Origin of the sequence: Aeromonas sp. 604443, assembly GCF_049170315.1 — a bacterium.
Classification (GTDB): domain Bacteria; phylum Pseudomonadota; class Gammaproteobacteria; order Enterobacterales; family Aeromonadaceae; genus Aeromonas; species Aeromonas veronii_A.
In genome coordinates this window covers 57672-115218 of sequence record NZ_JAAKMI010000015.1, presented here as the reverse complement: position 1 = coordinate 115218, position 57547 = coordinate 57672, and the positions used below count along the sequence as shown (strand labels likewise).

Genomic DNA, 57547 nt, shown 5'->3' with positions numbered 1-57547 from the left:
GCCTGCATCCCTCCGCTGCTCCATGCGCTGACCCACGCCCATCCCAAAGCGCGCTATCCGGTGACCACTCCGACCCGGCTGTTTGCCTTCCTGCGACGGGTATTGCCCACTCGCTGGCTCGATAAACTGCTGGCAAAATCGGCCTGATCCCGTGATTGGCGACCAAGTACCCGGTCGCCCAAGTGGCGTTAGCCGGGTAGCAGCGTCACCCGTCCCGCCAACCTGGTTTGTTCCTCTCTTCAATAGTGCTCGCCATTAATAGTGCTCGCCATTGCTGTAGTAGGCACTCTTGACCAGAGGGATCACCTGCACCACCACATAGATCTGCTCCCCCAGCACCCGTTTCAAATGGCGCGTGATAAGGCGCGCGGCGGCGTCCTGCATCTCTTGTGGCCGCTCGAACCAGTGCAGCTCGACAAACGGAAAACCCGTCTCTGGCTCACCGTTGCGTATCCAGCAACTCTCCACCCGCTCCATGGTGACAAACTCCGGCTTGCCACCGGTCAGCTCGCAAAGCTCGGCCAGCAGCGGGCCACTCACCTGTTGCAGGGTATCGAGCGTCACGGCGCGAAAACGAAGATGGGGCATGGCAAACCTCTTGGTTATCTGAAATGAGGACTTATCATAGGGGTTATTGTCAGCAAGAGAAGTCACCCGGCGCATATTAAGGATCCCCATGAGATTTCATCGCACCCTCTTTGCCTTCCTGCTCTGCCTGCTGCTACCGCTGCACGCCTTTGCCGATCCCGCCTTCTATCGGGTGAGCAAGGGCAACCAGCAACACTGGCTGCTGGGCTCCATCCATGCGGGCAAGCCTTCACTCTATCCTATGCCCGAGCCGGTGGAGCGTGCCTGGCTGCAGAGTCGCGCACTGGTGATGGAGGTGGACATGAACAGCATCACACCGGATCAGTGGCAACAGACCGGCTCCCTCACCCGACTGGTGGATGGCAAACCGCTCAAGGATCATCTGCCTGCCGAGCTCTATCAACGGACCCTGATGGCGGGTGCCCGCTATGGCATCGACGAAGCTACCCTCGCCACTCTGCGCCCCTGGTTTGCCGCCATTACCCTGACCCAGGCCGCCATGGCCCGCTCCGACTTCAAGAGTGAGCTCGGGATAGACCAGCACTTTGCCACCCGGGCTGCCAAAGAGGGCAAACCGGTAGTGGGTTTTGAAACCCTGCTGGAGCAGCTCGGTTATCTGGCCAGCGTGGGTGACAACCAGACCCTGATGCTTGCCAGTACCCTGGATGAGCTGCCAATGCTGGAGACAGGTTTCGCCGCCGTGATGAAGGCGTGGCAGCAAGGGGATGAGGCGACGCTTATCAATCTGCTCAAGGAGGAGATGGCTCCCCCCGCGCTACAGAGCTGGATGGAGCAGACCCTGCTGGCCGAGCGCAACCACAACTGGCTGAAGAAATGGTCCACCCTGCCCAACGAGAGCTTTATCGTGGTAGGCGCCCTGCACCTTTACGGCGAACAGGGTTTGCTGGCGCTGCTGGAGCAGCAGGGGTGGCACATTACTCCACTCACCACCCCTAGCCCGGCACAGGCTCAAGAACAAAGAGTCCAGTGAGAACGATCACAGAACGCACTGGTTATTAAATAACCTGAAAGGGAGTTGATCGGGATCATCCCAGACGGGGCAAAGAGGTATTTATCATGCCTGTCATCAACCGTGTGACAGGAGCAATAAAATGGACTTTTGGCTGGACCTGATGTTTGGCAACAGCGTGGGATTGATGTCGATGTTGGTGATTATCGGCACCTTCTTGCTCATCAGCTCTTACGCGGCCTACTTCATCTACAAGGTGATGCACTCGCAACCGCCTCATTCACAGCAACCCCATTCTCAACAGCCCAAAGAGGGAAAATAATCCTCTGACCACAGGCGGCAGTTCACACTGACCGCCTGTGATGTTTTATGGTTCGCGACTGTGATTCCCAGGACAGGATGCACCAGTGTCCATGCTGGCCCTCCCTTATCCCCCCTGCCCCTTTCCCCGTTTTCTGTGCCGGTTGCGGCCGTTATAATGGCCCCCACTTTTTCTTATGGGGAGCCTGCCGTGTCTCATAACGACGAACTCTCGCTATTCATGAATGAAGTGGCCGACGTGCGGCCCATTCGCAGCGACAATATCCATCCCCATGCGGCCAAATCCGCCCCGACCGAGGCGCAGCTCGCTCGCCGTCAGGCTGCCACCGCCGAGCAACTCGCCCTCGACCACCTCACCATGGAGGCCATCGAGATGCGCGATCCGCACGAAATCGTCGGCTTCAAGCGTGATGGGGTGCAGGAGGGGGTCTACAAGAAGCTGCGGCTCGGCAAATACGAGCTGCAGGCGAGCCTGGACTTGCACCAGAAAACCCTCAACGAAGCGCGCCAGACGCTGGTGCAGTTCATTGCGGATTGTGAAGTCCGGGATATCCGCTGCCTGCTTATCCTGCATGGCAAGGGGGAGCGCAGCACCCCGCGCGCCCTGCTGAAAAGCTATGTCAGCGCCTGGTTGCCGCAACTGCCCGCCGTCATGGCGATCCACAGCGCCGAGCGTCGCCACGGCGGCAGCGGTGCTCTATACGTGCTGCTGCGTAAAAGCGAACGCAAAAAAGCAGAAAACCGCGAACGGCACCAGAAGCGGCTCGGCTAATCCGCCGCTCGCCACCACGCCTTTGGCCCACCTGCGCTAAGGTGGTCAACGATGCAGCGGCGGTGTTAGCATCGAACGGCCCCGATCATGCCAGGTACGGGGCGGCATACCATCAGGGACGATAACAAGGACAATCCCATGTCATATCAAAAGCTTGAACAACATCAGCAGCAGATCCACCGCTTTAGCCACCTCGCCGCCATCTGCGGCTGGGATCAGGCGGCCATGATGCCGGAAGGGGGCAACGATGCCCGCGCCGAAGCGATGGCCGAACTCGGTCTGCTGATCCACCAGAAGCGCACCGCTCCCGAGCTGGGCGACTGGATTGCCAAGGCCGAGAGTGAGCCGCTCGATGAAGTGCAACGTGCCAACCTCGGTGAGATCAAGCGCCAGTGGCAAGATGCCAGCCTGCTGCCCGGTGAGCTGGTCGAAGCGCTGTCGCTCGCCGGCAGCAAGTGCGAACACGCCTGGCGCAGCCAGCGCAAGAACAACGACTGGGCCGGTTTTGCCCCCAATCTCGAGGAGGTGGTGAAACTCTCCCGTGAAGTAGCGCAACTGCGGGCCGATGCGCTTGGCGTGCGCCCCTACGACGCCATGCTGGCGCTCTATGAGCCGGGCATGACCAGCGCACGGCTCGATCAGATCTTCGGCGATCTCGCCAGCTGGCTGCCGGCTCTTATCCAGACCGTGAGTGAACAACAAAAGGGCGATGCCCTGCTGCTGCCACAAGGCCCCTTCCCCATCCCCACCCAGCAAGCGCTCGGTCAGGAGGTAATGGGGCTGCTCGGCTTTGATTTCGCCCACGGCCGGCTCGATGTGAGCAGTCACCCCTTCTGTGGCGGCGTGCCGACCGACGTGCGGATCACTACCCGCTATAACGAGCAGGAGTTTGTCTCCAGCCTGATGGGCATAGTGCACGAGACCGGTCACGCCCGTTACGAGCAGGGGCTGCCGCGCCATCTGCTGGGTCAGCCGGTGGCCGAAGCGCGCTCCATGGCAATCCACGAGAGCCAGAGCCTGTTTTGCGAGATGCAACTGGGCCATCATCCGGCCTTCCTCGCGCTGCTGGCACCACGCATTCGTCACCACTTCGGCGAACAGGCGGCGTTTGCGCCGGACAATCTGGCCAAGCTCTACAGCCGGGTCGAGCCGGGCTTTATCCGGGTCGATGCGGACGAGGTGACCTATCCGGCCCACGTTATCCTGCGCTACGAGCTGGAGCGCGATCTGGTGGAAGGGAAGATCGAGGTGGCCGACATCCCCGAGCTGTGGGACGCCAAGATGCAGCAGTGGCTGGGGCTCTCCACCAAGGGCAACTACCGCAATGGCTGCATGCAGGATATTCACTGGACCGACGGCTCGTTTGGCTACTTCCCGAGCTACACCCTGGGTGCCATGTATGCCGCCCAGCTGCGTTTTGCCCTCGAAAAAGAGCTGGGCAGCATGGGTGAGGTGATCGCTTCGGGCCACCTGCCGGAGATCTTCGGCTGGCTCGGGCGCAACATCTGGTCACAGGGGAGCCTGCACAGCACCGACGAGCTGGTGCGCCGTACCACCGGTGAAGTGCTCAACCCACACTGGCTGCGCCAGCATCTGGAACAGCGCTACCTGAAGTAATGAGCGCAGTAAGCTAACAGCAGAACGGGGCCCTTTTTAGTTAACCACTACAGGGCCCCGTTTTTATGGCGGTGCATGGCACAGCACGCCACCACCATGCTGTAAAAAGAGAGAATTCAGAGAGGATCAGGGGAACCCAGCAACTCGCGCAGTTGCAGGATATTGCCCTCAGGGTCGAAGGCGTTGCGCACCACAAAGCCGGGCCCTGTCCACTGCTGTGGCAGCAGGCCGCCACCGAGATCCGCCGCCTTCGCTTCTGCCCAGGCGAGGCTGGAGACGGTGAAGAACAGTTTGATGGCCCCCTCTTCCCGCAATTCCGGCGGCCGCTTGATAACAACTTGCCCGGTATAAGGCTCGGGAATGGCGTGGATCAGCAGCTGGATATCGCTGTTTTCCAGCACCACCAACTGCTCATCCTGACTGCAGACCACCATCTGCAGCAGCGTACGGTAAAAGTGGGTCAGCAGGCCCGGATCCTTGGCATAGATCAGGGCACCGGCACGAGCTGGGCCTGGCATGGAGCACTCCTCAACAGTGAACGACTGGGTGGACAGATTTCCACCTTCTCACAGTTGCGCGCCCCATTCGATCCTTTTTAGCGGCTCGCCAGCCTCACTGCACAAAGTGCCACTGCCGCAGTGCCAGTATCGGAGGCGGCCCCTGATCGTCCCCCAAATCTGCCATGCCCAGCGCCTCGTCATAGTGCACACCGCCCGCGCCACTCTCGGTCAAGTGTTTTGCCCGCACCGCCCCGTACAGACCGCCACTTCCGCTGATCTTCATCTCGGTGAGCGGGGCATAGAGAGCGGCATAGAGCGGCGTATTGCCCGACAGCTTGACCCCATCCTTGCCGCTATACGCAGAATAGATGGAGATAGCGGGCGTACTGCCAGCGGTCAGCCCCTGTTTGGCTGCCGTCACCTCGGCACCGGCCCCGAGATCGACCTTGCCGCTGACGATCAGGGTCAGGCTGCTCCCCTCGCTCACCGTCAACTTGTTGCTGCCTGTCATGGTGAAATCCTTGTCGATCAGCAGCACCACATCCCCCTTGATGGTGAGCTTGGCATCGGCCCCCATATTGAGGCTGTCGAGCTTGTAAATAGTCTGTTCCTTGCCAAACAGCTCCCCCTTGCCGGGGAACGGCAGCCCAGGCTTTTGCTGGTTGCTGCTGGTGACCGAGCCGGTGGCAGGATCCGTGGTCAGCACCATCTGCTGGGTGGCCCCGAGCGTCAGGGGACCATTGATGGGCAATGTTGCAGGGGGGAACGATTTGGGCAGCGCGGCCACATTGAGCGGGTCACACACCTGCCCGGCAACAGGCGGTAGCTTGGGATGAGTTCGGTATTGGGGCTCCAGATACTTCTGATGCTTGGCATCAAGGAATGCCCCGTTCCCACCATAGTTCAACTTGTCGCCAGCAATGCTTGTGCCATGACCCATAGAAACATCCCCATTGATCGCAACAGCTCCGGCAATATGCCCCCCTTGCAAGGCAAAATTTCCACTCCCGTTCACGCTGCCCTCAACCCTGACGACCCCATCAGAGGGAGAAATGGTGATATCGCCGCCAGCAAGTACATTACCCGCAACAGGTGAAGAGCCGTTTAAGGTCACCGAGCCGGTCGCCCGCACATCACCCCAGATGGGGGAGTGCCCGGCGAGCACCACATTGGCCTTGTCGCTGACGGTCGCCACCTTGGCGTTCTGCCCCTGATTAAGAGTCCCGGAAACAGACTCCTTGTACGCCCCCTTGCGCGAATCGTAGCTGTCGATAAAACCGCTCCCAGAGAGGCTCAACCCTTCACACGCCACCACCGAATCCTGAAAGATGAGATTGCCCGGCTTGCGCTTAAGGGCAAACAGGGCGTTGAGGCTGGCATTGCCCTCCAGATAACGGCCATGGCTCTGCAACGCCAACTTGCTGCCTGTAGAGGCATCCAGCTGATCGATGCGAAAGCGGCTGCCCGCCATGGCTCCTTCGCCATTGCTTGGCACCTTCTGCACCAGTTGATCCCACTCTATCCGTGGTTCAGCGCCGAGCGCCTGATGCAGGGCGCGATAACTGTCGTTCATCCCCTGCTCGGCACTGAGCTGCGCATTGATCTTCTTGTGAAAATTGCCGCTCAGGCGGGTTTGCAGCTGATTCTCCTGAATGCTGGTAAACACCAGCAGGCTCGACAGCAGGCTCACCACCAGCACCACCAGCAATACGGCTCCCCGCTGCCCCTGCAATCCCTTGTTCATCCCGCTCCCCCTGCTGTGGCGTTGGCACCGGATGTGGCCAACGCTGCCGCCCAGACCGCCTTGCGACGGGCCACCTGCACCTCTACCCCAGGCGCCAGATAGCTCGGCAGCCCTTCGGGCAAGATGCGGATATTGACCAGTGCACCCTGCTGGCCGAATTCAAGATCCTGAAGATGGGCCAGCAACAGACGCGGGCCATCCCCGTCATCGCAACTGAGTACCGGCGGCGTGAAGCGATACTGCTCGGTAAAATCGGCGGTTTTCTGGTTGCCAAGGCAGGAGAGCACCTGACTGCCCCCCTCTACCTTGAAAGCCAGCGTCAGGCGATCAGGGGTGACCGCTATCAGCTGATCCGCCTGCTTGATGCTGTTGGTAAAGGTGAGAGTGGCAAAGCGCAGCACCTCGTTCGCCTGCTCCAGCGCCTTGCTCTGCTCGACCGTGCTCTTGATGGGCACGTAACCGGCAAAAATCGCCAGCATCAGCATCAGACCGAGCACCATGGAGATCATCAGCTCGACGAGACTGACACCTCGCTGTCGGAAGGGAACGTTCAGCATAGTGGCGGAAACCCTGCGTTCAGCTCAACCCGCCTGGCACCGGAGATCCGCGCATCACGCCACTCGATGGCGACCACAAAGTGGTCGCTGTAGCGACTAGGCAGCACCAGCTGGTGGCCCTCGTGCAGGGTGAAGCGGGCAAGAAAATCGCCTTGGGTGAACCGCTCCGGCTTGCGCTGCACTTCGCACAGCGAACCCCAGATCTGCTCCACACTGTTGCTCGCCTCAATCGTGGCCAACGTACTCTGCAGGCTATAGTGCGCCTGCTGCAACGAGACCACCTGCCCCTTGGCGAGACCGAGAAACACCATCACCGCCAACACCATGGAGACCATGATCTCCACCAGATTGAAACCCTGCTGGCGAGCAGGCGCGGTGTGTCTCATGAGCAGCTCCCTTGCAGCAGCTGGCCGCTCGGGGCCACGCAGAGCACCCGCTGCTCACCGAGGCGATTGGCCAGAATGATCTCGGCGTGGCTGCTACTGCCGGTTGGCGCGATCTTGATGGGGTCAAACGGCTTGATCACCACGCCGCCAGCAGGTGCTGCCGCCTGACGCAGCAACTTGCTGTCAGCCATCACCTCCCAGCCACCGTTCTCGGTGCCCTGCAGTACCACCGGCAGGGTCAGCTTGACCGCTTCGCTGCGGGCAAAGCGGTAGGCTGACGCGAGCTCGGTCGCACTGCGATCGAGTCGTTCGGCCGCGAGGCGCTGACTCATGGAGGGCAACCCGACTAGCAGCAAAATAGCGGCGATGCCGACCGTGATCATCAACTCAATCAGAGTAAATCCGCGCACGTTCATCTTATGATCCCCAGCAGTCATGGCGATTGGCCGCGCGATAACCGGTCTGATCTAGGGTCAGAGTGCCGCATTCATCCTGTTGTCGCGTCGTTGGAATGGCTTTGAGCAGATAGTCGCCAGCATCTTGCTGGCTGTAGCTGAACTGGTAGAAATCCGTGTTGGAAGGGGTGGCAAACGTGGCGGGATAACGCCCCTGTTGGGTATAGATACGTTCGAGGGCGAGCACCTGCTCCAGCAATTGCTGCTGTGCTTCGTAACGACGTCCCTGTTGCAGATAACCCTGATACGCTGGCAACGCGATGGCTGCGAGAATGCTGACAACCGTCATGGCGATCAACAACTCGATCAGACTAAACCCCCGGCAATGGGGCCATGCCTTACAGTCGTTCACTTATCATCCTTGGCAAGTGTTGTTATTGGTCGGCCTTGGGCCGCAGATGTGATGACTTAATAATCACCAGAAATTAACTGACTCAATTGAACAACACAAAATCACCGCATTCAATGTAAAAAAGATAATTATGTGATCTTTTATTAATTTATAAGCAGTTTTCGCCGCCACTAATCTCGCTAAGCAAATAAAGCTAGGCCAATCGAGCCTCCGACCCCATCCGTTATGAGCTCTTCTGCCGAGCCTTGCCAAATGGACAACAACGGAGCGAAGAGTGAAACCCAACCGTGCAACGAAAGAGTAAAAAAACTTCGGCCAATTTTTGCTATCCCTGTCCGTTTCTGGCTAGTCATGGCCCCCGAGCCCCCTTACTCTCTTGCCATCTATTCCAGCAACGCCGCCAACACCATGAATGCAAAGCCAAGCCCTGAGTCGTCACCGGATGAGGTGATCAACACCCTCAGCCGCGAACAGTGTCACGCCGCACGGCTCGCCCGCGATGCTCGCTTCGATGGCCGCTTCTTTACCGGCGTGCTCTCGACCGGCATCTACTGCCGGCCTGTCTGCCCAGCACGGCCACCGCACGAGCACAATGTGCGCTACTTCCAAAGCGCCGCGGCCGCCGAGCAGTATGGGCTGCGACCCTGCCTGCGCTGCCGCCCTGAGCTGGCCCCCGCAGCCCGTGGCGATCTGCCGGTTGAACTGGCACGTCTGCTGGCACGCATCGATCGCGGAGAGCTGGCGGAGGGCACGCTCGCCAAACTGGCCACTGAGGCAGGGATCAGCGAACGCACCCTGCGCCGCCAGTTCGAGCAACATCTCGGCGCCTCACCAAAACAGGTGGAGCAGACGCGCCGCCTGCTGCTCGCGAAACGGCTGCTGACTGAAACTGGGCTGCCCATTACCGACATCGCGTTTGCCGCCGGCTTTGCCAGCATCCGCCGCTTCAATGATGCTTGGCTCAACGCCTACGGACTGGCCCCGCGCTCCCTGCGCCAGCAGGAGCAGCACGCTGACGCGCCAGAACACATAAGTGCGGAGCCGCGCGGCGCCCCCCTGACCCTGCAACTGCCCTATCGCCCCCCGTATGACGTAGCGGCCATGCTGGCGTTCTACCGGATGCGGGCAATCCCGGGGCTGGAGCGGGTAGATGGCGAGGTGTATGAGCGGCGCTACCGGGTCGGCGATCGGGTCGCGCTGGTGCGCATCGCGCAGGGCAAGGGGCATAGCCTGCAGCTTACCGTCCATGATCTGCCGCTCGCGGCGCTGCCCGATCTGCTCTATCGAGTGCGCCGGATGTGGGATCTCGATGCCGATATGCAGCGGATCGGTGATCTGCTCGGTCAGGATCCGCTGCTCGCCCGCTTGCAAGCGCGCTGGCCCGGCGTACGGCTGCCGGGTGGCTGGGACGAGTATGAGGTGATGCTGCGCGCCATCGTAGGCCAGCAGGTCTCGGTCAAAGGGGCCATCACCATACTCGGGCGGCTGGTGGCGCGCACCGAGGCGCAATACGGGGTGGCGCAACTACCGACCCCCGCCCAGTTGTGCGAACTCGATCTCGACGGTATCGGCATGCCCGGCAGCCGCATTCGTACCCTGCGCGGCGTGGCACAGGCGCTGGCCAGCGGCGAGCTGACCCTCACGACAGCCAGTGACGAGCAGTTGCTGGCGCTGCCGGGCATAGGCCCGTGGACGGTCTCTTACTGGCGGCTGCGCTGCGGGCTGGATACCGATGCCTTCCCCGCTTCCGATCTGGTGCTGCAAAAGGCACTCGGCGGCGGCACCAAGCTGCCGGTAAAAGAGGGGTTGGCGCAAAGCGCAGCATGGCAGCCGTGGCGCAGCTATGCGGCCAGCTGGCTGTGGCATGCCATGAGTGAAGCGCCCGATTTGCTACTCCGTGCCACTGGCAACGAAAACCAGCCAGATAACCCACAACAGGAGATAACCCCATGATCCGCTACGATATCCTGCCGACCCGCTGCGGCGATCTGCTGGTTGCCATCAATGAATCTGGTCTGGTGCACGTAGACTTTGTGGCGGGCCTGCGGGCACTGCCCGATATGAGTGGCTGGCAGCAAGATCACAGAGCACTGGCTCCCTTCCTCGCCGAATTTGACGCCTATTTTGCCGGTCGCTTGCAGCGCTTCTCCCTGCCCCTTGCCGCCCGCGGCACCGCATTTCAGCAAGCGGTATGGCAAGCATTGTGCGACATCCCCTATGGCGAGACCCGCAGCTACAGCGATATCGCTCGCACCATCGGCAAACCCGATGCGGTGCGGGCAGTGGGCGCGGCGAATGGCCGCAATCCGCTCTCGATCATCGTCCCCTGCCATCGGGTGATCGGCCAAAACGGCAGCCTGACCGGCTATGCGGGGGGATTGGAGATTAAAAAAACGCTGCTGGCGCTGGAGAGGGACAATTAAAGGAGGGTAGGCAGAGAACCTGCGATAAAAATTGCCCCTTTCCGGATGGAGAAAGGGGCTCATTGATCAGCGTTTCAGGCTGCCCATCACATGCATTTCGCAGCGGTTGCAGTCAAAGCGCAGGCGGAAGGTATCTTTACCCATCTTGAGCTCCAGCGGCTCGGCCTTGAGACCGGGCACCTCGTTCGGACAGAGGTTCTGGCTATAGCGGATGCAATGCTTGGTGATCATCAGCACCACTTCCCGCTCCTCCTTGTTCGCCTCATAGGCGGGAGCGATGCGCTCCACCCCGTGCTCGCGGAAGAACTGTTCGGCCACGCTGTTCAGCACGTTGCCAAGGTAGGAGAGGCGGTGCTGGGGATAGTTGATATCCCGCAGGGCGATGCGTCGCTCGGGGCGCTGGTAGCTGGCCACCCGTGCCGCCTCCAGCGCGGCGATGCCGTCCCGGCGCAAACCGTTGAGCTGTGATGCGGCGATAAAGAGCGGGTGAGTGAATGCCAACTCAATCTTGCGCGCCACAAACAGGGTATTGCCGAGCTTGCCAAGTTGATCCCGCGCCTGCTGCAGCGCCCGCTCCGGGTTGTCGGCAGGCTGTTTGTCGCAAGGCAGGGTCACCGTGGCACTAATGCCCTGCTCGTCGGTGAGCGTGAGGATCACGCCCTCATCGCACTCAGCCAGCACCATATCGACCCGGATGCGGCGATCCGCGCTCGCCTTCTCCAGCATCTTGCTGAACGCCTGATCGTGGTTGCGGTAGATTTCGGTCCCCACCTTCAGCCCCGGCATGCGTTCTGACAGGAGTAACTGCTTACCTTCGACTTTGTTGAGGCGCATCCCCACCAGCTCGTTGTTCGGCTTGAAGAAGCCCAGACCGTCACCGTTGTTGAGGGTGACCTGTTTGCCGTCAATCTCGATACCGTCACGGGTCACCTTGGTGACACGCCCGAGCGGTTCACCCACATATTTCGGGCTCTTGGTGGAGTCGATCCCCTGCTGGCGGCCATGGAGGAAGTAGTCTGTGCTGCCGCGGTTGAAACTTTTCTTGGGGTCAGGCGTGAAGCTGTAGCTGCAACGACCCGCCGAGGCGGCGACCAGATCGGAGCGGCTATCCAGAATGGCGTCCAGCTTCTGGCGATACCAGGCGGTAACGTTCTTGACGTAGTCGAGCCCCTTGAGGCGCCCTTCAATCTTGAAGGAGCGGATCCCCGCCTCGATCAAGGCCTCCAGGTTATCGGTCTGATCCATATCCTTGAGGGACAACAGGTGGCTGTCTGCCACCAGCACTTCGCCATCCGGCTTTTGCAGCGAGCAGGGCAGACGGCAGAGCTGGGCACACTCACCACGGTTGGCACTGCGGCCGGTACGGGCATGGCTGATGTTGCACTGGCCACTGTAGGAAACGCAGAGAGCGCCGTGGATAAAAAACTCCAGCTGCACATTGGTCGCCGCACTGATCTCGCGGATCTGCGCAAGAGACAGTTCGCGCGCCAGCACCACCTGAGAGAAACCCACATCCTGCAGAAACTTCACCTTCTCCGGCGTGCGGTTGTCGGTCTGGGTACTGGCATGGAGCGCGATGGGAGGCAAATCCAGCGCCAGCAGCCCCATGTCCTGGACGATGAGCGCATCTGCTCCAGCTTCATAGATTTGGTGGGTCAGCCGCCGCGCCAGCTCCAGCTCGTGATCGTGCAGCAGGGTGTTGAAGGCGACAAAGACTTGGGCGCCGAAGCGATGGGCGTGGCGCGCCAGCGCTTCGATATCTTCGATGGTGTTGCCCGCCGCGCTGCGGGCGCCAAAGGCAGGGCCGCCCATGTAGACGGCATCGGCACCATGGTTGATGGCTTCGATGCCGTAGGCGAGGTTCTTGGCCGGAGCCAGAAGCTCCAACCGGTTGTTGTGGCTTAACGGGTGCTTGTTCTGGTGCATGGTCTCGGGATCAGGGCGGACAGCAAATGGGCGCTACTCTAGCCCATTCACCGCCTGCGTGCCTTGATCCCGCTTAAGGTATCCGCAAAATGCAGGATTAGATAACCACCTTGAGTGCCAGCCCGAGCAGCACCAGGCCGCTCACCTTATCGATCACAAAGGATTTGGCTTTAAGCCACGCCAGCACCGGCCCGCGGGAGAGCACCAGCGCCACCAGCACGTACCAGACGGCATCGATCCCGCCCGCGGTGAGCATCATGATGCCCCCTTCGCTCCAGCCGGTATCGGCCCGCACAAACTGGCTGAACAGGGCGATGAAGAAAACCGCCAGCTGGGGGTTAAGGAAGGCAACCATAAAACCTTCAAAGGCCCCTTGCCGACCGCGCAACTGATGTACCTCTTCATTCCCTTCGTCACTGGCTGGTTTTGCCAGCAGGGCTTTCACCCCGAGCCAGGCAAGAAACGCGGCGCCGCCGTAGCGGATCAGATCAAACAGGATCGGTGTCTGGGTGATCAAAATGGAAAGGCCGAGCGCCGTGACCAGCGCATAGATACCAACCCCGAGGCCGTGGCCAAGCGCAGTAGCGACGCCGTGCCCCTGCCCGCCCTGCACCGTGTTGCGGATGATCAGCGCCAGACTCGGCCCCGGGCTGATGGCCCCCATCACGCAGATTGCGGCCAGTGCCAGCCAACTCGTCAGTTCCATGCTTTTCCTCTTTTGTGCTAGATATGATGACCTGCACTCAGGGTACGGGCTGAGCCATTATGCCAGTAGTGAAAGTTATGAATAGATTCCATAACCCATGGCTATAACGCCACACAACCGACTGCGGCTAACCGCCGAGATCGAGCAGCTTGCGACTCTCGCCAACGGTGCGTTGCAGATGATCCCGCAGGAAGGGGTAGGCCAGCTCGCGAAACCAGCGGTGGGCTGGATCCTGATGGTGGCGCTGATGCCACAGCAGATGATACTGCTGGTCGCGGGTAGCAAAGGGCAGATCGACAAAGGTGAGCTCATGGCCGCAGGAGAGCTGCCAGGCGATATGGGCCGGGGTGGTCATCAGGCAATCGGTGCGCAGCAACACCTCCACTGCCGCCTGAAAGAAGGGAACTCTGGCAAACCAGCGCCGACTCAGTCCCTGCGGCGCCAACACCTGCTCCACCGGGCTGTCCTTGTCGCCTCCCCCGCTCACCTGCAGGTGAGGCCAGGCGAGATAGTCATCGAGACTCAGCGCCTTGCCCGCCAGCGGGTGGTGACGTCCCATCAACACCGCCAGCCGATCTTCCCCCTGATGCAGACCACGGATCTGATCCGGTACCTGCTCGGTGATGGTGGAGACCAGATCCAGCTCGGACTGCCACAACTGCGGCAGCTGACGCTTGTCCCACAGGCTGTACTCCAGCGCCGCCAACGGCGCCTCTTTGGCGAGCGCGGCGCAGATATCTGGCAGAATATGCTGGGCAACATAATCAGAAGAGGCGAGCCGAAATACCCGCTCGCAGCGGCTCGGGTCAAATCCGGGCGCCTCGTAGAGCCGCTCCAGCGCACCGAGAGAATCCGCCAGCTGGGCGGCCAACAGTTCGGCCCGTGGCGTCAGCAGCCAGCGTTGCCCCTCCCGCACCAGCAACTCGTCATCAAACTCGCTGCGCAACTGGGCAAGCTGCTTGCTGATGGAGGGCTGACTCAGGTGCAACAGCTCGGCGGCGCGGCTGATATTGCGGGTCTCCAGCAGCACCTTGAGGGTCGGCAACAAGTTGAGATTGGCTCTGAGCAAGGAGATACCCTCATCGGTGGTGAAACGCCTATCTTAGGGCAGAGGAGTCCCGCGTTTTAAGCAAAATTTCCAGCCATGTTCCGCGCGTTGCAGCCCTTTGCGACCAGATGGCACAGCTGAGCCCCCTGCACATAACCATGACCACAAGATGACAGTGGTTGTCTCGTACGGCATAATTGCACGATTTTCCGCCCGCGGGCGATCCACTTGAGAAGCGGTAACAAGATGAAATACGCCAATATCACCGGCTGGGGCAAATGCCTGCCTCCCTCCGTGCTGACCAACGACGACCTCAGCACCATCATGGATACATCAGACGAGTGGATCTATCCGCGCACCGGCATCAAGGCCCGCCGGATCTCCCATGTCAGCACCTCGGATCTCGCCACCCTGGCCGGTCGCCGCGCACTGGCCTGCGCCGGTCTGGAAGCCAGCGATCTCGATGGCATCATCCTGGCCACCGCCACCCCGGACAACCTGCTGCCAAGTGCCGCCTCTGCGGTGCAAAAGAAGCTGGGCGCCGTCAACGCCGCCGTGTTTGACCTCAACGCGGCCTGCACCGGTTTCGTCTACTCCCTCTCCGTCGCTACCTCGCTGGTGCAGGCTGGCATGATGAAGAAGGTGCTGGTGATTGGCGCCGAGCGCCTCACCTACCTGCTGGACTGGGCACGCCGCGATACCGCCGTACTGTTTGGCGATGGTGCCGGTGCCGTGGTGATAGAGGCAAGCGAGCAGGAGTGTGGCCTGATCGCCAACAAGCTGGGTTGCGACAGCGAAGCGCGGGAGATCCTGCATGTACCGAACTTCGGTACCGACCGGGTGCGTTTTGCCGATATCGATGGCCTGTTCACCTTCAACTTCGAAGGGCCGGAGATCTTCAAACGTGCTGTGCGCGGCATGGGTGAGGCCACCAGCACTGTGCTGGCGCAGGCCGGTATTGCGCCGGAGCAGGTCGACCTGATCGTGCCGCACCAGGCCAATATCCGCATCATCGAGACCCTCGCCAAACGGATGAATGCGCCGATGGAGAAGGTGATGGTCAACATCGAAAACTACGGCAACACCTCCGCCGCTACCGTACCTATCGCCCTGTGCGAAGCGCTGGAGCAGGGGCGCGTCAAGCCGAATTCCTATCTGCTGACTGCCGCCTTCGGTGCCGGCCTGACCTGGGGCGCAGCCATCATCAAGTGGGGCGATCGTGTTACCCCTATCAACAAGTGCGAGGCCGAGTTGCCACCGTGCGACCAGAGCGCACTGGAACTGATTGCTCACGCCGTCGAAGGGTGTCAGAAGGCCCACGCCAACGAGGCCTGATCCTTATCAGGAGCCTGAATCCTCAGGCTCCTTTCTCCCACACCGTTCTCCCTCCCCCTTCGCAACACTTTTCTAACCTGACCTCTTGAGGCTCCGGCAATGCCCACCACATCCTGAGCAGAGAGCCAACTTCGGCGTGATGAGCCTGAGCGCATAAAAAAGTCCGGCGCCCCAAAGGGCGCCGGACTTTTTACTGCAACCGGAGAATCCGGTTCAGGAGGACAGATTACTCTGCGGCAGGCGCTTCGGCAGCAACCGGAGCATCAGCAGCCGGGGCTGCATCAGTCGGAGCGTTCGCTTCCTTGATGGAGAGACGTACGCGGCCCTGACGGTCCACTTCCAGTACCTTCACCTTGACCACGTCACCGATGGTCAGATGGTCAGCCACGTTCTGCACGCGAGCGTCGGTGATCTGGGAGATGTGTACCAGACCATCTTTGCCCGGCAGAATGTTGACGAATGCACCGAAATCGGCCAGACGAACAACTTTACCTTCATAGATGCGGTTCACTTCGATCTCGGCAGTGATGGCCTCGATGCGACGGATCGCTTCCATGGCGGCTTCGTTGGCCACGGCGGAGATACGTACAGTGCCGTCATCATCCAGCTCGATGTTGGTGCCGGTCTCTTCGGTCAGCGCACGGATCACGGAACCACCCTTACCGATCACGTCCTTGATCTTCTCAGGATTGATCTTGATGGTGTGGATACGCGGTGCGAAATCGGAGATCTGGGCACGGGGAGCCTGGATTGCTTCATCCATCACTTTCAGGATGTGCAGACGAGCGCCACGAGCTTGCTTCAGCGCAATCTCCATGATCTCTTTGGTGATGCCTTCGATCTTGATGTCCATCTGCAGCGCGGTCACACCTTCGGTGGTACCGGCTACTTTGAAGTCCATGTCGCCCAGGTGATCTTCGTCACCCAGAATGTCGGACAGCACGACGAAACCTTCTTCTTCCTTCACCAGACCCATGGCGATACCGGCAACGGAGGCCTTGATCGGCACACCGGCATCCATCAGCGCCAGAGAAGAACCACAGACAGACGCCATGGAGGAGGAGCCGTTGGATTCGGTGATTTCAGAGACCACGCGCACCACGTACGGGAACTCGGCGGCGCTCGGCATCACGGCAGCAACGCCGCGCTTGGCCAGACGGCCGTGACCGATTTCACGACGCTTCGGGCTACCCATCATGCCGGTCTCACCGACACAGTATGGCGGGAAGTTGTAGTGCAGCATGAAACGATCGGCACGGTTGCCGGTCAGCTCGTCGATGTTCTGGGCGTCACGCTCGGTACCCAGGGTCGCAACGACCATAGCCTGGGTTTCACCACGAGTGAACAGGGCAGAACCGTGAGCACGGGGCAATACGCCGGTAGCGACAGACAGGGCACGGATCATTTCCGGATCGCGACCGTCGATACGCGGCTCACCACGTACGACACGACCACGAACGATGCGGCTTTCCAGGCTGTGGAACTCTTCGCCAATCTTCTTGGCATCTTCTTCCACGCCTGACGCGATAACTTGCTCAACCACACGGCCCTTGATGGCAGCGATGGTTTCGTAACGAACAGCCTTCTCGGTGATGCGGTAGGCTTCACCCAGCTCGGCGCTCGCCAGCTCGGCAACCTTGGCTTTCAGCGCTTCGTTGACGGCAGGCGGAGTCCAGTCCCACGGCTTGGTGCCGACGGCAGCGGCAAACTCGTTGATCGCATTGATCACGGTCTGCATCTGCTCGTGACCGTATACCACGGCGCCCAGCATCACTTCTTCGGAGAGGATGGCCGCTTCGGACTCAACCATCAGCACGGCATTGGCAGTACCGGCAACCACCAGATCCAGATCGCTCTGCGGCAGTTCGGTAGTGGTCGGGTTCAGCACATACTGACCGTTCATGTAACCCACGCGAGCAGCACCGATCGGGCCGCCAAACGGAATGCCGGAGATGGCCAGCGCAGCAGAGGCGCCGATCATGGCAACGATATCGGGGGAGACTGCCGGATTCACGGACATGACGGTGGCAACCACCTGAACCTCATTGAAGAAGCCTTCCGGGAACAACGGACGAATTGGACGGTCGATCAGACGGGAGATGAGGGTCTCGCCTTCGCTCGGACGGCCTTCACGACGGAAGAAACCACCCGGGATACGACCAGCAGCATAGGTACGCTCCTGGTAGTTGACGGTCAGCGGGAAGAAATCACGGCCGTGATCGGCCTCTTTCTTGCCTACGACGGTCACAAATACACAGGTATCGTCCATGCTGACCATAACGGCCGCAGTGGCTTGACGGGCCATCACACCGGTTTCCAGTGTGACGGTGTGTTGACCGTACTGGAATGACTTAACAATAGGATTCACGTGAATTTCCTTTTTACAATTTGGCTCTTTAAATTCGCGCACAAGTATACTTGATTCGATGCAAAAGGTAAGCGGCGACACAAATTCTGTGAGGATGGCAACAAGCCGCTAAAGAGCAATAAAAAAGGGGAACCCGGAGGTTCCCCTTTTCGCGAAATCTGATGGTCGATTAACGACGCAGACCCAGCTTGGCGATCAGAGCAGCATAACGCTCGGAATCTTTACGCTTCAGGTAGTCCAGCAGCTTACGACGCTGGGAAACCATGCGCAGCAGACCGCGACGACCGTGGTGGTCCTTGGAGTGCTCTTTGAAGTGACCTTGCAGATGGTTGATCTGGGCAGTCAGCAGGGCAACTTGCACTTCGGGGGAACCGGTGTCGTTGGCACCACGAGCGTGCTCGGCAACGATTTGAGCTTTGATCTCAGCATTTAGAGACATGGTATTACTCCAGTAGAGTGTTTAAAGGTTCACAGCCAATCTCTAATTCAGCCGTGAAATGAGGGCGGTATGATAATCGTCCCTGCCCATTTTCGCAACGAGAAAGAAGCGAGAGAGGGAAAGAGCACGCCGATACCGCCTGAGGATCACTCCTCGTCGTGATAACGTACCAGTCGCTTGGGGGCGACGCGGCCATCATCATCAATCTCGCCAACCCCGATGAACTCGCGCTCCGGGCCGACCGTCATACGAACCTGACCGCTGTGCGGCGCACCCGCCACCTGCACGGCCTGGCCCTGATTCACATAGGCAGCCACAACAGCCAGCATGTTCACCTCGGGCAAGCTTGCCACGGCAGTATCCATCGGCAGCAACAGGGGATCCAGCTGCTCGCGCGGCGGGATGCTCTCAGCCTTGGCCTGCTCGAAGATGCACTCGAGTTGCTCCAGAGTCAGCATCCGCTCGTACGGATAGCTGGCCACCTGGGTACGGCGCAACTGGGTCACGTGGGCGCCACAACCCAGCACTTCACCCAGATCATCCACCAGAGAGCGGATATAGGTGCCCTTGCTGCAGTGCACTTCAAGGCGCACTTCATCACCTTCAAAGCTCAGCAGTTTGAGCTCGAATACGGTGATGGGACGGGCTTCACGCTCAATCTCGATACCTTCGCGGGCATATTCGTAGAGCGGACGGCCGTTGTGCTTGAGCGCGGAATACATGGACGGCACCTGCATGATGGGGCCGCGGAACTGGTCCAGCGCCTCAATCAGGGTACCGACAGCCACGTTCACCGGACGGGTGGAGACCACCTCACCATCGGAGTCGCTGGTGTTGGTGCGCTCGCCCAGTTTGGCGGTCACCTCATAGCGCTTGTCCGCTTCCAGCAGATACTGGGAGAACTTGGTGGCCTCACCGAGGCAGATCGGCAGCATACCGGTCGCCAGCGGATCCAGTGCGCCGGTGTGACCGGCCTTGGCTGCGTTGTAGATGCGCTTGACCTTCTGCAACACATCGTTGGAGGTCAGACCGGTCGGCTTGTCCAGCAGCAGAATGCCGTGCACATCACGGCCCTTGAAACGACGTCTTCGAGACATCTCAGGCTTTATCCTCAGTTGTGTCATCCGGTGCGGATTCAGCTTCTTCGTCACGGCCGGATTCGGCCATGCGACGCTTGTCTTCGCGCACAGTGTTGGTCACCAGGTTGGAGAGACGCATCCCCTCGACCAGGGTCTGGTCGTAGTAGAAACGCAGCTCGGGCACCACGCGCAGACGCATGGCACTGCCCAGCAGACTACGGATATATCCGGCTGCTTCGGTCAGACCCTGCAAGCCTTCCTTGATGCGCTCGGCATCATTTTCCAGCTGCAAGAAGGTGACGTAAATTTTGGCATAGTTGAGGTCACGGGACACTTCCACATCGGAAACGGTCACCATGCCGATGCGCGGGTCTTTCACCTCGCGCTGCAGGATCAGCGCGATTTCACGCTGGATCTGCTGTCCGACCCGACGGGTCCGGCTGAATTCTCTGGCCATATTCTATCCTGCGATAAAAGGGGGCCGCGGCCCCCTATTTTGTCTAACTCTCGGCTTACAGAGTCCGTTGGATTTCAACAGTCTCGTAAACTTCGATCTGGTCGCCTTCGCGCACGTCGTTGTAGTTCTTGACCGCGATACCACACTCGTAGCCGTTGCGAACTTCGTTGACGTCATCCTTGAAGCGGCGCAGGGATTCCAGCTCGCCTTCATAGATAACCACGTTGTCACGCAGAACGCGGATACGGTTGGAACGCTTGACCACACCTTCGGTAACCATACAGCCGGCAACGGCGCCGAACTTCGGAGACTTGAAGACGCTACGCACTTCAGCCAGACCGATGATTTCCTGACGATACTCTGGGGCCAGCTTGCCGCTCATGGCCTGCTTCACTTCGTCGATCAGGTCATAGATGACGGAGTAGTAACGCAGATCCAGGCTCTCGGATTCGATAACCTTGCGCGCAGACGCGTCGGCACGGACGTTGAAACCAACCAGGATGGCGCTGGAAGCGGCAGCCAGGGTCGCGTCGGTTTCGGTGATACCACCTACGCCGGAACCCACGATCTTCACCTTCACTTCGTCGGTGGAGAGTTTGACCAGCGCATCGCAGATCGCTTCCACAGAACCTTGTACGTCGGCCTTGATCACCACGTTCACTTCGGACACTTCGCCCTCGGTCATGTTAGCGAACATGTTTTCCAGCTTGGCCTTCTGCTGGCGAGCCAGCTTGACTTCGCGGAACTTGCCTTGACGGTAGAGCGCCACTTCACGGGCTTTCTTCTCGTCACGGACAACGGTGGCTTCGTCACCGGCAGAGGGAACGCCGGACAGACCCAGGATTTCCACCGGCAGGGACGGACCCGCTTCCTTGATCTCGCGACCCAGTTCGTCACGCATGGCGCGAACACGGCCGTACTCGAGACCACACAGAACGATGTCGCCCTGACGCAGAGTACCCTCTTGTACCAGTACGGTAGCAACCGGACCACGACCTTTATCCAGGAAGGATTCGATCACGACGCCGTTGGCCATACCGTCAACCACCGCTTTCAGCTCCAGTACTTCAGCCTGGATCAGGATGGCTTCCAGCAGATCGTCGATACCCTGACCGGACTTGGCAGATACGTGCACGAACTGGCAGTCTCCACCCCAATCCTCGGACATGACGTTGTAACGAGCCAACTCGGTCTTGACGCGATCCGGATCCGCTTCCGGCTTGTCGATCTTGTTGACTGCCACAACCAGCGGCACACCGGCAGCCTTGGCGTGCTGGATAGCTTCGATGGTTTGCGGCATCACGCCGTCGTCAGCAGCAACGACCAGAACAACGATGTCGGTCGCCTTGGCACCACGAGCACGCATGGAGGTAAACGCCGCGTGACCCGGAGTATCCAGGAAGGTGATCATGCCGCTATCAGTCTGAACGTGGTAAGCACCGATATGCTGGGTAATACCACCGGCCTCGCCAGCAGCAACCTTGGCTTTACGAATGTAGTCCAGCAGCGAGGTCTTGCCGTGGTCAACGTGACCCATGATGGTCACGACCGGTGCACGGGGCTTGGCTTCGGAGGTCTCGTCACGATCGGACAGTACCGCCTCTTCCAGCTCGTTCTCGCGACGCAGCACAACCTTGTGACCCATCTCCTCGGCGACCAGCTGAGCGGTCTCCTGGTCAATCACCTGGTTGATGGTGGCCATGGCACCCATCTTCATCATCGCCTTGATGACTTCAACTCCCTTGACGGCCATCTTGTTGGCCAGCTCGGCCACTGTGATGGTCTCGCCGATGACAACGTCGCGGTTCACCACGGCAGCCGGCTTGTTGAAGCCATGCTTCATGGCGTTCGGGGTAGCGACCTTGCCACGTTTGCCTTTACGGGCACGCGGATCACGGGAGTTGCGATCATTGCGATCATCATCGCGACGACCCGCCTTTTTCGGGGCCTTGACAGCGGCGGCGGCAGTACGGCGGCTGGTCTCTTCTTTGCGATCCAGCTCGTCTTCTGCAGCTTGCGCATGCTTGTTGGTAGTCAGGTGATAATCGCTGCTCTCTTTTGCACGAGCGGCTTCTTCTTCAGCCCAGCGGGCTGCGTTCTGTTCCGCCATGATGCGAGCCTCTTCGGCTTTCTTCGCGGCGAGTTCTTCAGCTTTTTTCAAAGCTGTCTGTTCCTGTTGGCGCTTCAGTTCTTCTGCTTCGCGCTTGGCCATCTTTTCTGCCTCTTGCTGAGCTGTGCTACTGGCTGCTTTGGCGGGCTGTGAAGCCTGTCGAGCCTTTTGTTGTGCCTCGATCCGCGCCTTTTCCTCAGCTTCACGACGAGCCTGCTCAGCCTCACGGCGAGCCTTCTCTTCAGCGTCGAGGCGAGCCTTCTCTTCGGCTTCGCGACGAGCTTTTTCTTCTGCTTCCAAACGCGCTTTTTCCTCGGCTTCCGCCTGACGCTGTTCTTCTTCCAGCGCCGAGCGTCTTACATAGGTGCGAGATTTGCGAACTTCCACCTGCACTTCTTTGTTCTTGCCGCCGGTTCCCTGAACACTGATGGTGCTCTTGGTCTTGCGCTGCAAGGTCATGCGGGCAGGAGCGGCGACCTCGTCACCTCCATGCTGTTTCTTCAGGTGTGCCAGCAGAGTCTGCTTTTCAGACTCGCTGACCATGTCGTCGGCCTTGCTCTTGCTGATACCGGCATCGACAAACTGCTGGAGAAGACGATCAACCGGTGTGTCGATGTCAGTGGCAAGTTGTTTGACTGATACTTCTGCCATTCATTTTCCTCCGTTTGATCTTACTTAAGACTGCTCTTCTCCGAACCAACAGATATTGCGAGCAGCCATAATGAGCTCACCCGCCTTCTCGGCAGTCAGCCCTTCAATACCAGCAAGGTCATCAATACCTTGCTCAGCCAAATCTTCCAGGGTGCCCACGCCGCGGCCCGCCAAAGCGTATGCCAGTTCACGACTCAGACCGTTCAGATTGAGCAGCTCTTCGGACGGCTCGACGCCATCGAAAGACTCTTCTTTGGCCAGTGCCTTGGTAGTCAGGGCATCTTTGGCGCGCTTGCGCAGCTCTTCGACCATGTCTTCATCCAGACCGTCGATAGCCAGCAACTCGTTGACCGGTACGAAGGCGATCTCTTCCAGGGTCGAGAAGCCCTCTTCCATCAGCAGACCGGCGAAATCGTCATCGATATCCAGGGTGCTGGTGAACAGGTTCATGATGCGGTCGTTCTCGGCCTGGTGCTTGGCACGCATGTCCTCAACGGTCATCACGTTCAGCTCCCAACCGGTCAGCTGGGAGGCCAGACGCACGTTCTGACCATTGCGACCGATGGCCTGGGCCAGGTTGGCAGCTTCCACGGCGATATCCATGGTGTGGTTGTCTTCATCAACGATGATGGAGGCCACATCGGCAGGTGCCATGGCATTGATCACGTACTGGGCCGGGTTGTCATCGTACAGCACGATGTCTGCACGCTCACCGCTCAGCTCGGCGGAGACAGCTTGCACACGGGCACCACGCATACCTATACAGGCACCGATCGGGTCGATACGACGATCGTTGGTCTTCACCGCGATCTTGGCGCGGGAACCCGGATCACGGGCAGCGCCCATGATTTCGATCATCTCTTCACCGATCTCCGGTACTTCGATACGGAACAGCTCTTTCAGGAAGTCCGGGCTGGAACGGCTGACAAACAGCTGGGAACCACGGGCTTCCGGACGCACTGCATAGAGCAGGCCACGGACACGGTCACCCGGGCGGAAGGTTTCACGCGGCAGCATGTCATCACGGAAGATCACGGCTTCAGCATTGCTGCCCAGATCCAGGATGACGTTGTCGCGGTTGCTCTTCTTGACCACACCACTGATGATGGTGCCTTCTTTATCTTTAAACTGATCAACTACTTGTGAACGCTCGGCTTCGCGCACTTTCTGCACGATAACCTGCTTGGCGGTCTGGGTAGTGATACGGTCGAAGGTCACAGAATCGATCTGGTCTTCAACATACTCACCGATCTGGATATCCGGCTGATCAATTTGTGCCGCTTCCAGGGTGATTTCAGCATAGGGGTTCTCCATCGCGGCTTGATCCGCAATGACTACCCAGCGGCGATAAGTGTCGTAGTCACCGGTCTTGCGATCGATTTCAACCCGAACTTCAATCTCGCCTTCATATTTCTTCTTGGTCGCAGTCGCCAGCGCGGTTTCCAGAGCCTGGAAGATCTTCTCGCGGGGTACCGCTTTCTCGTTGGATACTGCGTCAACGACCAGCAAAATCTCTTTATTCATATCCGATAGCCTCGTTAACCAAAGTTCGGCACTATGTTCGCTTTTTGGATATTAGTGAAAGCCAACACGTCGTCCTTACCATCTACTGTCAGGGTGATCATGTCGCCTTGCACAGCTTTGATTACGCCTTTGAACTTGCGGCGGTTGTTTGTTGCCATCCGAAGCGTTACCGCCGCCTCTTGGCCAACGTATTTTTCGAAATGGGCAACCTTGAACAGGGGACGATCCAGGCCTGGGGAGGATACCTCGAGGTAGTACTCCTCGGTGATGGGATCTTCGACGTCCATGATGGCGCCAACCTGATGGCTGACCTCAGCACAGTTCTCGACAGTCACACCCTGCTCGCCGTCAATATAGACACGCAAGGTGGAGTGTTTACCCGCGCGGATAAACTCAATACCCCAAAGTTCAAAACCCAAGGCAACGACCGGAGCCTCGAGCAGATCGGTCAAACGTTGTTCCAACGTAGCCAAAGTCACCCTCCGAAAAACAAAAAAAGGGCATAAAGCCCAGATAGATATCGATTCAGAGTAAATTGCACATAACAAAAAGCCCCGATGTCAAATCGGGGCTTGGCGCTTTACCCTGATTGTCGCCTCGCAGCGACCGCCTTCCTGAGCGTAGGAAATGCGTGAAATTTGGTTGCGGGGGCCGGATTTGAACCGACGACCTTCGGGTTATGAGCCCGACGAGCTACCATGCTGCTCCACCCCGCGTCCGAAATCGTGCGAGATTATAGCCACTTCACTCTCTCGATACAAGACTGACTGGCTATAATACACCCGGTTTCCCGAGCTCACTGCTTAATTGGTGCCGTGGGCGGGACTCGAACCCGCACACCCTAGAGCACTACCCCCTCAAGATAGCGTGTCTACCAATTCCACCACCACGGCAAAACTCTTACTCGGGAACGTCAGTATCTTTCTTCACTGGCGCTTTGGTCTGCTCAACCTGTTGTGTTTGTTGCAGATTTTCCCACTCACTACCCTGCTTGACCTTGTTGCTGGACATAGATCCAAGCACTAGGCTGATAACGAAAAACAGAGTAGCCAAAATTGCTGTTGTTCGGGTCAGGAAACTGCCTGAACCACCGGAGCCGAATACTGTGTTCGATGCCCCTGCGCCGAAGGAGGCGCCCATATCAGCCCCTTTACCTTGCTGAATCATCACCAGACCAATCAGAGCCAGTGAAACCAGCAGATAAACGACTAAAAGAATCTCGTACATTTAACTTGCACCCTTTGCCGCTTCAACAATTCCTAAAAACGCATCGCTATCGAGGCTTGCTCCGCCAATCAGTCCGCCATCAATGTCGGGCTGTGCAAACAAATCTCTCGCGTTGCTCGGCGTTACGCTCCCACCATAGATGATTCTAACTTTCTCACCTATTACCGGAGTATCCTCCGCCAAGCGACCACGTATAAAGGAATGAACCTCTTGTGCCTGCTCGGGTGTGGCGCATTTACCTGTACCTACAGCCCAAATCGGCTCGTAGGCGATGATAGCATTATCGAAAGCCATCGCGCCATTTTTCTCTATGACGATATCCAGCTCTTCAGCGATCACCTCGAAGGCTCTTCTCGCCTGCCTCGCCGCACCTGATTCACCTAAACAGAGGATGGGAATCAAGCCTGCCGCTCTGGCTGCCGCAAACTTTTCTGCGACTATAAAACTGGTCTCACCAAAGAGACGCCTGCGCTCGGAGTGCCCTACCAATACGTAACGACACCCTGCCTCAACCAGCATCTGACACGAGATTTCTCCGGTGTAAGCGCCAGTAGCGTGCTGACTCACATTCTGAGCCCCCAACTTTATTACCTTCTGCTCATTGAGCAGTGAAGCGCAAAAGTCGAGATGCACATGGGAAGGACAGAGAACCACATCTACTTTTCCGTCAACGCCGCTCAGGCACTGACTCGTAAACTGCTCTAACTGCGACCTACTACCGTGCAACTTCCAGTTGGCTGCTACAAACGGCTTGCGATGTCCCATCGGCAACTCCCTTGCGAAAGCGGGGCTGATAATATCCAGTGGATGCTCAGCTGACAAGTGCTATTTTTAAATTTTTGAATCGTTTGAACAAGATACAACCAGGACGGCTAAAAAGCCGCCCTGGTTGTTCATTAAAACGCCGACTCAACCTGCTTGGCGATGCGCTGAGCCATGTCACGCACCTGCTGTTCATGCTCCCCTTCGACCATGACCCGGATCAGCGGTTCGGTACCTGATTTACGCAACAGTACGCGACCACGACCAGCCAGCTCCTGTTCCACCTTGGCAACCTCAGCCATGACAGCATCAGCGGCCAGCGGATCCTTGCCTTCGGCAAAACGAACATTCACCAGCACCTGCGGGAACTTGCTCATGCCGGAGCGCAGCTTGGCCAGCGGCATCTCGGCACTGCGCATGGCGGTAAGCACCTGCAAGGCGGCTACGATGCCATCACCCGTAGTGGTCTGATCCAGACAGATTATGTGGCCGGAGTTCTCGCCACCGATGCGCCAGCCCTTCTCTTCCATCATCTCCAGCACATAGCGGTCACCCACCTTGGCACGGGCAAAAGGAATACCCAGGGTTTGCAGCGCCAGCTCCAGACCCATGTTGGCCATCAGGGTGCCGACGACACCGCCTTTGAGGCGACCATTGCGCAGGGCATCGCGCGCGATGATATAGAGCACTTCATCACCGTCGATTAGATAGCCGGTATGGTCAACCATGATCAGACGGTCGCCGTCACCATCAAAGGCAACCCCCAGATCGGCCTTGTACTCCAGTACCTTGGCAACCAGAGCGTCAGGCGCAGTCGAACCGACACCATCGTTGATGTTGAGACCATCCGGGGAACAGCCCATGGTTATCACTTCAGCGCCCAGCTCGCGGAAAACCGAAGGCGCAATGTGATAAGTCGCCCCGTGGCCACAGTCGACCACCATTTTCACCCCATCCAGATTCATGTGGGAGGGGAAGGTGCTCTTGCAGAATTCGATATAGCGACCGGCTGCATCATCAATGCGGACCGCTTTGCCAAGTTCGGCCGACTCGACACACTTGAGCTCGTGATCCAGCTCGGCTTCGATAGCCAGCTCGACATCATCGGGCAGTTTGGTGCCATCGGCGGAGAAGAACTTGATGCCGTTGTCATAGAAGGGATTGTGGGAAGCGCTGATGACGATACCAGCTTCGGCACGGAAAGTGCGAGTCAGGTAGGCAACCGCCGGCGTGGGCATGGGCCCCATCAGAATGGCTTTAAGGCCTGCCGCGGAGAGCCCCGCTTCCAGCGCGGATTCCAGCATGTAACCGGAGATGCGGGTATCTTTGCCAATCAGCACCTTTTTGGTGCCCTTCTTGGAGAGCACCTTGCCGGCAGCCCAACCCAATTTCATTACAAAATCAGGGGTGATCGGGTATTCGCCAACCTTGCCGCGCACACCATCGGTACCGAAATACTTTCTTGCCATTGTCTGTTCTCTTTATTATCTGGAAATAAAATCTTGTCCCGTCATTGCCAGCCAACCGACGCGCAATGCGTCCATGGTCTCCCGTACATCGTGTACCCTGATGATGCGAGCCCCATGCTGCATACCGATAAGGGCGCATGCCAGACTGCCCGCCAGACGCTCATCCACCGGACGGCCCAGCAAGTTGCCTATCATAGACTTTCGCGACATCCCCACCAATAGCGGCAGGTCATAATCAAGTAGTTCCTTTTGAGCCGCCAACAACCGATAGTTGTGTGCAAGGGTCTTGCCAAAGCCATATCCCGGATCCAGCAACAGCTCTTCACGACGGATCCCGACCGCCAGACAAGCCGCAATACGCTCATCAAAGAAGGCGCGTACCTCCCCGATCAGGTCGTCATAGTGCGGCTCGACCTGCATCGTTCGCGGCTGCCCCTGCATATGCATCAGACAGACCGGAACCCGCGCTTCGGCCGCGGCTTGCAGTGCTCCAGGTTCTTGCAGTGCCCGCACATCGTTGATCAGATGGGCTCCCGCCTTGCAACCCTCCCGCATCACAGCCGCTTTGGAGGTATCGAGAGAGATCATCACATCCAGCTCACGGGCCATCTGCTCCACGACAGGAATGACCCTGTCCAGCTCCTCCTGCTCGCTCACATCGGGCGCACCAGGGCGGGTTGACTCGCCACCGATGTCAATGAGGGTCGCACCGTCAGAGACCATCTGGCGCGCATGAGCCATTGCCCGTTCAAACTGGTTGAAATTACCGCCATCGGAGAAGGAGTCGGGCGTCACATTGAGGATCCCCATCACATGGGGACGATCGAGAGAGAGGCTAAGCCCCTTGCTGGTTAACTGCATTTTCACGTCCATCTGATAAAGAAAAACCCCGGGCAAGCCCGGGGTTTGGAGAGTCACGATTATTTGGCCGGAGCGTCGTTGGCTTTGTCGATAGTGACATCCGCCACCGGTGCAGCCTCATCGGCAGGCTTGGCCTCGGCAGCCACGGTGGAACCGCCTTGCGGGGTATCACCGTGCTCGTCATGCCAGTTGCTCGGAGCACGAACCTCGCGACGCGCCATCAGATCATCGATCTGTTTGGCGTCGATGGTTTCATACTTCATCAACGCATCTTTCATGCTGTGCAGTACATCCATGTTATCCAGCAGGATCTGCTTGGCGCGGTCGTAGTTGCGATCAATGACCTGCTTCACCTCAGCATCGATGATGCGCGCAGTGTCGTCGGACATGTGCTTGGCCTTGGCCATGCTGCGACCGAGGAACACCTCGCCATCTTCTTCCGCATAAAGCATCGGGCCGAGACGCTCGGACATACCCCACTGGGTCACCATCTTGCGTGCAATCTCGGTGGCTCGCTCGATGTCGTTGGACGCGCCGGTCGAGACCTTCTCGGCACCGTAGATCAACTCTTCCGCCAGACGACCGCCATACAGGCTGGAGATCATCGACTCCAGATGCTGCTTGGAGTGGCTCCAGCGATCCTGCTCAGGCAGGTACATGGTCACACCCAGCGCACGGCCACGCGGAATAATGGAGACCTTGTAAACGGGATCATGATCCGGAACCACGCGACCGATAATGGCGTGACCGGCTTCATGATACGCAGTCATCTCCTTCTCGGACTCTTTCATCACCATGGAGCGACGTTCCGCACCCATCATGATCTTGTCCTTGGCCTTTTCGAACTCAGCCATGGAGACTACTCGGCGACTTTCGCGAGCAGAGAAGAGGGCAGCTTCGTTGACCAGGTTGGCCAAATCCGCACCGGAGAAACCGGGTGTACCACGGGCAATCAGCGCCGGATTGACGTCATCCGCCAACGGAACTTTGCGCATGTGCACTTTCAGGATCTGCTCGCGACCACGGACATCCGGCAGACCGACCACAACCTGACGGTCGAAACGGCCCGGACGCAGTAGTGCCGGATCCAGTACGTCAGGACGGTTGGTGGCAGCGATGACGATGATGCCTTCATTGCCTTCAAAGCCATCCATCTCGACCAGCATCTGGTTAAGGGTCTGCTCACGCTCATCGTGACCACCGCCCAGACCGGCGCCACGCTGGCGACCGACCGCATCAATTTCATCGATGAAGATGATGCAGGGGGAGGATTTCTTGGCCTGCTCGAACATGTCACGTACCCGGGAGGCACCGACACCCACGAACATCTCCACGAAATCAGAACCCGAGATGGTGAAGAAGGGCACCTTGGCCTCACCCGCAATGGCCTTGGCCAGCAGGGTTTTACCGGTACCGGGAGGACCTACCAGCAGTACGCCAGTCGGGATCTTGCCACCCAGTTTCTGGAATTTGCTCGGGTCGCGCAGATAGTCGACCAGCTCCTTCACCTCTTCCTTGGCTTCATCGCAACCAGCTACATCGGCAAAGGTAGTCTTGATCTGATCTTCACTCATCAGGCGAGCCTTGCTCTTGCCAAACGACATGGCGCCTTTGCCACCGCCGCCCTGCATCTGACGCATGAAGAAGACCCAGACACCGATCAGCAGCAACATCGGGAACCAGGAGATGAAGATAGAGGTCAGCAAAGACGGCTCTTCCGGCTTCTCGCCCATCACCTTGACGTTGTGATTGAGCATATCGTTGAGCAGCTGGGGATCCGGCGCCGGGATGATGGTGGTGAATCGTTCACCAGTACGCTTGACGCCATTAATGACCTTACCGTCCATCCGCACTTCACGGATCTGATCTTGGGTCACCTCTTTAACGAAGCTGGAATAGTCCAGCTGGCGACTGGTGGTATCGCTGGGGCTGAAGCTATTGAACACCGACATCAATACGACGGCGATGACCAGCCACAGGATTAAGTTTTTCGCCATGTCACTCAAATCAGTAACCTCGCAGACTGACAGTTAACGATGAAGGTTAGGGTACTACAGTTTAAAACCGGTAGCCACAATGTAGACTTCCCGTGATCTGGCGCGGGATGAGTCTGGTTTACGAATTTTAACGGCGGAGAAAAGTTTCCGAATTTCATTCAGATAGGCATCAAAGCCCTCCCCCTGAAACACCTTCACCACAAAACTGCCGTCACTGCGCAATACCTGATGACACATGTCCAGAGCCAACTCGACCAGATACATGGCACGAGCCTGATCCACCTGCTGGGTGCCGCTCATGTTGGGGGCCATGTCGGACATCACGACATCGACCTTGTCGGGTCCGACTCGCTCCAGCAAGGCACCGAGTACAGTTTCCTCCCGAAAGTCCCCCTGCAGGAAATCGACACCGGCAATGGGATCCATAGGCAGAATATCGCAGGCGATGACCCGACCCGATTCGCCAACCTGCTCGACCGCGAATTGGGACCAGCCGCCGGGGGCAGCCCCCAAATCCACTACCGTCATGCCATTTTTCAACAGGCGGTCTTTGCCCTGGATCTCGTCGATCTTGAAAACAGCACGGGAACGCAGCCCCAATTTCTGGGCTTTTTTGACGTATTGATCGTCGAAATGTTCTTTTAACCAGCGGGTGGAGCTGGCGGAACGTTTTTTCTGGGTCATGATAATCGGCTTTAAAAAACCACAAGGGTTATTAGTATTAAGGGCTAAGTGGGGGTAGAATACGCCCCTTTCAACCCTGACTTATGAAGAAATTGCGATGATTCTCAACAATAAACAGAAACAGTACCTCAAGGGCCTTGCCCACAGCCTCAAGCCTGTCGTCCTGCTGGGTCAGCACGGTCTGACCGAAGGTGTACTGGCGGAGATCGATCTGGCGCTGAACCATCACGAGCTGATCAAGGTTAAGGTTGCCTCTGAAGATCGCGAGATGAAACAACTGGTTATGGATGCCATCGTCCGTGAAACAGGCTCTGTAAAAGTACAGAGCATGGGTCATGTGCTGACCATCTATCGTCAGGCCAACGAACCCAAAATCCAGCTGCCTCGCAAGTAAAAGGAAAGAGCATTGCTCTTTCCTTATTTCACTTCTTCCCGAGTCGCTTGCCACAGTAGTCGCCAAGCCCTTAACCTGCGATGAATAGTTTCGGACACGTGCCATGGCTCACCATCCTATTCTGACCGACGATGAACTGACCATGTTGCGGGAGCTGGGATGCACGGAGGCGACCCACCTTCTGAGCGGACATCTCGACAACCCCATGCTTGGCTTGCTGCAAAAAGCCGAACAGCTGGTATTGGAAGCCCGCTATGCAGGCCATCAGTTGCGATTCCCCCTCACCTTTATCCAGAGAGAAGATGGCTTTGTCGAGCCTCGGCTCGCTGCGCCAGTGATCCGGGAGCTGGGGTTTGCCCAGCCAAGAGCTTGGAGACTTGCCCAGAAAGCGACACTGCAAACAGCTCATGGAGTACTCCAAGTGCTGAGCCTTTCGCTCAATGGCCTCATCGTGGAAGATCTGCCCACAGATATGATGGCGGATACTACCTTGCAGGGAACTCTGCAGATCGCCACAGAGGCGCCATTTCCCTTGCAGGCCAGGCTGGTGAGACGGGTCAAATCTAATGCAGACCGTGCAACCTGGGCACTCAGTTTCCAGATGAGCGAGGCAAACATAGAGCGACTTCGTCACTGGCTGTTTCAGCGCCATCAGGACACCTTCAACGACGCTTACCAACCAGCCTGAAGCGCAACAAACAGGGGAGCAAGTGCTCCCCCGTCTCATCCCGCATTAACTACATCAGATGTAGGCAACGTCCAGGATTTCGTACTCCACATCACCTGCGGGCGTCTTAACGAGCGCCACATCGTCCACTTCCTTGCCAATCAGAGCGCGGGCAATCGGAGAGTTGACAGAGATAAGGTTCTGCTTGATGTCAGCCTCATCGTCACCCACGATGCGGTAGATAACCTCTTCCTCTGTTTCGCTCTTGAGCAGGGTCACGGTGGCACCAAAGATGATGCGACCATTGTTGGTCATCTTGGTGACATCGATCACCTGGGCATTGGAGAGCTTGGCTTCAATTTCCTGAATGCGGCCTTCACAGAACCCCTGCTGCTCACGGGCGGCATGGTATTCGGCATTCTCTTTCAGATCACCGTGCTCACGGGCTTCAGCAATCGCTTCGATAATCTGGGGACGAAGCTCGGTCTTGAGATATTCGAGCTCTTCGCGCAGCTTCTCAGCGCCGCGAACAGTCATCGGAGTATGATTCATAGTCGAAACCTGGGTTGCTTGAAAATAGAAGCTGCGGCTATCTGTCAGGACGCCGCAGCACTCGGTTCGGATGGCGCATCTTAATATGAAGCCAACACAAAATCCATGTCGGCCCCCTGATGCAGATCCCGCTTTATCTGTTGCTCCAAGAAATATTACTTTCCTTCCGGTACCGAAATAGGAGAGGAAATGGTCGGTTTGCCCTGCATGATAGCGATCTCTACCCGTCGGTTCATCCGGCGATTCTCGGGAGTATTGTTGGGCACCAATGGTTGGGAATCGGCCATCCCCTGCACAATCAAGCGTCCCTGATCAAATCCTGGGACCTTGATCATCTGGTGTGCCACAGCCACTGCTCGCTGGGACGAAAGCTCCCAGTTGGACTGAAACAGCTCGTCCTCGGTCGCCACGTTGTCGGTGTGGCCGGATATGGTGATTTCACCCGGTACATCCTTGAGCAGGGTCGCGACCTTGCGAATAACCGGCCAGAACTGGGGTTGCAGAAACGCCGAGCCAGCCGGGAAGGAGGCTTTTTCCCTGATCCGGATAATAATCTGCTGTCCCAACGCCTCGATTTCGATGGCACCATCCTGGATCTGATCTTTCATCTGCTCGGCCAGCGCCTTTGCCAGGGTATTGGACTGCTGCTGCGCCTTCTGAGCATCCTGAGCTGTGTCCCCCCCCGTCTGCTTGCCATCACTCTTGTCCTGACCACCTGCCTGCTCGGCATCACCGGGCAAAAAATCCAGCTCGGTCTGGGTCATGTCCATGGTCTGCTGCATCACGGTATCAATCGGGGTTGGCTCTGGGCGGCCAGGACGGAACTCCTGGGCAATGACAGAAGTTCCCTTCGGAATATCTTTCACCTCAAGGATATTCTGGACCCCGAATGCCTTCTCCATGGACCCCGCAATCTGCTTGAACTTCTGCACATCCATCTCGGCAAAGGAGAGCAACAACACGAAAAAGCACATCAGCAGCGACATGAGGTCGGCGAAGGTCCCCATATAACCGGGCAGGCCGGGAGGCGGGCATTTGCAATCAGACATAGGGCTCCCTACTCACTGCCGTTGTTGCGTTTGGACTGGTTCAGATAGTTCTGCAGCATGGACTGGATCACCCGCGGGTTTTGGCCATCCTGGATCCCCATGATGGCATCGAGGATCAGCGAACGGCTAAGGCGCTCTTCGCCGCTTCGCAGTTCCAGCTTGTCGGCTATCGGGATGGCCAGCATGTTGGCTTCGATCGCACCATACAGAGTGGTCAAGAGGGCTACAGCCATGGCAGGACCGATAGATTTGGGATCACTCATATTGGCCAACATGGCCACCAGACCCACCAGCGTACCGATCATCCCCATCGCCGGGCCAAGATCCCCAAGGGTACGGAACACCTTGATCGCAATGACGTGACGTTCGGCAGTCAACTCGATATCCTTTTCCATCACTGCGCGCACTACATCGGCATCATGGCCATCCACCAGCATATCGATCCCTTTTTTCATGAAGGGATTGGGAATCTCGGCCGCTTCAAGCGCCAGAAATCCGCCTTTACGGGCGGCATCGGCAAGCTCAACGGCTTTAACTATGAGGTCTTCCAGCTTGTCGCCCTTGTACATAAAAGCTTTACCAGCGACCTTAAACGCCATCAGAAACTGGCCTAGGTTGAACTTCATCATGGCGATGAAGATGGAGCCCAATACGGTGATGTAGACCGATGGCATGTCGACGTACATGCTCATGGGGCCCCCCAGCAGCATGCCGTACACCACCACCCCGAAACCCAGCACTATCCCTATCAGACTGCCTAGATCCACGTCCCTACTCCTGTCACCGGTTCTTATGCCCAATTATAGTTTGTTGAATTTTCTGCTATTGCGACCCAAGCGGCAAGCATGCATCCACTGAGAATCATGGTTCATTATCGGCCAGTTTATCGAGAGTTTGAGGAGGCAGCGTTTTTCAGCCTCCCCCCGGTGGGCGGTCGATGTTAATATAAGCCGTTTTTTCAATTCCCGAGGATGGACATGGCCAGTAAAAAAATCGACCGTCTGAGTTTTGACGCCACTCTCGAAGAGCTGGAAACCATCGTTCATCAGCTGGAGCAAGGTTCCCTACCGCTGGAGGAGGCCCTCAAACAGTTCGAGCAGGGAATCCATCTGGTGCGGGCTGGCCAACAAAAGCTGGAGCAAGCCGAGCAGAAGATCCAGATCCTGCTGAGCAAGGCCGATGGCAGTGATCAGCTGACCCCCTTCCAGCCAGAACAAGGAGACGAGTGAGTGGCACTGGTCCATTTTTCCCGTCAGCATCGCCAGCGTATTGATGACTGCCTGTTGGCAAAACTTGAAGCTTTGCCACCCATGGCGCCTCGTCTGCGTGATGCCATGAAATATGGCCTGCTGCTGGGCGGCAAGCGGGTTCGCCCGTTTCTGGTCTACGCGGTCGGCGAAATGCTGGGCGTAAAGAGCGACCTGCTGGACGGCCCTGCGGCTGCCGTGGAGTGCATCCATGCCTACTCACTGCTGCACGACGATCTGCCCGCCATGGATGACGACGACTTGCGTCGCGGCCAGCCGACCGTTCACAAGGCATTCGATGAAGGCACCGCCATTCTGGCCGGTGATGCGCTGCAGACGCTGGCGTTCTCCATTCTGGCCGATCACCCCATGCCCGACTCCTTGATGGCCAACCGGGTGCGGATGCTGAGTACCCTCGCCCGCGCCTCCGGCTATCTGGGTATGTGTGGTGGTCAGGCACTGGACCTGCAGGCTGAAGGGCGCCAGATCACGCTTGCCGAACTGGAGCAGGTACACCGCCACAAGACCGGTGCGCTGATTGAGTGCGCCGTGGCGCTCGGCGCCCTGTGCAAAGCCGATGTCGATGACGCAACCCTGATTGCCCTGCAAACCTATGCCGCCGCGATTGGCCTCGCCTTTCAGGTGCAGGATGACATCCTCGACATCACAGGTGATACCGCCACCCTGGGCAAGCCGCAAGGTTCTGACCTGGCGCTGGAGAAAAGTACCTATCCGGCCCTGCTCGGACTCGAAAATGCCCGTGAGCTGGCTCGCGAACTGCATGGGAAAGCCTTAACAGCCCTGCAATCCTTGCCCTACAATACCGACATTCTGGAAGCGTTTGCCGATTACATCATCGAGCGAACCCACTAAACGCTGGATAACAGTAACAATATGAGCGTTGATATTAGCAATTTCCCCAACCTGGCCCTCGCGGACACTCCGGTCGAGCTGCGTTCCTTGCCCAAAGATCGGCTGCCGGTGCTGTGCAACGAGCTGCGCGAATATCTGCTGCGCTCTGTCAGCCGCTCCAGCGGACACTTTGCCTCCGGTCTCGGCACGGTCGAACTGACCGTGGCCCTGCACTACGTCTACAACACCCCGTTCGATCGGCTGATCTGGGATGTGGGCCATCAGGCCTATCCCCACAAGATCCTGACCGGGCGCCGTGACCAGATCCACACCATCCGGCAGAAAGATGGCCTGCACCCCTTCCCCTGGCGCGGCGAGAGCGAGTACGACGTGCTCTCCGTCGGCCACTCCAGCACCTCCATTGGTGCGGCGCTCGGTATGGCGGTCGCCGCCGAGAGTGAAGGGCTGGGTCGCAAGGTGGTAGCGGTAATTGGTGATGGTGCCATTACCGCAGGGATGGCCTTTGAAGCGCTCAACCACGCCGGCGATGTCCATAAAGACATGCTGGTGATCCTCAACGACAACGAGATGTCCATCTCCGAGAATGTCGGGGCGCTCAACAACCATCTGGCCCGGGTCATGTCCGGCAAGCTCTACACCACCATCCGCGAAGGCGGCAAGAAGGTGCTGGCCGGTCTGCCGCCGGTCAAGGAGCTGGCCAAGCGGGCCGAAGAGCACCTCAAGGGGATGGTGGTGCCCGGCACCCTGTTCGAGGAGTTCGGCTTCAACTACATCGGCCCCATCGACGGTCACGATATAGAAGCGCTGGTCGAGACCCTGCGCAACATGCGCAATCTCAAGGGTCCGCAGTTGCTGCACGTCAAAACCAAGAAGGGCAAGGGTTACGAGCCGGCGGAGAAAGACCCCATCGGTTATCATGCCGTGCCCAAGTTCAATCCTGACGAGTGTTCCCTGCCGAAAGCGAGCGCCGCCAAACCCACCTTCTCCGCCATCTTTGGCCAATGGCTGTGCGACATGGCCGCCAAAGACGAGAAGCTGGTCGGCATCACCCCTGCCATGCGCGAAGGCTCCGGTCTGGTGAAATTCAGCCAGCAGTATCCGGATCGCTACTTCGATGTGGCCATTGCCGAGCAACATGCAGTCACGTTCGCTGCCGGTCTTGCCATCGCCGACAAGAAGCCAGTGGTGGCCATCTATTCGAGCTTTCTGCAGCGCGCCTACGATCAGGTGATCCACGACGTGGCGCTGCAAGATCTGCCGGTGCTATTCGCCATCGACCGGGCCGGTCTGGTGGGCGCCGACGGCCCGACCCATCAGGGAGCGTTCGACATCAGCTTCCTGCGCACCGTGCCCAACATGGTGGTGATGACGCCATCTGACGAGAACGAGTGCCGCCAGATGCTCTATACCGGCTATCTTCAGCAAGGCCCTGTCGCCGTGCGTTACCCCCGCGGCAGCAGTCTGAGCGATTCCCCCATCTCGTCAGAGATGCAGGCACTGGAGCTCGGCAAGGGACGTATCCTGCGAGAGGGCAAGGGTACCGCTATTCTGGCCTTTGGCACCCTGCTGCACCACGCGAAAACGGCCGCCGAAGCGCTGGATGCCACCCTGGTGGACATGCGCTTTGTCAAACCGATGGATGAGGCGCTGGTGCTGTCGCTGGCGGCCAGCCACGATCACTTCGTCACCATTGAAGACAACGCCATCATGGGCGGCGCCGGTTCGGCGGTGAACGAGCTGCTGATGCGCAATAAACAGTGCAAGCCGGTACTCAACCTCGGCTTGCCGGATCGCTTCGTGGAACAGGGTACCCAGCAGGAGATCTATGCCCTGCTTGGTCTGGACGATGCAGGCATCCAGCGCAGTATCGAAAGCTGGCTGAAAGCCTGATAACGCTTAAAGCTATCAAGCAAAAGAAGGGCGCCTCACTGGCGCCCTTCTTGTTCTTCATAATCTAGAACCTGTTCAAGAACTGTTGCGAGAAGTCCGTCAACAAGGTAAAGAGCAGCGCAGGAACCGGAGTATATGTGAATACATGAGGATTCCGAGCAGCACATGAGCCTTGATCACGGCCTCGCAGTAAGTTCTTGCGCAGGTTATCAACCTTTGTAGATCTTGGGGTTAAACACATCCCGCAGCCAGTCACCCAGCAGGTTGATGACCAGCACCAGCACCACCAGACAGATGCCCGGGAAGGCGGTGATCCACCAGGAGCCGGAGAAGATGTAGTTGAAGCCGACACTGATAAGCGAACCGAGCGAGGGCTGATCAACCGGCATCCCCAGACCGAGGAAGGAGAGCGCCGCCTCGCTCATGATCGCGTTGGCCACCTGCACGGTGGAGATGACCAGAATGGGCGACAGGCAGTTGGGCAAAATGTGGCGGAACATGATGCGCGGGGCGCGGAACCCCATCACCTTGGCCGCTTCCACATACTCCTTCTTCTTCTCCGCCAGCACAGAGGCGCGCACAGTACGGGCGTACTGCGGCCACTCGGCGATACCGATGATCACCACCAGCATCATGATGGCAAACTTCGAGTAAAACTCGGAGCCAAATGTTGCCTGAAAGATAGCGGAGATGATGATCGCCACCATCATGGTGGAGAACGACAGCTGCACATCGGCAAAGCGCATCAGCAGGTTGTCGATACGACCACCGAAGTAACCGGCAATCAGACCGATGACGATACCAAGCACCAGCTGCAGCGCCACCGCAAACAGGCCGATGGTGAGGGAGATACGGGCGCCATAGAGGATGGTGCTCCAGATATCCCGCCCCTGGTTGTCGGTGCCGAGCCAGAAGCGCTCCTCGCCACCTTCCAGCCAGGAAGGTGGTAGCTCGGCATCCATCAGATCAAAGCTGGTCTGGTCATAGACGTTGTGCGGGGCGAGCCAGGGCGCCAGCAGCGCCGCCAGCACGAACACCACAAACACCGCAAAGCTGAACATGGCTACCTTGTCCCGCAGGAAGTAGTAGACGATGTCAGAGTTCTTGAAACGTGCCCAACGGCTTGGGCTTGCAGTTACAGCGTTACTCATGCTTACCCCTTGGCAGTCAGGTTAACGGTCGGGTTGATCAACCCGTAGAGCAGGTCGACCAGGGTATTGGTCACCACGAAGATCAGTCCCACGAAGATGACGTAGGCGGTGATCAGCGGGGTATCGACCCGGTGGATCGCCTCAAGAAACAGGAAGCCGGTGCCCGGCCACTGGAACACGCTCTCGGTCAGGATGGTGTAGGCCACCATGGTGCCGATCTGCACCCCGCCGACGGTAATGACCGGCAGCATGGTGTTCTTCAGAGCGTGCTGATAGTAGACCTTGTTGTTATCCAGCCCTTTGGCGCGGGCGAATTTGACGTACTCGGAGGAGAGCTGCTCCAGCATCTCGGAGCGCACCAGCCGGATAAACAGCGGCAACATGATGGAAGAGAGCGACACCGCGGGCAGGATCAGGTGCAGGATGCCGTCCCAGGTAAAGAAGCCCGACTCCCAGCCCAGCAGGTTACGGGTTTCACCGCGACCATAGGCTGGCAGCCAGCCCAGCTGGATGGAGAAGAGGTACATCAGCATGATGGCGGTCAAAAATACCGGGATCGAAATGCCGATACTGCTCCCCGCCATGATGATCTTGGTGGGTATGCTGCGCGGGCGGATCGCCGAATAGACACCGAGTGGAATGGAGACCACCACAATGATGAGCGCGGCAGCAAACACCAGCTCAAGGGTAGCCACCAGCTTGTCGAGGATCACCTCGAGAGCGGGTCGCTTGAAGAAATAGGAGGTGCCCAAATCCCCATGCACCGCATTTTTCAAAAAGCGGCTGTATTTGATGAGGAAGGGATCGTTAAGGCCCATCTTCTCGCGCAACTCGTGACGCTGGGCTTCGGAGACGGATTGTCCCACCAGCTCGCGCAACGGGTCACCCAGGTTGTCCTGGATGGAGAAGGCGACCAGGCTGATGACGAACATCACTATCACGGCCTGATAGAACCGTTTCAGCAGGAATGTAAACATGCTTGTCCTTCTACGTGGCCTGTGTCGTGGCACAGGCTTCTGTTAGTGGGCGGAGTGGCCAGCTGACCACCCCGCCCCGTCCTTCCTTAGCGCTTCTCTTACTTGCTGACCACCAGGTCACCCAGGTAAGGGAAGTTCATCACGTTGACCACCGGCTTGATATCGACGTTCTTCTTGGCGCCATAGGCCAGATCTTCCCAGTGCAACGGCACATAGGCAGCATCTTCGATCACCATGGCCTCGACCTTCTTCAGCATCTCGGCACGCTTGGCCGGATCGGTCTCGGCGTTGGCATCCATCACCAGCTTGTCAGCTTCGGCGTTGGCATAACCGGCGCAGTTGTACTGGCCCATACCGGTCTTGGCATCCTTGGTGAAGGTCAGGAACTCGAAGAAGTTCGCAGTATCTTCGGTGTCGGAGTGCCAACCGATCATCTGCATGTCCGCGGCACACTTGTCAAACTCGGGCCAGTACTGGGCTACCGGCATGGTCTTCAGATCCACCTTGATGTTGATCTTGGCCAGCATGGCAGAGACCGCCTGGGCAATCTTGACGTCGTTGACGTAGCGGGCCGCGGGGGCAATGAAGGTCATCTTGAAGCCTTTCTCGTAACCGGCCTCTTTCATCAGCTCCTTGGCCTTGGCCAGATCATATTGGGGCACCAGCGCCTCGTTGTGACCGGCATAGCCTTTCGGGCTCAACTGGCCAGCAGGGGTACCGAAGCCCTTGTTGATCTTCTCGACGATACCCACCTGGTTGATGGCGTAGTTGATCGCCTGACGCACGCGCTTGTCTTTCAGTGCCGGGTTGGTGTTCTGGTTCAGCTCGATGATGATGGCACGGGTACCGGACAGGGTAACCAGCTGAGAGTCCTTGCCATTCTTCACGCGCTCCAGATCGTTCGGCGCAACCGGATAGATCATGTCCACGTCGCCACCCAGCAGGGCTGCAACACGGGTCGCATCTTCCTTGATCGGCACCACGGTCAGGTTCTCGACGTTACCCTTGGAGGCCTTGTCCCAGTAGTTGGCGTTGCGGGCATAATCGAGCTTCACACCCTGCTCGCGGAACTTGACGGTGAACGGGCCAGTACCGGAGACGTGGGTAGAGGCAAAGGAGTCGCCATTCTTGACGATCTCGGCCTTGTCTTTGCCCGCTTCGGTCTTGCCGGTGTAGAACTTGGAGTCCATCGGGAAGATGTAGGTGACGGTCTGCAGCACCAGCGGGAAGGGCTTCGCGGTAATCAGATCGACGGTGTAGTCATCGACCTTCTTCACTTCGCTGATGGGATCGAAGATCGCCTTGAAGTCGACGGAGGATTTCAGGCGGTTGACGGTCCACACCACGTCGTCAGCGGTGAAGTCGTTACCGGAGTGGAACTTGACCCCTTTGCGCAGGTGGAAGCGGACGGTCTTATCGTCAATACGCTCATACTTCTCGGCCAGACGGGGCTCGAACTGCAGGTCCTGGGTGTAACGCATCAGGGGATCGAATACCAGGTGCGACATCTCCAGGGTCTGACCGGAGAGCTGCTCCTGCGGATCCAGCGAAGTGGCGTCAGAGGCGACACCCACCTTGATATCAGCGGCTGAGACACTGAAGGCGAAACCGGCGGCAAACAGCGCCAGGGCAATCTTGGACAATCCTTTCTTCATCTTGTTCTCCATGCTTTTGGCTTTCTTATGACACTTTTTTTGACAAGCAGACCGGCGCACCGGCGCTCTCCTAGCTTGCGATTTCCAGCCCCTCGCGGGACATTCCCTTGAACTCCGGCATGAGGGAGATCAGCTTGCGGCTGTACTCATGCTCGGCATTGGTAAAGAGTTTCTCGGTCTCGGCCACTTCCACCAAATGGCCGTGCTGCATCACCCCGATGCGGTCGCACATCTGGCGGATCACCGGCAGATCGTGGCTGATAAACAGCATGGTGAGCTTGAGCTCCTGCTGCAAATCCTTGAGCAGGTTGAGGATCTGGGCCTGCACCGACACATCCAGCGCCGAGGTCGGCTCGTCGCAGATAAGGAAGCGCGGGCGAGTGGCCAGGGCGCGGGCAATGGAGATGCGCTGGCGCTGACCGCCGGAGAACTCGTGGGGGTACTTGAGGCCAGCACCACGGCCAAGACCCACGTGATCCAGCAGATCGCCGACAATCCCCTCAATCTGGCTCTCGCTGCTCGCCAGCTGATGGAAGCGGATCGGCTCGGCAATGATGTCGCGCACCTTCATCCGCGGGTTCATCGACGAATAGGGGTTCTGGAACACCATCTGCATCTGGCGACGCAGCGGGCGACGTTCGCGCTCGCTCTTGAGAGCGGTCAGATCGATCCCCTCGAAGAAAATCTTGCCGGTATCAGGCGGATAGAGACCGGTGATGGCGCGGGCAATGGTCGATTTGCCGGAGCCCGACTCCCCCACCAGACCGAAGGTTTCACCCTCGAAGATCTCGAAGCTGATGTTGTTGCAGGCGCGTACATACTGGCGGCGGCTCGGGAAGATGGAGTCCTTGGTGACGAACTTCAGATCGACGTTCTCCACCCGCAACAGCGCCCCTTCATAGGCTCGCTCGTCCTGACTCTGGCCGAGCCAGTGAGTCTTGAGGTCGATATTGGTATCCGGCGCACTGGCATCCTCGATATAGGAGACCAGCGGGAAGCGCACCAGCTTCACATCGGAACGGGGGACCGCCGAGATGAGGCTGCGGGTATAGGGGTGATTGGGGCTGCCCAACACCTGTTCGGTCAGGCCGAACTCCACCAGATCGCCGCGATACATCACCGCCACCTTGTCGGTAACGTTGGAGACCACGCCCATGTCGTGGGTCACCAGCATGCAGCCCACCTGACGCTCTTTGCAGAGTGCGCGGATAAGCTGGAGGATCTGATCCTGAATGGAAACGTCGAGCGCCGTAGTCGGCTCATCGGCGATGATCAGCTCCGGATCGCAGGAGAGCGCAATGGCGATAACCACCCGCTGACGCATGCCACCGGAGAACTGGTGCGGATACTGTTTGATGCGCAGCTCCGGCTGCGGAATACCCACCGCCCCCATCAGCTCCAGCGCCTTGGCAAAAGCGGCCTCGCGAGAGAGATCGGTATTGGCCAGAATGGTCTCCACCAACTGATGCTCAACGGTGAACAGCGGGTTGAGGGAGGTCATGGGGTCCTGGAAGATGAACCCGATACGGGAGCCACGGATGGCCCGCATCTCGTTCTGGCTCTTGCCGGAGATGAGCTCGCCATTGAGATAGATATCGCCACGGGCGATGCGACCCGGCGGGCTCAGGAGGTCGATAACGGCGTTGCCGATTGTGGACTTGCCGGCGCCGGATTCACCGACCACCCCGACAATCTCACCCTTTTCGATAGAGAAAGAGAGATCCTTTACCGCGGCCAGCACCCCGTAGCGGGAGGGGTACTCGATCCGCAAGTTCTTTACTTCGAGCAAGGACATGTTTACCTCTGCGGGGGACATCCGTCCCAAATAATTCGTCCGTAAATCAGCCGCAGATGCCGGTTGTTACCTTGGGCAATATTTGCTCAATCCATGAGGCAGCGAAACCAGCGATCCGGGCGGGTTTTTTGCATTTTTTTGGAATAACCCGCGAGTAACTTAGACGGTTTGACCACGGGTGTAAATGATTGAGTTATACAATTCCGCAATGTTTTGTGCAGATAACCACCAATTCGGCAGAGATAAATGATGATTTTCATCACACAAATGGCCGGTGCGTCCGTACATCTATTGGTATCATTACTTTAATTTCAACAACAACGCAACAAGCAGCATTTATCACTATTTCCAAAACAATCACCAGCCCCGAATGAGTAGTGAATATTTATGTGAAATGGATGATAAACGGCAGCATATGCCGATGAATGAAAATTAAGCAGATATAAATCGGGGGATGCCAGAACGGTCATCCCCCGGAAGATGGCTCTCAGCCGAGCCAGAATGCCAGTAATTGCATACAAAACAGGGCGAACAGGCCGGCGATCAGATCGTCCAGCATGATGCCCAGACCACCGTGGATCCGGCGATCAAACCAGGAGATGGGCCAGGGCTTGAGCACATCAAACAACCGGAACAGCGCGAAGCCCGCCACCACCCACTCCCAGCCGGCTGGCGCGGCGATCATGGTGACGCCAAAACCGATCACCTCGTCCCAGACGATGGCGCCATGATCCGGCATGCCGATGGCATCGGTGGCGCTCTGGCAGATACGGATCCCCACAACAAAACCCACCGCCAGCAAGGCGATAAACCAATAGGTCGGCAGACCGCTCACCAGCAGGTAGAGCGGAATGGCCGCCAGGGTGCCCATGGTGCCTGGCGCCTTGGGGCTGAGACCGGAACCAAACCCCACCGCCAAAAAATGAAGCGGATTTTTCAGATCCAGTCGTGTCAGCTCGGGCTTTATCCTTAACAAACTCATGCGAAGTGATCCCACCCTTTCAGTTGCAGCTCGACCGCCTGGTCGCCACGCAGGTAGTCGATGCCCGGCTCGCCCGCCACGATGCGGCCGATGCGGCTGAACTTGACCCCGCTGTGGGCCAGCGCCGTATCGAGCGCGCCGCGGTGCTCCTCCGGTACGGTGAAGCAGAGCTCGTAGTCATCGCCACCGGCCAGCGCCAGTTGCCACGCCTCCTGCTCGCTCACCGCATCCTGCAGCACCGGCGAGAGCGGCAGCATATCGAGATCGATCTGGGCCCGCACACCGGACGCCTTGAGGATATGGCCGAGATCCGATGCCAGACCGTCGGAGAGATCCAGCGCACTACCCGCCAGCCCGCGCAGCGCCTGACCGGCCAGAATGCGGGGATGGGGGTGGTCGAGCCGTGGCAGCACAGCTGCCAGCTGGTTCTCGTTGAGGGTGCGTTTGCCCAGCAGGTGGGAAAGCGCCAGCGCGGCATCCCCCAAAGTGCCGGTGACATAGATGCCGTCACCCGCTTTGGCGCCGCTGCGCATCAGGGCGCGACCGGCAGGCACCGATCCCTTCACCGAGATGGTGATGGAGAGCGGCCCGCGGGTCATGTCTCCGCCCACCAGCGCGACGTTGTAGTACTCGGCCAGCTCCAGAAACCCTTCGGCAAAACCGGCGACCCAACCTTCGTTAATGGCAGGTAGGGTCAGCGCCAGCGACACCCAGCGCGGCTCGGCCCCCATGGCGGCGAGATCGGAGAGATTGACCGCCAGCGCCTTGTAGCCGAGATCCACCGGATCCATGTCGGGAAAGAAGTGTACGCCGCTCACCAGAGTGTCGGTGCTCACCGCCAGCTGGGTATCGGGGGGCAGGGTCAGCAGGGCACAGTCATCTCCAGGGCCCATCACCACGTCCTTGCGGGCGTGGGGGACCTTGAAGTACTTATCAATCAGCTCAAATTCACCCATACAGTAAAAAGCCAGCAATAAGCTGGCTCCTCTCTTAGATGCTGACGGACAGCAGGATCAACGCTTGTTCAGCGACTTGATCACCTTGTCCAGTACACCGTTGACAAACTTGTGGCTGTCATCGGCAGCAAAAGCTTTGGCCAGCTCGATCGCTTCGTTGATGACCACGCGCGGCGGTACATCATCACGACGGGTCAGCTCGTAGGTCGCCAGACGCAGGATCGCCTTGTCCACCATGTCCACTTCTTCCAGCGGACGGGAGAGGAAAGGTGCAAACACCTTGTCCAGCTCGCTGCAGTGGAGGGCTACCCCGAACAGCAGATCGCGGAAATAGTTCAGGTCTACACCCTTGGTGTCCTGATCGATCTTGAACTGCTCTTCGATGTCACCCACGTTAGCCTTGGTCATCTGCCACTGGTAGATGGCCTGGGTGGCGCAATGGCGGGCTTTACGGCGCTCAGACGGTTTCAATGTACTTCTCCTCGTTACACGTCCAGTTCTTTCAGGACGTTGATCATTTCGAGCGCTGCCAGTGCAGCCTCTGCACCCTTGTTACCCGCCTTGGTACCTGCACGCTCGATGGCTTGTTCAATGTTTTCAGTGGTCAGCACACCGAAGGCAACGGGAATTTCATATTCCATCATTACCTGGGCCATGCCCTTGCTGTTCTCGTTTGCCACCAGGTCGAAGTGGTAGGTGCCGCCACGGATGACAGTACCGACCGCCACGATGGCATCGTATTGACCACTCTTGGCCAGCTTCTTGATGACCAATGGCATTTCAACCGCGCCCGGCACTTTTACCAGTGTCAGGTTGCTGTCCTGCACTTGACCTTGACGCTTCAGTACGTCCACCGCGCCGTTCACCAGACTGTCGTTGATGAAGCTGTTGAAACGGGCAACAACAATAGCAACGCGCGCCTCAGGAGCGGCGATATTTCCTTCGATAACCTTCATTGGAAATCCTGTATCTGTGCAATCAAAAGGGCCGGAGTCAAAAGTGCGCACATTCTAGCACAACAGACCCACGACAAAAACCATGGCCGCAATAGACGGCCATGATCGCGATTTAACCAGTCCGGCGCGCTTACTCGCCGGTAAATTCCACGACTTCCAGACCGAAACCGCCCGGAAGGGGATGGTACTTCTCTGGTAGAACGTTACTCGCCAACGTACTCAACCACTTCCAAACCGAAACCACCCGGAAGGGGATGGTACTTCTCTGGTGGAGCTTTACTCGCCGACGTACTCAACCACTTCCAGACCGAAACCACCGAGGGCATGGTACTTCTTCGGCGAGCTCAACAGGCGCATCTTGCTCACGCCGAGCGCCTTGAGGATCTGGGAACCGACACCCACCCGGCGCGAGGTGCCCTGCCACTTGGCTCCTTCCGGTGCCAACCCCTTGTCGGCGGCTTCAAAACCCTTGACCCTAGCCAGCAGCTCGGCGCCATGGGATTCCGCCCCCAAAATCACCAGCACGCCGCCCTCGTCAGCAATGCGGGCCATGGATTTGGGCAGCGGCCAGCTGCGGGCGGCGTGGCGATCGGTCAGCAGCAGATCGCTCAACACGTCGTGCAGATGGACGCGAACCAGGGTCGGCTGATCGGCCTGCACCTCACCCTTTTTCAGGGCAAAGTGCACCTGATTGTCGATGGTGTCGCGGAAGGTGATGAGGTCGAACTCGCCAAACTCGGTGGGCAGCTTGCACTCGGCCACCTTCTCGACCGTGGTCTCGTGCTGGTTGCGGTACTCGATAAGGTCGGCGATGGTGCCAAGCTTGATGCCGTGCTCCTCGGCGAAGATCTCCAGGTCAGGACGGCGCGCCATGGTGCCATCTTCATTGAGGATCTCGACGATGACGGCGGCAGGCTCGAAACCGGCCAGACGGGCCAGATCGCAGCCCGCTTCGGTGTGACCGGCACGGGTCAGCACGCCGCCATCCTGCGCCATCAGCGGGAAGATGTGGCCCGGCTGCACCAGATCGGCCGCCTTGGCATTGGCCGCCACAGCCGCCTGTACGGTCACCGCGCGATCAGCGGCGGAGATACCTGTGGTCACCCCTTCTGCCGCCTCGATGGAGACGGTAAAGGCGGTGGAGAACTGGGCATTGTTGCGATCCACCATCAGCGGCAGCGCCAATTGCTTGCAGCGATCCCGGGTCAGGGTCAGGCAGATGAGGCCACGGCCGTAGCGGGCCATGAAGTTGATATCCTCCGGACGGACGCAGGAGGCGGCCATGATGAGGTCCCCTTCGTTCTCCCTGTCTTCGTCATCCATCAGGATCACCATCTTGCCAGCCTTGATATCGGCAATGACTTCCTGGGTTGTGCTCAGCGCCATGGGCTACTCCATCAGTGTGCTTGGGGGTTGAGCCCGCAGGCTCAACGCAAATGCGAGTGTATGTTGCTCTAGATTGGGGCTAGCGGCTCCATTTCAATCAGAGCGGGATCACAGAAAATCGTTTTGGGGGCCAGATTCAGCGCTCACCGTCAGAGAAAACCTGCCTTGGCCAGCGTCTCCATGGTCAGGGTCGAGGCGTTGCTCTCCTGACTTTTTCCCATCATCAGCCGCTCCAGATAGCGGGCGATCTGATCCACCTCGAGGTTGACCTTGTGGCCCGGCTTCCAGCTGGCGATGGTGGTCTCCTGCGCGGTATGAGGCACGATGGTCAGGCGAAACAGGTCCCCCTGCACCGCGTTGACGGTGAGGCTGATGCCATCCACCGCAATGGAGCCTTTCTCGGCGATATAGCGGGAGAGCTCCCCCGGCGCCTTGATCCAGTACTCGATGGCGCGGCCGCTGCTGGAGACGCTTTTCACTTCCCCTACCCCATCCACGTGGCCGGAGACCAGATGGCCGCCGAGGCGGGAGGTGGGCATCAGCGCCTTCTCGAGGTTGACCCGATCGCCCACTCTGGCGGCGGCAAAACCGGTACGGGAGAGGGTTTCCAGCGACACATCGGCGGTATAGCTCTTGTCGCCCAGCGCCACCACGGTGAGGCAGACGCCGTTGGTGGCGATGGAGTCGCCCAGTTTGACGTCGCTAAAATCCAGACCTGGTGCATGGACGGTGAGGGCCATGTCATCGCCCTGACGGCGCAGTTCGGCCAGGGTTCCCACCGCTTCGATAATTCCGGTAAACATGCAGATCACCTTGCTGATGACGGAGGCTGATTATGCCCCCTTGAACATTGATAAATCAGGCTATTTTGGCGGTAATACGAATATCTTGGCCGACCATGCGCACATCCTTGATGGCGAGCTTGGGCGCCTGGAACAGCCGGGTCAGGCCCGGCAGATGGAACAGGCCGCGCCCTTCGTCACCCATCAGTTTGGGCGCCTGATAGAGCACCAGCTCATCCACCAGCCCCTTCTCCAGCAGAGCGCCGCAGAGCCGCGGGCCCGCCTCGACCAGTACCGAGTTGACGTTCTGCTTGGCCAGCAGCATGAAGAGGCTGACCAGATCCAGCTTGCCATCCAGCAGCGGCAGCTCCAGCTGCTGCACCCATGCGGGCCACTCGCCGGACGCCTTGTGACGGGCCAGCAGCACCGGACTCTCGCTCTGGAACAGCGGCAAGTCGGGTGTGAGGCGGTTTTGCGAATCGACGATGACTCGCAGCGGCTGGCGCAGGGTCTCTTTGGGGTAGCTCGCCTTGACCGAGGGGGGCAGCTCGTCCCAGCGCACGGTCAGGGAAGCGCCATCGGCCAGCACGGTTTCAGCGCTGGAGAGCACCGCATCGTGGCGGGCACGCAGTCGTTGCACGTCACGGCGCGCATCCGGGGAGGTGATCCACTGGCTCTCGCCGCTCGCCATGGCGGTGCGGCCATCGAGGCTGGCCCCCAGCTTGACGGTCACCCGCGGGAAGGCGGTACGCATCCGCTTGAAAAAGCCCGGGTTGAGCGCCTCGGCTTCGCTCGCCAGCAGGCCGAAATCGGTCTTGATGCCCGCTTCGGAGAGCATACGCAGGCCACGCCCACCCACCTGGGGATTGGGATCGACCATGGCCGCCACCACCCGGGCTACGCCAGCATTGATCAGCGCCTCGGCGCAGGGGGGAGTACGACCGTGATGGGAGCAGGGTTCGAGGGTTACATAGGCGGTAGCGCCACGGGCGTTGTCACCGGCGGCGCGCAGGGCGTAAACCTCGGCATGGGGCTCGCCCGCCTTCTGATGCCACCCTTCGCCAACCACCACACCATCTTTGACCAGCACGGCACCGACGCAGGGGTTGGGGGCCGTGGTGTAGCGGCCGCGGCGGGCCAGTTCGAGGGCCCGACTCATCCATTGGTAATCATCTTGACTAAACATCCGGGCTCCTTTGACAACACATCTCGACTTTACGCAGTATCGTAGGTTCGATTAGCGCAGCGTAATCGGACGCGGCAACATGGGTGAGAATGGCGGTTTACTTTTCCAGCTTGGCAATCTCTTCGCCAAACTCGCGAATATCTTCGAAGCTGCGATAGACGGAGGCAAAGCGGATATAGGCCACCTTGTCCAGACTCTTGAGCTCATCCATCACCAGATTGCCCACCAGCTCGGAGGCGACTTCGCGCTCGCCGGTGGCACGCAGGCGGGATTTGATATGGTTGACCGCCTTTTCGATGGCCTCCATGCTCACCGGCCGCTTCTCCAGCGCCCGCAAGATGCCGGCGCGCAGCTTGTCTTCGTTGAACGGCTCGCGGGAACCGTTGGACTTGATGACGCGGGGCATCACCAGCTCGGCCATCTCGAAGGTGGTAAAACGCTCGTGACAGAGCAGACACTCACGACGGCGGCGCACCTGATGGCCTTCTGCCACCAGACGGGAATCGATCACCTTGGTATCAACCGCACTACAGAATGGGCAATGCATCGGACCTCCGGCGTTAATGGAACAGGGACCGGCCCGGCGGGCCAGGATCTTAGGTCGGCCAGTGTAGCACGGCCATCCAAAACCGGTAAAAGCCAGAAAAAACAATGCCACCCGCAGGTGGCATTGGTCTCAAACCGAACGGTCTGGCTTATCAGCCATAAACCGGGAAGCGGCGGCAGATATCCAGCACCTTCTCGCGTACGGTAGCCAGCACGGCATCGTTGTCGTGGTTGTCCAGTACGTCGCAGATCCAGTGGGTCAGCTCGATGGACTCGGCTTCCTTGAAACCGCGGCGGGTGATGGCCGGGGTACCGATCCGCACACCGGAGGTGACGAACGGGGAGCGCGGGTCGTTGGGCACGGAGTTCTTGTTAACGGTGATGTTGGCTTTGCCCAGTGCGGCGTCAGCATCCTTACCGGTCAGCTCGCGGCCGATCAGGTCAACCAGCATCAGATGGTTGTCGGTACCGCCGGAGACGATCTTGTAACCGCGCTCGATAAAGGTAGCCGCCATCGCCTTGGCGTTTTTCACGACCTGAGCCTGATAGGTCTTGAACTCCGGCTCCAGCGCCTCTTTGAAGGCAACGGCTTTACCGGCAATGACGTGCATCAGCGGGCCGCCCTGACCACCCGGGAAGACGGCAGAGTTGAGCTTCTTGTAGAGCTCCTCGTCGTCAGCGGCGGAGAGGATCAGACCACCGCGCGGACCAGCCAGGGTCTTGTGGGTGGTGGAGGTGACCACGTGAGCGTGGGGAACCGGGTTCGGGTAAACGCCAGCGGCAATCAGACCAGCCACGTGGGCCATGTCGACGAACAGATAGGCACCGACCTTGTCGGCGATTTCACGCATGCGGGCCCAGTCAACGATGCCGGAGTAGGCGGAGAAGCCACCGATCATCATCTTCGGCTTGTGCTCGACAGCCTGACGCTCCATGTCGTCGTAGTCGATCTTGCCGGACTCATCGATACCGTAAGGCACGATGTTGTAAAGCTTGCCGGAGAAGTTGACCGGGGAGCCGTGGGTCAGGTGACCGCCGTGGGCCAGGTTCATGCCCAGCACGGTGTCGCCCGGCTGCAGCAGAGCCATGTAAACGGCGCTGTTGGCCTGGGAGCCGGAGTGCGGCTGCACGTTGGCGTAGGTGGCACCGAACAGCTCTTTGGCGCGCTCGATAGCCAGGGTTTCGACCACATCCACATACTCGCAACCACCGTAGTAACGCTTGGAGGGGTAACCTTCGGCGTACTTGTTGGTCAGCTGGGAGCCCTGGGCTTCCATGACACGGGGGCTGGTGTAGTTCTCAGACGCAATCAGCTCGATATGCTCTTCCTGACGACGGGTTTCGTCTGTGATGGCCTGCCACAATTGCGGATCATAATTGGCGATGGTCATGTCACGTTTCAACATCCGTTTCTCTCCTGAAAATCGTTTGCGCGTTAGGTGAAGTGGGCGCGGGCATTGTAACGTGAGCTGGATCAAAGAGACAGTCCAACCACCTAAAAAAATGTTGAATTTATGTTGTAAAAAACAAGATTCCCTCCCCGTTCAATACCCTGGCCGCTCCGCCAAACGACACATTTTTCATCCCGCTGCGGACGGGCAAAACCCGAAGGGGATCACAACGCCCTCTTTATCCATCCTGTAACATATTCATTCGAAACAAATTTAATGATGATGGAGCTGATTGCAGCCATGCATCCGAGGGGCTGCACCTAACCGGAGGAGTTCAAGATGGACCATCTGCTGACATTCGTGATCCTGGCTGTCTTTTTTCTGTTCTACTGGGTCTACTACACCAGCCAACGCAAGCATGTCCCCACCACCTCGTGGGAGCAACTCCCCACCAAAGCCGAATATCTGGCGGCCCACCCTGAATCCGTCGATGGCGACATCATCTTCTGTTATCACTGCGGCCACCACGAGTTGCTGGAGGTAGGCATGGTGCACCTGACCGATTTTCGCCGGGAATGGGTCTGTGCCAAGTGCAAGCAGGTGCTGTTTCGGGAGATCGAATAACGGCGCAGGAACTGGCCCCCTCCCTAAACGTTGTGCATCGCCAGCAGGGATCAGGGCTGCGCATCCCTGTTGGCCGTCAGCCACTGCTGCAACCCGCTCACCGCCGCTTCAAATTGCGCCCCGATTGTCGCAGGCTCCCCGCCTCCCGCCTCAAGAGCCGCACAGTGGCTGGCAAATTCGGTCAACCCCAGCGCCAGCGCACTCCCCTTGAGCTTGTGCGCCAGCTGACGTTGCTCACTTCCCTCACCCTGAGCCAACTGATCTACCAACACCCGCCCTTGCGACTCAAACAGCGCGACCAGCTGGCGGATCCGCGCCATACCGAGCAGGGGCAGATCGGCGTCCAGCACCGGATTGACCCACCCGGGCTGGTTAGTTGGGGGCACGGCTACTGATAACTGCGCCTGCGGCTCGATAGAGGCCCCTTCTTGCCGAAATAGTTGATCTATGGCGTTCGCCAGCACCGCCAGCCGCACCGGCTTGCCGACAAAATCGACGAAGCCGGCGGCAAGGCAGTGGCGGATATCCTCCGGATACATCTGGGCCGAGATGGCGATGGCGGGCAGCGGCCGTTCATGCATCTCCTCGCTGATGGCTGCCAGATCCTCGCGCAGGGTCATGCCATCCATATCGGGCAGATTGATATCGAGCAGCGCCAGCTCGAAGGGACGCTCGGTCACCAGCGCCAGCGCACTGCGACCATCCTCCGCCAGGGTGACGCGATGGCCGAGGCGGGTCAGCATGCCGTGCGCCACCAGCCGGTTGATCTCGTTATCCTCCACCAGCAGGATGTCGCGGGACTGGCCAAGATGCAGCGGTTGCGCCTCGGCAGGCAGCTGGGCACTCGAGCGCTGCAACGGCAAACTGAAGCTGAATTCACACCCCTTGCCCGGTTCGCTGGCAAGGATAAGCTCGCCCCCCATGGCGGCCACCAGCTTGCGGCTGATCGCCAACCCCAGCCCGGTGCCGCCCTGATGGCCCATATCGCGCTTGCGCTGGCGAAATGCCTCGAACACCGCCTCCTGCTCATCGGCCGGAATGCCGGGGCCGGTATCGCGCACCACGAAGCGGATGCAGGGCTCGGCGCAAGGGCCGTGACAGACAAGGGGCGCCACCGTCAGGGTAATCTGGCCACGGGCGGTAAACTTGACCGCATTGCCGAGCAAGTTGCCGAGCACTTGCCGCAGCTTGCCCAGCTCCCCCTCGACCACAGGCGCCAGCCCGGGCGCATATTCCAGCGCCAGAGTGACCCCCTTGGCAGCTGCCTTTGGCCGAAACAACGCGCAGAGCTCATCCACCAGCAGGAACAGGGGGAAGGGCTCACGGCGCGCCTCCACATGGCCCGCTTCTATCTTGGAGTAGTCGAGAATGTCGTTGAGGATCTCCAGCAGGGATTCGCCACTGTGCTCGATGGCGGCCAGATATCGCTGCTGGGTATCGCTCAGGTGGGTATCTTCCAGCAGCGTCAGGCCCCCGAGAATGCCGTTCATGGGGGTGCGGATCTCGTGGCTCATGGTGGCGAGAAACACCGACTTGGCGCGGTTGGCCTGTTCGGCCTCGGCGCGGGCTTGCCGCTGCTTCTCCACCTCCTCATTGAGCCGCTCGTTGGCGTGGCTGAGCTGGTCGGTGCGCTCCTCGACCCGCGACTCCAGCTCGCGCTGATAGCGGCCCAGCTCCACCGCATTGTCACGAAACACCTGAAGGGCACGGCCCAGCTCGGCCAGCTCATCACGGCCCGTCCCGGCGATCGGCTCAAGGGGGGCCAGATCCCCGCGCGCCAACCGGCTCATCCCCGCCACCGCCCGTTGCAGCGGCCAGACGATCCGGCCGTAGACCATGCGCCACATCAGCAGCATCAGCAGTAGCAGGGTGAGCAGGCCAATGGCCATCAACGCCTGCTCCAGCAGCCTGAGGCGCTGGCTTAGAGCCTGCTGGCTCTGCCCCAGCGAATCGCGGGCACGGCTGACCAGCTCACCGACCTGCTGGTTGAGGCTGCTCATCAGGGCTTCGTTGGCACTGGCGAGCACCCGCAGCGCCTCCCCCTTGCCGAGCCAGTCGCTGCGCAGCTGCACCAGCTTGTCGCTCTGCGCCAGCACGGTCAGCGCCTGCTCCACCGCCTGCCTGCGGGCCGGATCGGTCACCGCCCCGGCCCGCAATTGCAAGATAGCCAGCTCCCGCTGTCCCTCCTGCAACAGGGCCTGCAATTGCCCCTGCTGTTCGCTGCGCCACATCTCCTCAATACGCTGCTGCTGCATCAGGGTACGATGACGCAGCTCGGTCATCTGCTCCAGCCAGTCGAGATCCTGCTCCAGCAGGCGGTCCAGCGTCCGGGCCGCCTGCGCACCTTGCTGTTGGTAGAGGGAACCCAATCCCGCCACCATCACGGTTTCGGCGTTCTCCATCTGGCTGCGCGCCAGCTCGGCAATCTGCCCGGCCGCCGCCACCAGACGGGCCCGCTGCGCTTCCCCCTGCACCATCAGGTTCAGGCGCTCTCCCACCAGCCAACCCTGCTGGCCCAGATTGCCGATGATGCTCTGACTGAGCTGATCGAGGCTTGTTGAACCCTGCCCACGACCGAGTTGCGCCAGCACCTGCTGCAGCTGTTGTCCCTGCAGAGTGAGCAAGCGTCCCTGATGCTCCCGCTCCTGCTCGCTGGTTGCGGTGGCCAATAGCCGCGACGCGCTCTGGATCTCGCCGCTGAGACGAGAGAGGGTACGCGCCAGCTCCTGATCGGCCAGGGTCTGCTGCACCCCTTGTTCCAGCTGACGCAGATGGCTAAGCCCCACCCAGCCCAGCAGGGAGGCACTCAGGGTCAGCAACGCCATCAGGGAGAAGGCCAGCAGCAACTTGCCACCCAGGCCGGAAAAGATTCTCACGGGAAGTCCCTTGGTTGTGGTCGGCTTTGACCGGATAATATGGCCCAACACTTTAACAAAACCCCTGGCCATGCGAAGCGTCTATCTCTCCCCGTTGTTGCTCATGTGGTTGCTCACGCTGCCTCGCGCCGCCCTCGCCTTTGCGGTCGATATCTGGCCCGGCGGCGAATTCAGCGACCAGCCGCTGCGCCAGCAGTGGCCGGAACCCGCCGCCGCAACCAAACCGCTGACCCTCTGTGCCCTCTACCCCCATCTGCGCGACGCCTACTGGCTTTCGGTCAATCAGGGTATGGTGGACGAGGCGAAGCGGCTGGGAGTCAAGTTGCAGATCCACGAAGCAGGGGGGTACGGCGCCCTCGCCGAACAGCGCCAGCAGTTGCAGCGCTGTGTGCAGGAAGGGAGCGACGCCATCTTGCTCGGCGCGGTGAGCTATCAGGGCTTGCGCGAGGCCATCAAGGTCACGCCGTTGCCGGTCTTTGGGCTGGTCAACGATCTGCCCAGCGGTCTGGTGCTGGCGAAGGTGGGGGTCTCCTGGTACCAGATGGGCTGGCAAATCGGCCACTGGCTGGCGCAGCGTCACCCCGCCGGCAGCAAGCCGGTCTCGGTCGCCCTCTTCCCCGGCCCGCAGGCAAGCGGCGGCAACAACTTCGTCGAGCCGGGCTTTGCCGACGCCATCAAGGGGAGCGCCATCAAGCTGGTCACCACCGAGCGCGGCGACAACAGCCGGGAAATCCAGCGCACCCTGGTGCAGCAGACGCTGGCCCGCTATCCCGACCTCGACTATCTGGTGGGGGGCGCCATCGCCGCCGAAGTGGCGGTCAACGAGCTGGCGCAGCGCCATCTCGACAGGCCCCAGGTGCTGAGCACCTACTTCAGCCACGGGGTACAGCGGGGCCTGCGACGGGGCAAGATCCTGGCCGCCAACAGCGATCAGATGCGGCTGCAGGGGCGCCTTGCGGTCGCTCAGGCGGTCTGCCTGCTGCAACACCCTGATGCCAATGCCGAGCAGTGCCCGCGGGTGATGGGGCCACCCATTCTGACGCTGTCTGCACCGCTGGCCGACCCCGCAGATTCCCTCTCGGATGGCGCTTTTCGTCCCGTCTATCGGGTCGAATAGCCGTTCCAAATCCGATTAGCACACTCAAGGAGAAGAGATGAAAGAGTTACATGCCAGCTGCCTGTGCGGCGCCGTCGCCCTGACCCTGCCGGATCCGTTCGACTATATGGAGAACTGCCACTGCAGCGAATGCCGCAAGTTTTCAGGGGGAGATTATGCCTCGGTCGGCGGACTGGATGGCAACAAGGTCACCATAGTGAAGGGGGAAGAGGCCATCGGCCGCTACCGGAAATCGGCAGAGACCACCCTGGCCTTCTGTCGTCACTGCGGTTCCAGCCTGTTCAGCCAGAAGAGCAGTAGCGGCAAGATCAACCTGCGCCTCGGGGTACTGGACGATGTGCCGAGCCAGCGGCCCGCGTTTCACATTTTTGTCGGCTCCAAGGCGCCCTGGCATCAGATTAGCGACGACTGCCCGCAATTTGATACCCGTCCGCCGGTCTGATACCCGCTCAAACAGGTCAAGACCACCACGCTGGAATCAGGAGGCTATCTCGCCGGCAAACAGATAGCCTTCACCATGGACGGTGACAAACAGCTGGGGATCCCGCGGATCCGCTTCCATCTTGCCGCGCAACCGCCGGATCAACACGTCTATGGTGCGATCGCTCGGGCCATCGCCGCGATGGCTGATGAGGGTCAGTATCCGCTCCCGACTGAGCACCCGCCCGGCATGGGCGACAAAGGCCACCAGCACTTCATATTCTGCCTTCGTCAGGCGCACCGGCACTCCATCCTTGCTGAGCTGACGACGGGGAATGTCAAAACGCCAGGGGCCGAAGCGCACCGCATCGTCAGCCACCGCAGGCTCGCTCGGTGCGGCGGCAGCCAGCGAGATCCGCCACAGCAGATTCTTGACCCGCACCAGCAGTTCCCTGAGCTCGAACGGCTTGGTGACATAGTCGTCGGCCCCCATCTCGAGGCCGACAATCCGGTCCACCGCATCGCTGCGGCCGGTGACCAGAATGATCCCCACCGTGCTGCGCGCCCGCAGTTCACGGGTCAGCAGCAGACCATCTTCCCCCGGCAGGTTGATATCCAGCATCACCAGATCGACTGTTTGTTCCGCCAGCACGGCGCGCATCTCCTGGCCGTTTTCGACCGCCGTCACCCGATAGCCCTCCCGCTCGAAATAGCCGGTCAGCTTCTCGCGGGTAACCGCATCATCTT

Annotated in this window: 57 protein-coding genes and 2 tRNA genes (2 of these 59 only partly in view); 16 read left to right on the top strand and 43 right to left on the bottom strand. The window is 59.1% G+C overall.

The annotated features are described in order from the left end of the window. Positions 1–147 carry the end of an SDR family oxidoreductase gene (locus G5380_RS17840; protein WP_268012489.1) on the top strand. The gene continues 681 nt to the left of window position 1, outside the view, so only the last 147 of its 828 coding nucleotides appear in the window; its start codon lies beyond the left edge, outside the window; its stop codon occupies positions 145–147. 108 nt (positions 148–255) lie between these two features. Here G5380_RS17840 and G5380_RS17835 read toward each other — a convergent pair whose 3' ends face one another. Next, complete coding sequence (locus G5380_RS17835) at positions 256–588, bottom strand: DUF1904 family protein (protein ID WP_181223292.1); 333 nt, start codon at positions 586–588, stop codon at positions 256–258. Positions 589–676: 88 nt separating this feature from the next. Between G5380_RS17835 and G5380_RS17830 the strand changes: the two genes are divergently transcribed. The 4 genes from G5380_RS17830 (at position 677) to G5380_RS17815 (ending at position 4268) form a co-directional block, all read left to right on the top strand. Beyond that, positions 677–1579 carry a TraB/GumN family protein gene (locus tag G5380_RS17830; RefSeq protein WP_421352949.1) on the top strand — a complete coding sequence of 301 codons (903 nt, stop codon included), beginning with the start codon at positions 677–679 and terminating at the stop codon, positions 1577–1579. 121 nt (positions 1580–1700) lie between these two features. After that, positions 1701–1880 carry a DUF3149 domain-containing protein gene (locus G5380_RS17825; protein WP_005338733.1) on the top strand — a complete coding sequence of 60 codons (180 nt, stop codon included), beginning with the start codon at positions 1701–1703 and terminating at the stop codon, positions 1878–1880. 189 nt (positions 1881–2069) lie between these two features. Continuing rightward, a complete protein-coding gene (smrA, locus tag G5380_RS17820) occupies positions 2070–2651 on the top strand; it encodes a DNA endonuclease SmrA (RefSeq protein ID WP_005338734.1) in 582 nt (193 codons plus the stop codon). Positions 2652–2789: 138 nt separating this feature from the next. After that, a complete protein-coding gene (locus G5380_RS17815) occupies positions 2790–4268 on the top strand; it encodes a carboxypeptidase M32 (RefSeq protein ID WP_421209874.1) in 1479 nt (492 codons plus the stop codon). A 116-nt stretch (positions 4269–4384) separates the two neighbouring features. Here G5380_RS17815 and G5380_RS17810 read toward each other — a convergent pair whose 3' ends face one another. The 6 genes from G5380_RS17810 to G5380_RS17785 all read right to left on the bottom strand — a co-directional run bounded on the left by G5380_RS17810 (position 4385) and on the right by G5380_RS17785 (position 8262). Beyond that, the gene (locus tag G5380_RS17810; protein WP_159143128.1) at positions 4385–4786 is read right to left on the bottom strand and encodes a VOC family protein; all 402 of its coding nucleotides are present in this window, start codon (positions 4784–4786) and stop codon (positions 4385–4387) included. 94 nt (positions 4787–4880) lie between these two features. Beyond that, positions 4881–6512 carry a DUF7305 domain-containing protein gene (locus G5380_RS17805; RefSeq protein ID WP_421209877.1) on the bottom strand — a complete coding sequence of 544 codons (1632 nt, stop codon included), beginning with the start codon at positions 6510–6512 and terminating at the stop codon, positions 4881–4883. After that, positions 6509–7069, bottom strand: coding sequence for a PilW family protein (locus G5380_RS17800; RefSeq protein ID WP_376895861.1), 561 nt, complete (start codon positions 7067–7069; stop codon positions 6509–6511). Before G5380_RS17800 ends, G5380_RS17805 begins: the two co-directional genes overlap by 4 nt. Further along, positions 7063–7455, bottom strand: coding sequence for a type IV pilus modification PilV family protein (locus G5380_RS17795; protein WP_159143122.1), 393 nt, complete (start codon positions 7453–7455; stop codon positions 7063–7065). The genes G5380_RS17800 and G5380_RS17795 overlap by 7 nt, the downstream gene beginning before the upstream one ends. After that, entirely contained in the window at positions 7452–7871 is a 420-nt protein-coding gene (locus tag G5380_RS17790) for a GspH/FimT family pseudopilin (protein ID WP_421209880.1), read from the bottom strand. Before G5380_RS17790 ends, G5380_RS17795 begins: the two co-directional genes overlap by 4 nt. A gap of 1 nt (position 7872) precedes the next feature. After that, positions 7873–8262: a type IV pilin protein gene (locus G5380_RS17785; protein WP_421209882.1), complete on the bottom strand. Its 390-nt coding sequence runs from the start codon at positions 8260–8262 to the stop codon at positions 7873–7875. A gap of 408 nt (positions 8263–8670) precedes the next feature. Here G5380_RS17785 and G5380_RS17780 point away from each other — a divergent pair, with 408 nt between their 5' ends. Beyond that, the gene (locus G5380_RS17780) at positions 8671–10215 is read left to right on the top strand and encodes an AlkA N-terminal domain-containing protein (RefSeq protein ID WP_421352951.1); all 1545 of its coding nucleotides are present in this window, start codon (positions 8671–8673) and stop codon (positions 10213–10215) included. Continuing rightward, on the top strand, positions 10212–10685 hold the full coding sequence (locus tag G5380_RS17775) for a methylated-DNA--[protein]-cysteine S-methyltransferase (protein WP_236271704.1): 474 nt from the start codon (positions 10212–10214) through the stop codon (positions 10683–10685). The genes G5380_RS17780 and G5380_RS17775 overlap by 4 nt, the downstream gene beginning before the upstream one ends. 66 nt (positions 10686–10751) lie before the next feature. Here the strand turns inward: G5380_RS17775 and G5380_RS17770 are convergent, their stop codons facing one another. The 3 genes from G5380_RS17770 to G5380_RS17760 all read right to left on the bottom strand — a co-directional run bounded on the left by G5380_RS17770 (position 10752) and on the right by G5380_RS17760 (position 14386). Continuing rightward, positions 10752–12611, bottom strand: coding sequence for a peptidase U32 family protein (locus G5380_RS17770; RefSeq protein ID WP_421352948.1), 1860 nt, complete (start codon positions 12609–12611; stop codon positions 10752–10754). A gap of 97 nt (positions 12612–12708) precedes the next feature. Next, positions 12709–13317: a LysE family translocator gene (locus tag G5380_RS17765; RefSeq protein WP_058057313.1), complete on the bottom strand. Its 609-nt coding sequence runs from the start codon at positions 13315–13317 to the stop codon at positions 12709–12711. A gap of 127 nt (positions 13318–13444) precedes the next feature. Next, entirely contained in the window at positions 13445–14386 is a 942-nt protein-coding gene (locus tag G5380_RS17760) for a LysR family transcriptional regulator (RefSeq protein ID WP_115522808.1), read from the bottom strand. A gap of 225 nt (positions 14387–14611) precedes the next feature. Here G5380_RS17760 and G5380_RS17755 point away from each other — a divergent pair, with 225 nt between their 5' ends. Beyond that, positions 14612–15700, top strand: coding sequence for a ketoacyl-ACP synthase III (locus G5380_RS17755; RefSeq protein WP_216979369.1), 1089 nt, complete (start codon positions 14612–14614; stop codon positions 15698–15700). Between the two features lie 226 nt (positions 15701–15926). On the opposite strand, the gene pnp is transcribed toward G5380_RS17755, so the two are convergent. The 15 genes from pnp to rlmE all read right to left on the bottom strand — a co-directional run bounded on the left by pnp (position 15927) and on the right by rlmE (position 31328). Further along, positions 15927–18068, bottom strand: coding sequence for a polyribonucleotide nucleotidyltransferase (pnp, locus tag G5380_RS17750; RefSeq protein WP_216951943.1), 2142 nt, complete (start codon positions 18066–18068; stop codon positions 15927–15929). Positions 18069–18237: 169 nt separating this feature from the next. After that, positions 18238–18507 (bottom strand): 30S ribosomal protein S15, encoded by a 270-nt coding sequence (rpsO, locus tag G5380_RS17745; protein WP_216979371.1) that lies wholly within the window; start codon positions 18505–18507, stop codon positions 18238–18240. Between the two features lie 146 nt (positions 18508–18653). Continuing rightward, positions 18654–19604 carry a tRNA pseudouridine(55) synthase TruB gene (truB, locus tag G5380_RS17740; RefSeq protein ID WP_421255676.1) on the bottom strand — a complete coding sequence of 317 codons (951 nt, stop codon included), beginning with the start codon at positions 19602–19604 and terminating at the stop codon, positions 18654–18656. Position 19605: 1 nt separating this feature from the next. Continuing rightward, a complete protein-coding gene (gene rbfA / locus G5380_RS17735; RefSeq protein WP_005338799.1) occupies positions 19606–20043 on the bottom strand; it encodes a 30S ribosome-binding factor RbfA in 438 nt (145 codons plus the stop codon). Positions 20044–20098: 55 nt separating this feature from the next. Continuing rightward, the gene (gene infB / locus G5380_RS17730; RefSeq protein WP_421209889.1) at positions 20099–22804 is read right to left on the bottom strand and encodes a translation initiation factor IF-2; all 2706 of its coding nucleotides are present in this window, start codon (positions 22802–22804) and stop codon (positions 20099–20101) included. 24 nt (positions 22805–22828) lie between these two features. Beyond that, positions 22829–24328 (bottom strand): transcription termination factor NusA, encoded by a 1500-nt coding sequence (nusA, locus tag G5380_RS17725; protein ID WP_421209891.1) that lies wholly within the window; start codon positions 24326–24328, stop codon positions 22829–22831. A 14-nt stretch (positions 24329–24342) separates the two neighbouring features. Then, positions 24343–24801 carry a ribosome maturation factor RimP gene (gene rimP, locus G5380_RS17720; protein WP_005338809.1) on the bottom strand — a complete coding sequence of 153 codons (459 nt, stop codon included), beginning with the start codon at positions 24799–24801 and terminating at the stop codon, positions 24343–24345. 166 nt (positions 24802–24967) lie between these two features. Next, a tRNA-Met gene (locus G5380_RS17715) sits at positions 24968–25044 on the bottom strand. A gap of 92 nt (positions 25045–25136) precedes the next feature. Then, positions 25137–25221 (bottom strand) — tRNA-Leu (locus G5380_RS17710). Positions 25222–25228: 7 nt separating this feature from the next. After that, positions 25229–25555 (bottom strand): preprotein translocase subunit SecG, encoded by a 327-nt coding sequence (gene secG / locus G5380_RS17705; protein WP_005338811.1) that lies wholly within the window; start codon positions 25553–25555, stop codon positions 25229–25231. Beyond that, a complete protein-coding gene (gene tpiA / locus G5380_RS17700; RefSeq protein ID WP_421209893.1) occupies positions 25556–26320 on the bottom strand; it encodes a triose-phosphate isomerase in 765 nt (254 codons plus the stop codon). It abuts the gene before it with no gap. A 131-nt stretch (positions 26321–26451) separates the two neighbouring features. Beyond that, a complete protein-coding gene (gene glmM / locus G5380_RS17695) occupies positions 26452–27786 on the bottom strand; it encodes a phosphoglucosamine mutase (RefSeq protein WP_421209895.1) in 1335 nt (444 codons plus the stop codon). A 15-nt stretch (positions 27787–27801) separates the two neighbouring features. Continuing rightward, positions 27802–28647: a dihydropteroate synthase gene (folP, locus tag G5380_RS17690; protein WP_421209897.1), complete on the bottom strand. Its 846-nt coding sequence runs from the start codon at positions 28645–28647 to the stop codon at positions 27802–27804. Between the two features lie 59 nt (positions 28648–28706). Then, positions 28707–30653 carry an ATP-dependent zinc metalloprotease FtsH gene (gene ftsH, locus G5380_RS17685; RefSeq protein ID WP_323913152.1) on the bottom strand — a complete coding sequence of 649 codons (1947 nt, stop codon included), beginning with the start codon at positions 30651–30653 and terminating at the stop codon, positions 28707–28709. A 45-nt stretch (positions 30654–30698) separates the two neighbouring features. Beyond that, positions 30699–31328 carry a 23S rRNA (uridine(2552)-2'-O)-methyltransferase RlmE gene (gene rlmE / locus G5380_RS17680; RefSeq protein ID WP_216951950.1) on the bottom strand — a complete coding sequence of 210 codons (630 nt, stop codon included), beginning with the start codon at positions 31326–31328 and terminating at the stop codon, positions 30699–30701. A 97-nt stretch (positions 31329–31425) separates the two neighbouring features. Here rlmE and yhbY point away from each other — a divergent pair, with 97 nt between their 5' ends. Next, on the top strand, positions 31426–31722 hold the full coding sequence (yhbY, locus tag G5380_RS17675; RefSeq protein WP_033114153.1) for a ribosome assembly RNA-binding protein YhbY: 297 nt from the start codon (positions 31426–31428) through the stop codon (positions 31720–31722). A gap of 103 nt (positions 31723–31825) precedes the next feature. Continuing rightward, positions 31826–32410 carry a PilZ domain-containing protein gene (locus G5380_RS17670; protein WP_421209899.1) on the top strand — a complete coding sequence of 195 codons (585 nt, stop codon included), beginning with the start codon at positions 31826–31828 and terminating at the stop codon, positions 32408–32410. 54 nt (positions 32411–32464) lie between these two features. On the opposite strand, the gene greA is transcribed toward G5380_RS17670, so the two are convergent. From greA to pomA, 3 genes are all read right to left on the bottom strand, one after another. After that, a complete protein-coding gene (gene greA / locus G5380_RS17665) occupies positions 32465–32941 on the bottom strand; it encodes a transcription elongation factor GreA (RefSeq protein WP_216951952.1) in 477 nt (158 codons plus the stop codon). A gap of 155 nt (positions 32942–33096) precedes the next feature. Then, a complete protein-coding gene (locus G5380_RS17660) occupies positions 33097–33990 on the bottom strand; it encodes a flagellar motor protein MotB (protein ID WP_421209901.1) in 894 nt (297 codons plus the stop codon). A gap of 8 nt (positions 33991–33998) precedes the next feature. Then, the gene (pomA, locus tag G5380_RS17655; RefSeq protein WP_216951954.1) at positions 33999–34757 is read right to left on the bottom strand and encodes a flagellar motor protein PomA; all 759 of its coding nucleotides are present in this window, start codon (positions 34755–34757) and stop codon (positions 33999–34001) included. Between the two features lie 210 nt (positions 34758–34967). Between pomA and xseB the strand changes: the two genes are divergently transcribed. The 3 genes from xseB to dxs are packed head-to-tail and all read left to right on the top strand — an operon-like array spanning position 34968 to position 38000. Next, positions 34968–35219, top strand: a complete 252-nt coding sequence (xseB, locus tag G5380_RS17650) for an exodeoxyribonuclease VII small subunit (RefSeq protein WP_216951955.1) — start codon at positions 34968–34970, stop codon at positions 35217–35219. Next, positions 35220–36110 (top strand): (2E,6E)-farnesyl diphosphate synthase, encoded by an 891-nt coding sequence (gene ispA / locus G5380_RS17645; protein ID WP_216951956.1) that lies wholly within the window; start codon positions 35220–35222, stop codon positions 36108–36110. 21 nt (positions 36111–36131) lie between these two features. Further along, positions 36132–38000: a 1-deoxy-D-xylulose-5-phosphate synthase gene (dxs, locus tag G5380_RS17640; protein ID WP_421205879.1), complete on the top strand. Its 1869-nt coding sequence runs from the start codon at positions 36132–36134 to the stop codon at positions 37998–38000. 209 nt (positions 38001–38209) lie between these two features. Here the strand turns inward: dxs and G5380_RS17635 are convergent, their stop codons facing one another. From G5380_RS17635 to glyA, 13 genes are all read right to left on the bottom strand, one after another. Continuing rightward, positions 38210–39151, bottom strand: a complete 942-nt coding sequence (locus tag G5380_RS17635; RefSeq protein ID WP_040068611.1) for an ABC transporter permease — start codon at positions 39149–39151, stop codon at positions 38210–38212. A gap of 2 nt (positions 39152–39153) precedes the next feature. Next, positions 39154–40128, bottom strand: a complete 975-nt coding sequence (locus G5380_RS17630) for an ABC transporter permease (protein WP_005349514.1) — start codon at positions 40126–40128, stop codon at positions 39154–39156. Between the two features lie 98 nt (positions 40129–40226). Next, complete coding sequence (locus G5380_RS17625; RefSeq protein ID WP_164536188.1) at positions 40227–41783, bottom strand: ABC transporter substrate-binding protein; 1557 nt, start codon at positions 41781–41783, stop codon at positions 40227–40229. Between the two features lie 70 nt (positions 41784–41853). After that, positions 41854–43578 (bottom strand): dipeptide ABC transporter ATP-binding protein, encoded by a 1725-nt coding sequence (locus G5380_RS17620; protein WP_100654430.1) that lies wholly within the window; start codon positions 43576–43578, stop codon positions 41854–41856. Positions 43579–44065: 487 nt separating this feature from the next. Further along, positions 44066–44560, bottom strand: coding sequence for a phosphatidylglycerophosphatase A (locus G5380_RS17615; protein WP_421209903.1), 495 nt, complete (start codon positions 44558–44560; stop codon positions 44066–44068). Then, the gene (gene thiL, locus G5380_RS17610) at positions 44557–45516 is read right to left on the bottom strand and encodes a thiamine-phosphate kinase (protein WP_323914540.1); all 960 of its coding nucleotides are present in this window, start codon (positions 45514–45516) and stop codon (positions 44557–44559) included. The genes G5380_RS17615 and thiL overlap by 4 nt, the downstream gene beginning before the upstream one ends. 57 nt (positions 45517–45573) lie before the next feature. After that, positions 45574–45987: a transcription antitermination factor NusB gene (gene nusB / locus G5380_RS17605; RefSeq protein WP_005343514.1), complete on the bottom strand. Its 414-nt coding sequence runs from the start codon at positions 45985–45987 to the stop codon at positions 45574–45576. 14 nt (positions 45988–46001) lie between these two features. After that, positions 46002–46472: a 6,7-dimethyl-8-ribityllumazine synthase gene (ribE, locus tag G5380_RS17600; protein ID WP_005338866.1), complete on the bottom strand. Its 471-nt coding sequence runs from the start codon at positions 46470–46472 to the stop codon at positions 46002–46004. Positions 46473–46748: 276 nt separating this feature from the next. Then, on the bottom strand, positions 46749–47858 hold the full coding sequence (gene ribBA / locus G5380_RS17595; RefSeq protein WP_266134176.1) for a bifunctional 3,4-dihydroxy-2-butanone-4-phosphate synthase/GTP cyclohydrolase II: 1110 nt from the start codon (positions 47856–47858) through the stop codon (positions 46749–46751). 149 nt (positions 47859–48007) lie between these two features. After that, positions 48008–48661: a riboflavin synthase gene (locus G5380_RS17590; RefSeq protein ID WP_421172944.1), complete on the bottom strand. Its 654-nt coding sequence runs from the start codon at positions 48659–48661 to the stop codon at positions 48008–48010. 55 nt (positions 48662–48716) lie between these two features. Further along, on the bottom strand, positions 48717–49826 hold the full coding sequence (gene ribD / locus G5380_RS17585) for a bifunctional diaminohydroxyphosphoribosylaminopyrimidine deaminase/5-amino-6-(5-phosphoribosylamino)uracil reductase RibD (RefSeq protein ID WP_206876738.1): 1110 nt from the start codon (positions 49824–49826) through the stop codon (positions 48717–48719). 97 nt (positions 49827–49923) lie between these two features. Continuing rightward, entirely contained in the window at positions 49924–50373 is a 450-nt protein-coding gene (gene nrdR, locus G5380_RS17580) for a transcriptional regulator NrdR (protein ID WP_005338880.1), read from the bottom strand. Between the two features lie 151 nt (positions 50374–50524). Next, positions 50525–51778 carry a serine hydroxymethyltransferase gene (gene glyA / locus G5380_RS17575; RefSeq protein ID WP_005338884.1) on the bottom strand — a complete coding sequence of 418 codons (1254 nt, stop codon included), beginning with the start codon at positions 51776–51778 and terminating at the stop codon, positions 50525–50527. Positions 51779–52102: 324 nt separating this feature from the next. Between glyA and G5380_RS17570 the strand changes: the two genes are divergently transcribed. Continuing rightward, complete coding sequence (locus tag G5380_RS17570; RefSeq protein WP_019445934.1) at positions 52103–52387, top strand: hypothetical protein; 285 nt, start codon at positions 52103–52105, stop codon at positions 52385–52387. Positions 52388–52437: 50 nt separating this feature from the next. Here the strand turns inward: G5380_RS17570 and torS are convergent, their stop codons facing one another. Then, positions 52438–55263, bottom strand: coding sequence for a TMAO reductase system sensor histidine kinase/response regulator TorS (gene torS, locus G5380_RS17565; RefSeq protein WP_421352947.1), 2826 nt, complete (start codon positions 55261–55263; stop codon positions 52438–52440). A 70-nt stretch (positions 55264–55333) separates the two neighbouring features. Between torS and torT the strand changes: the two genes are divergently transcribed. After that, a complete protein-coding gene (gene torT, locus G5380_RS17560) occupies positions 55334–56380 on the top strand; it encodes a TMAO reductase system periplasmic protein TorT (protein WP_421352946.1) in 1047 nt (348 codons plus the stop codon). Between the two features lie 37 nt (positions 56381–56417). After that, entirely contained in the window at positions 56418–56822 is a 405-nt protein-coding gene (locus G5380_RS17555; protein WP_421352945.1) for a GFA family protein, read from the top strand. Between the two features lie 36 nt (positions 56823–56858). Here G5380_RS17555 and torR read toward each other — a convergent pair whose 3' ends face one another. Then, a protein-coding gene (gene torR, locus G5380_RS17550) for a two-component system response regulator TorR (RefSeq protein ID WP_042080622.1) crosses the window boundary here: on the bottom strand, positions 56859–57547 show its 3' portion. The gene runs 25 nt beyond the window's last position; only the last 689 of its 714 coding nucleotides appear in the window; its start codon lies off the right edge, out of view; its stop codon occupies positions 56859–56861.

Bases quoted from the DNA above. Each gene is read 5' to 3' on its own strand.
- G5380_RS17835 (WP_181223292.1), bottom strand. From the start codon at position 588: ATGCCCCATCTTCGTTTTCGCGCCGTGACGCTCGATACCCTGCAACAG.
- G5380_RS17830 (WP_421352949.1), top strand. From the start codon at position 677: ATGAGATTTCATCGCACCCTCTTTGCCTTCCTGCTCTGCCTGCTGCTA.
- G5380_RS17825 (WP_005338733.1), top strand. From the start codon at position 1,701: ATGGACTTTTGGCTGGACCTGATGTTTGGCAACAGCGTGGGATTGATG.
- G5380_RS17815 (WP_421209874.1), top strand. From the start codon at position 2,790: ATGTCATATCAAAAGCTTGAACAACATCAGCAGCAGATCCACCGCTTT.
- G5380_RS17810 (WP_159143128.1), bottom strand. From the start codon at position 4,786: ATGCCAGGCCCAGCTCGTGCCGGTGCCCTGATCTATGCCAAGGATCCG.
- G5380_RS17805 (WP_421209877.1), bottom strand. From the start codon at position 6,512: ATGAACAAGGGATTGCAGGGGCAGCGGGGAGCCGTATTGCTGGTGGTG.
- G5380_RS17800 (WP_376895861.1), bottom strand. From the start codon at position 7,069: ATGCTGAACGTTCCCTTCCGACAGCGAGGTGTCAGTCTCGTCGAGCTG.
- G5380_RS17795 (WP_159143122.1), bottom strand. From the start codon at position 7,455: ATGAGACACACCGCGCCTGCTCGCCAGCAGGGTTTCAATCTGGTGGAG.
- G5380_RS17790 (WP_421209880.1), bottom strand. From the start codon at position 7,871: ATGAACGTGCGCGGATTTACTCTGATTGAGTTGATGATCACGGTCGGC.
- G5380_RS17780 (WP_421352951.1), top strand. From the start codon at position 8,671: ATGAATGCAAAGCCAAGCCCTGAGTCGTCACCGGATGAGGTGATCAAC.
- G5380_RS17775 (WP_236271704.1), top strand. From the start codon at position 10,212: ATGATCCGCTACGATATCCTGCCGACCCGCTGCGGCGATCTGCTGGTT.
- G5380_RS17770 (WP_421352948.1), bottom strand. From the start codon at position 12,611: ATGCACCAGAACAAGCACCCGTTAAGCCACAACAACCGGTTGGAGCTT.
- G5380_RS17765 (WP_058057313.1), bottom strand. From the start codon at position 13,317: ATGGAACTGACGAGTTGGCTGGCACTGGCCGCAATCTGCGTGATGGGG.
- G5380_RS17755 (WP_216979369.1), top strand. From the start codon at position 14,612: ATGAAATACGCCAATATCACCGGCTGGGGCAAATGCCTGCCTCCCTCC.
- rpsO (WP_216979371.1), bottom strand. From the start codon at position 18,507: ATGTCTCTAAATGCTGAGATCAAAGCTCAAATCGTTGCCGAGCACGCT.
- truB (WP_421255676.1), bottom strand. From the start codon at position 19,604: ATGTCTCGAAGACGTCGTTTCAAGGGCCGTGATGTGCACGGCATTCTG.
- rbfA (WP_005338799.1), bottom strand. From the start codon at position 20,043: ATGGCCAGAGAATTCAGCCGGACCCGTCGGGTCGGACAGCAGATCCAG.
- infB (WP_421209889.1), bottom strand. From the start codon at position 22,804: ATGGCAGAAGTATCAGTCAAACAACTTGCCACTGACATCGACACACCG.
- nusA (WP_421209891.1), bottom strand. From the start codon at position 24,328: ATGAATAAAGAGATTTTGCTGGTCGTTGACGCAGTATCCAACGAGAAA.
- secG (WP_005338811.1), bottom strand. From the start codon at position 25,555: ATGTACGAGATTCTTTTAGTCGTTTATCTGCTGGTTTCACTGGCTCTG.
- tpiA (WP_421209893.1), bottom strand. From the start codon at position 26,320: ATGGGACATCGCAAGCCGTTTGTAGCAGCCAACTGGAAGTTGCACGGT.
- glmM (WP_421209895.1), bottom strand. From the start codon at position 27,786: ATGGCAAGAAAGTATTTCGGTACCGATGGTGTGCGCGGCAAGGTTGGC.
- folP (WP_421209897.1), bottom strand. From the start codon at position 28,647: ATGCAGTTAACCAGCAAGGGGCTTAGCCTCTCTCTCGATCGTCCCCAT.
- rlmE (WP_216951950.1), bottom strand. From the start codon at position 31,328: ATGACCCAGAAAAAACGTTCCGCCAGCTCCACCCGCTGGTTAAAAGAA.
- yhbY (WP_033114153.1), top strand. From the start codon at position 31,426: ATGATTCTCAACAATAAACAGAAACAGTACCTCAAGGGCCTTGCCCAC.
- G5380_RS17670 (WP_421209899.1), top strand. From the start codon at position 31,826: ATGGCTCACCATCCTATTCTGACCGACGATGAACTGACCATGTTGCGG.
- greA (WP_216951952.1), bottom strand. From the start codon at position 32,941: ATGAATCATACTCCGATGACTGTTCGCGGCGCTGAGAAGCTGCGCGAA.
- G5380_RS17660 (WP_421209901.1), bottom strand. From the start codon at position 33,990: ATGTCTGATTGCAAATGCCCGCCTCCCGGCCTGCCCGGTTATATGGGG.
- xseB (WP_216951955.1), top strand. From the start codon at position 34,968: ATGGCCAGTAAAAAAATCGACCGTCTGAGTTTTGACGCCACTCTCGAA.
- dxs (WP_421205879.1), top strand. From the start codon at position 36,132: ATGAGCGTTGATATTAGCAATTTCCCCAACCTGGCCCTCGCGGACACT.
- G5380_RS17635 (WP_040068611.1), bottom strand. From the start codon at position 39,151: ATGAGTAACGCTGTAACTGCAAGCCCAAGCCGTTGGGCACGTTTCAAG.
- G5380_RS17630 (WP_005349514.1), bottom strand. From the start codon at position 40,128: ATGTTTACATTCCTGCTGAAACGGTTCTATCAGGCCGTGATAGTGATG.
- G5380_RS17625 (WP_164536188.1), bottom strand. From the start codon at position 41,783: ATGAAGAAAGGATTGTCCAAGATTGCCCTGGCGCTGTTTGCCGCCGGT.
- G5380_RS17620 (WP_100654430.1), bottom strand. From the start codon at position 43,578: ATGTCCTTGCTCGAAGTAAAGAACTTGCGGATCGAGTACCCCTCCCGC.
- G5380_RS17615 (WP_421209903.1), bottom strand. From the start codon at position 44,560: ATGAGTTTGTTAAGGATAAAGCCCGAGCTGACACGACTGGATCTGAAA.
- thiL (WP_323914540.1), bottom strand. From the start codon at position 45,516: ATGGGTGAATTTGAGCTGATTGATAAGTACTTCAAGGTCCCCCACGCC.
- ribE (WP_005338866.1), bottom strand. From the start codon at position 46,472: ATGAAGGTTATCGAAGGAAATATCGCCGCTCCTGAGGCGCGCGTTGCT.
- ribBA (WP_266134176.1), bottom strand. From the start codon at position 47,858: ATGGCGCTGAGCACAACCCAGGAAGTCATTGCCGATATCAAGGCTGGC.
- G5380_RS17590 (WP_421172944.1), bottom strand. From the start codon at position 48,661: ATGTTTACCGGAATTATCGAAGCGGTGGGAACCCTGGCCGAACTGCGC.
- ribD (WP_206876738.1), bottom strand. From the start codon at position 49,826: ATGTTTAGTCAAGATGATTACCAATGGATGAGTCGGGCCCTCGAACTG.
- nrdR (WP_005338880.1), bottom strand. From the start codon at position 50,373: ATGCATTGCCCATTCTGTAGTGCGGTTGATACCAAGGTGATCGATTCC.
- glyA (WP_005338884.1), bottom strand. From the start codon at position 51,778: ATGTTGAAACGTGACATGACCATCGCCAATTATGATCCGCAATTGTGG.
- G5380_RS17570 (WP_019445934.1), top strand. From the start codon at position 52,103: ATGGACCATCTGCTGACATTCGTGATCCTGGCTGTCTTTTTTCTGTTC.
- torT (WP_421352946.1), top strand. From the start codon at position 55,334: ATGCGAAGCGTCTATCTCTCCCCGTTGTTGCTCATGTGGTTGCTCACG.
- G5380_RS17555 (WP_421352945.1), top strand. From the start codon at position 56,418: ATGAAAGAGTTACATGCCAGCTGCCTGTGCGGCGCCGTCGCCCTGACC.